This is a genomic window from Glutamicibacter sp. MCAF14 (assembly GCF_052114325.1).
Taxonomy (GTDB): domain Bacteria; phylum Actinomycetota; class Actinomycetes; order Actinomycetales; family Micrococcaceae; genus Glutamicibacter; species Glutamicibacter arilaitensis.
Genome location: NZ_JBFREO010000006.1, coordinates 1 through 55,426, shown reverse-complemented (window position 1 = coordinate 55,426; position 55,426 = coordinate 1). Strand labels below are relative to the sequence as shown.

At 59.7% G+C, this 55,426-nt stretch carries 54 protein-coding genes, 1 tRNA gene and 1 pseudogene; 29 read left to right on the top strand and 27 right to left on the bottom strand.

Annotated features, from left to right (window positions below; genetic code table 11):
- Positions 1 to 387: 387 nt before the first annotated feature.
- Positions 388 to 1,164 (top strand): hypothetical protein, encoded by a 777-nt coding sequence (locus AB4Y71_RS13800; protein WP_441721127.1) that lies wholly within the window; start codon positions 388 to 390, stop codon positions 1,162 to 1,164.
- Between the two features lie 68 nt (positions 1,165 to 1,232).
- Here AB4Y71_RS13800 and mhpA read toward each other — a convergent pair whose 3' ends face one another.
- The gene (gene mhpA / locus AB4Y71_RS13795) at positions 1,233 to 2,927 is read right to left on the bottom strand and encodes a bifunctional 3-(3-hydroxy-phenyl)propionate/3-hydroxycinnamic acid hydroxylase MhpA (protein ID WP_441721405.1); all 1,695 of its coding nucleotides are present in this window, start codon (positions 2,925 to 2,927) and stop codon (positions 1,233 to 1,235) included.
- Positions 2,928 to 3,099: 172 nt separating this feature from the next.
- Positions 3,100 to 3,798 (bottom strand): IclR family transcriptional regulator, encoded by a 699-nt coding sequence (locus AB4Y71_RS13790; protein ID WP_441721124.1) that lies wholly within the window; start codon positions 3,796 to 3,798, stop codon positions 3,100 to 3,102.
- Between the two features lie 246 nt (positions 3,799 to 4,044).
- Between AB4Y71_RS13790 and AB4Y71_RS13785 the strand changes: the two genes are divergently transcribed.
- Positions 4,045 to 4,392: a cupin domain-containing protein gene (locus tag AB4Y71_RS13785; protein ID WP_134779466.1), complete on the top strand. Its 348-nt coding sequence runs from the start codon at positions 4,045 to 4,047 to the stop codon at positions 4,390 to 4,392.
- A gap of 67 nt (positions 4,393 to 4,459) precedes the next feature.
- Here the strand turns inward: AB4Y71_RS13785 and AB4Y71_RS13780 are convergent, their stop codons facing one another.
- Both AB4Y71_RS13780 and AB4Y71_RS13775 read right to left on the bottom strand, forming a co-directional pair.
- On the bottom strand, positions 4,460 to 4,981 hold the full coding sequence (locus AB4Y71_RS13780; RefSeq protein ID WP_441721123.1) for a hypothetical protein: 522 nt from the start codon (positions 4,979 to 4,981) through the stop codon (positions 4,460 to 4,462).
- Positions 4,957 to 5,319, bottom strand: coding sequence for a hypothetical protein (locus AB4Y71_RS13775; RefSeq protein ID WP_441721121.1), 363 nt, complete (start codon positions 5,317 to 5,319; stop codon positions 4,957 to 4,959). The genes AB4Y71_RS13780 and AB4Y71_RS13775 overlap by 25 nt, the downstream gene beginning before the upstream one ends.
- A 299-nt stretch (positions 5,320 to 5,618) precedes the next feature.
- Here AB4Y71_RS13775 and AB4Y71_RS13770 point away from each other — a divergent pair, with 299 nt between their 5' ends.
- The 5 genes from AB4Y71_RS13770 to AB4Y71_RS13750 all read left to right on the top strand — a co-directional run bounded on the left by AB4Y71_RS13770 (position 5,619) and on the right by AB4Y71_RS13750 (position 10,014).
- Positions 5,619 to 6,272 (top strand): peptidyl-tRNA hydrolase, encoded by a 654-nt coding sequence (locus tag AB4Y71_RS13770; protein WP_134779467.1) that lies wholly within the window; start codon positions 5,619 to 5,621, stop codon positions 6,270 to 6,272.
- Between the two features lie 87 nt (positions 6,273 to 6,359).
- Entirely contained in the window at positions 6,360 to 7,316 is a 957-nt protein-coding gene (hutG, locus tag AB4Y71_RS13765; RefSeq protein WP_441721118.1) for a formimidoylglutamase, read from the top strand.
- 132 nt (positions 7,317 to 7,448) lie between these two features.
- Positions 7,449 to 8,390 carry a metal ABC transporter substrate-binding protein gene (locus AB4Y71_RS13760; RefSeq protein WP_441673792.1) on the top strand — a complete coding sequence of 314 codons (942 nt, stop codon included), beginning with the start codon at positions 7,449 to 7,451 and terminating at the stop codon, positions 8,388 to 8,390.
- Positions 8,387 to 9,142: a metal ABC transporter ATP-binding protein gene (locus AB4Y71_RS13755; RefSeq protein WP_441721115.1), complete on the top strand. Its 756-nt coding sequence runs from the start codon at positions 8,387 to 8,389 to the stop codon at positions 9,140 to 9,142. Before AB4Y71_RS13760 ends, AB4Y71_RS13755 begins: the two co-directional genes overlap by 4 nt.
- Positions 9,139 to 10,014: a metal ABC transporter permease gene (locus AB4Y71_RS13750; RefSeq protein WP_102599118.1), complete on the top strand. Its 876-nt coding sequence runs from the start codon at positions 9,139 to 9,141 to the stop codon at positions 10,012 to 10,014. The genes AB4Y71_RS13755 and AB4Y71_RS13750 overlap by 4 nt, the downstream gene beginning before the upstream one ends.
- Before the next feature lie 57 nt (positions 10,015 to 10,071).
- Here AB4Y71_RS13750 and AB4Y71_RS13745 read toward each other — a convergent pair whose 3' ends face one another.
- Both AB4Y71_RS13745 and AB4Y71_RS13740 read right to left on the bottom strand, forming a co-directional pair.
- Positions 10,072 to 11,034, bottom strand: coding sequence for an HNH endonuclease family protein (locus AB4Y71_RS13745; RefSeq protein WP_441721112.1), 963 nt, complete (start codon positions 11,032 to 11,034; stop codon positions 10,072 to 10,074).
- A gap of 199 nt (positions 11,035 to 11,233) precedes the next feature.
- Positions 11,234 to 11,911 (bottom strand): metal-dependent transcriptional regulator, encoded by a 678-nt coding sequence (locus tag AB4Y71_RS13740; protein ID WP_441721110.1) that lies wholly within the window; start codon positions 11,909 to 11,911, stop codon positions 11,234 to 11,236.
- 263 nt (positions 11,912 to 12,174) lie between these two features.
- Between AB4Y71_RS13740 and AB4Y71_RS13735 the strand changes: the two genes are divergently transcribed.
- The 7 genes from AB4Y71_RS13735 (at position 12,175) to AB4Y71_RS13705 (ending at position 19,042) form a co-directional block, all read left to right on the top strand.
- Positions 12,175 to 13,209: a LacI family DNA-binding transcriptional regulator gene (locus AB4Y71_RS13735; RefSeq protein ID WP_134779471.1), complete on the top strand. Its 1,035-nt coding sequence runs from the start codon at positions 12,175 to 12,177 to the stop codon at positions 13,207 to 13,209.
- Positions 13,210 to 13,230: 21 nt separating this feature from the next.
- On the top strand, positions 13,231 to 14,745 hold the full coding sequence (locus AB4Y71_RS13730; protein WP_134779472.1) for a sugar ABC transporter ATP-binding protein: 1,515 nt from the start codon (positions 13,231 to 13,233) through the stop codon (positions 14,743 to 14,745).
- Positions 14,745 to 15,713, top strand: coding sequence for an ABC transporter permease (locus tag AB4Y71_RS13725; RefSeq protein ID WP_134779473.1), 969 nt, complete (start codon positions 14,745 to 14,747; stop codon positions 15,711 to 15,713). The genes AB4Y71_RS13730 and AB4Y71_RS13725 overlap by 1 nt, the downstream gene beginning before the upstream one ends.
- 52 nt (positions 15,714 to 15,765) lie before the next feature.
- Complete coding sequence (locus AB4Y71_RS13720) at positions 15,766 to 16,701, top strand: substrate-binding domain-containing protein (RefSeq protein ID WP_441721105.1); 936 nt, start codon at positions 15,766 to 15,768, stop codon at positions 16,699 to 16,701.
- Positions 16,702 to 16,777: 76 nt separating this feature from the next.
- Entirely contained in the window at positions 16,778 to 17,680 is a 903-nt protein-coding gene (locus tag AB4Y71_RS13715) for a ribokinase (RefSeq protein ID WP_441721102.1), read from the top strand.
- A 35-nt stretch (positions 17,681 to 17,715) separates the two neighbouring features.
- Positions 17,716 to 18,099: a D-ribose pyranase gene (gene rbsD / locus AB4Y71_RS13710; RefSeq protein WP_013350080.1), complete on the top strand. Its 384-nt coding sequence runs from the start codon at positions 17,716 to 17,718 to the stop codon at positions 18,097 to 18,099.
- A 142-nt stretch (positions 18,100 to 18,241) separates the two neighbouring features.
- Positions 18,242 to 19,042, top strand: coding sequence for an oxygenase MpaB family protein (locus tag AB4Y71_RS13705; RefSeq protein ID WP_189638375.1), 801 nt, complete (start codon positions 18,242 to 18,244; stop codon positions 19,040 to 19,042).
- An 11-nt stretch (positions 19,043 to 19,053) separates the two neighbouring features.
- Here the strand turns inward: AB4Y71_RS13705 and AB4Y71_RS13700 are convergent, their stop codons facing one another.
- Complete coding sequence (locus tag AB4Y71_RS13700; RefSeq protein ID WP_134779478.1) at positions 19,054 to 19,536, bottom strand: DUF6328 family protein; 483 nt, start codon at positions 19,534 to 19,536, stop codon at positions 19,054 to 19,056.
- 170 nt (positions 19,537 to 19,706) lie between these two features.
- On the opposite strand from AB4Y71_RS13700, the gene AB4Y71_RS13695 reads away from it, so the two are divergent.
- Both AB4Y71_RS13695 and AB4Y71_RS13690 read left to right on the top strand, forming a co-directional pair.
- Positions 19,707 to 20,075, top strand: a complete 369-nt coding sequence (locus tag AB4Y71_RS13695; RefSeq protein WP_441721098.1) for a hypothetical protein — start codon at positions 19,707 to 19,709, stop codon at positions 20,073 to 20,075.
- 54 nt (positions 20,076 to 20,129) lie between these two features.
- Positions 20,130 to 22,586, top strand: a complete 2,457-nt coding sequence (locus tag AB4Y71_RS13690; RefSeq protein ID WP_441721096.1) for an ABC transporter — start codon at positions 20,130 to 20,132, stop codon at positions 22,584 to 22,586.
- A gap of 8 nt (positions 22,587 to 22,594) precedes the next feature.
- Here the strand turns inward: AB4Y71_RS13690 and panD are convergent, their stop codons facing one another.
- The 4 genes from panD to AB4Y71_RS13670 form a co-directional block, all read right to left on the bottom strand.
- Positions 22,595 to 23,017, bottom strand: coding sequence for an aspartate 1-decarboxylase (gene panD / locus AB4Y71_RS13685; protein ID WP_441721093.1), 423 nt, complete (start codon positions 23,015 to 23,017; stop codon positions 22,595 to 22,597).
- A 109-nt stretch (positions 23,018 to 23,126) separates the two neighbouring features.
- Positions 23,127 to 24,668 carry a histidine ammonia-lyase gene (gene hutH / locus AB4Y71_RS13680; protein WP_441721091.1) on the bottom strand — a complete coding sequence of 514 codons (1,542 nt, stop codon included), beginning with the start codon at positions 24,666 to 24,668 and terminating at the stop codon, positions 23,127 to 23,129.
- 181 nt (positions 24,669 to 24,849) lie between these two features.
- On the bottom strand, positions 24,850 to 25,479 hold the full coding sequence (locus AB4Y71_RS13675) for a hypothetical protein (RefSeq protein WP_441721089.1): 630 nt from the start codon (positions 25,477 to 25,479) through the stop codon (positions 24,850 to 24,852).
- A gap of 286 nt (positions 25,480 to 25,765) precedes the next feature.
- Positions 25,766 to 26,056 (bottom strand): hypothetical protein, encoded by a 291-nt coding sequence (locus AB4Y71_RS13670; protein WP_441721086.1) that lies wholly within the window; start codon positions 26,054 to 26,056, stop codon positions 25,766 to 25,768.
- 469 nt (positions 26,057 to 26,525) lie between these two features.
- On the opposite strand from AB4Y71_RS13670, the gene AB4Y71_RS13665 reads away from it, so the two are divergent.
- Positions 26,526 to 27,035, top strand: coding sequence for a Dps family protein (locus AB4Y71_RS13665; protein WP_013350071.1), 510 nt, complete (start codon positions 26,526 to 26,528; stop codon positions 27,033 to 27,035).
- A 79-nt stretch (positions 27,036 to 27,114) separates the two neighbouring features.
- On the opposite strand, the gene hutU is transcribed toward AB4Y71_RS13665, so the two are convergent.
- The gene (gene hutU / locus AB4Y71_RS13660) at positions 27,115 to 28,791 is read right to left on the bottom strand and encodes a urocanate hydratase (protein ID WP_441721084.1); all 1,677 of its coding nucleotides are present in this window, start codon (positions 28,789 to 28,791) and stop codon (positions 27,115 to 27,117) included.
- 130 nt (positions 28,792 to 28,921) lie between these two features.
- Entirely contained in the window at positions 28,922 to 30,136 is a 1,215-nt protein-coding gene (locus AB4Y71_RS13655; RefSeq protein ID WP_441721081.1) for an ROK family protein, read from the bottom strand.
- A gap of 158 nt (positions 30,137 to 30,294) precedes the next feature.
- Between AB4Y71_RS13655 and AB4Y71_RS13650 the strand changes: the two genes are divergently transcribed.
- The 7 genes from AB4Y71_RS13650 (at position 30,295) to AB4Y71_RS13620 (ending at position 37,623) form a co-directional block, all read left to right on the top strand.
- The gene (locus tag AB4Y71_RS13650) at positions 30,295 to 31,035 is read left to right on the top strand and encodes a sugar phosphate isomerase/epimerase family protein (RefSeq protein ID WP_441721079.1); all 741 of its coding nucleotides are present in this window, start codon (positions 30,295 to 30,297) and stop codon (positions 31,033 to 31,035) included.
- A 5-nt stretch (positions 31,036 to 31,040) separates the two neighbouring features.
- The gene (locus AB4Y71_RS13645; RefSeq protein WP_441721076.1) at positions 31,041 to 32,153 is read left to right on the top strand and encodes a Gfo/Idh/MocA family protein; all 1,113 of its coding nucleotides are present in this window, start codon (positions 31,041 to 31,043) and stop codon (positions 32,151 to 32,153) included.
- Between the two features lie 46 nt (positions 32,154 to 32,199).
- Positions 32,200 to 33,552: an ABC transporter substrate-binding protein gene (locus AB4Y71_RS13640; RefSeq protein WP_134779487.1), complete on the top strand. Its 1,353-nt coding sequence runs from the start codon at positions 32,200 to 32,202 to the stop codon at positions 33,550 to 33,552.
- Between the two features lie 97 nt (positions 33,553 to 33,649).
- Entirely contained in the window at positions 33,650 to 34,642 is a 993-nt protein-coding gene (locus tag AB4Y71_RS13635; protein WP_441721073.1) for a carbohydrate ABC transporter permease, read from the top strand.
- Positions 34,635 to 35,474 (top strand): carbohydrate ABC transporter permease, encoded by an 840-nt coding sequence (locus tag AB4Y71_RS13630; protein WP_441721071.1) that lies wholly within the window; start codon positions 34,635 to 34,637, stop codon positions 35,472 to 35,474. The genes AB4Y71_RS13635 and AB4Y71_RS13630 overlap by 8 nt, the downstream gene beginning before the upstream one ends.
- A gap of 18 nt (positions 35,475 to 35,492) precedes the next feature.
- Entirely contained in the window at positions 35,493 to 36,599 is a 1,107-nt protein-coding gene (locus AB4Y71_RS13625; protein WP_441721068.1) for a Gfo/Idh/MocA family protein, read from the top strand.
- Positions 36,600 to 36,612: 13 nt separating this feature from the next.
- Positions 36,613 to 37,623 (top strand): sugar phosphate isomerase/epimerase family protein, encoded by a 1,011-nt coding sequence (locus tag AB4Y71_RS13620; RefSeq protein WP_441721065.1) that lies wholly within the window; start codon positions 36,613 to 36,615, stop codon positions 37,621 to 37,623.
- Positions 37,624 to 37,634: 11 nt separating this feature from the next.
- On the opposite strand, the gene AB4Y71_RS13615 is transcribed toward AB4Y71_RS13620, so the two are convergent.
- The 4 genes from AB4Y71_RS13615 to cobA all read right to left on the bottom strand — a co-directional run bounded on the left by AB4Y71_RS13615 (position 37,635) and on the right by cobA (position 41,803).
- Complete coding sequence (locus AB4Y71_RS13615) at positions 37,635 to 38,408, bottom strand: IclR family transcriptional regulator (RefSeq protein ID WP_134779491.1); 774 nt, start codon at positions 38,406 to 38,408, stop codon at positions 37,635 to 37,637.
- 320 nt (positions 38,409 to 38,728) lie between these two features.
- On the bottom strand, positions 38,729 to 39,637 hold the full coding sequence (locus AB4Y71_RS13610; RefSeq protein ID WP_189638377.1) for a carbohydrate kinase family protein: 909 nt from the start codon (positions 39,635 to 39,637) through the stop codon (positions 38,729 to 38,731).
- A gap of 46 nt (positions 39,638 to 39,683) precedes the next feature.
- Positions 39,684 to 40,784: a uroporphyrinogen-III synthase gene (locus AB4Y71_RS13605; RefSeq protein WP_441676653.1), complete on the bottom strand. Its 1,101-nt coding sequence runs from the start codon at positions 40,782 to 40,784 to the stop codon at positions 39,684 to 39,686.
- A complete protein-coding gene (gene cobA / locus AB4Y71_RS13600) occupies positions 40,784 to 41,803 on the bottom strand; it encodes a uroporphyrinogen-III C-methyltransferase (protein WP_441721061.1) in 1,020 nt (339 codons plus the stop codon). Before cobA ends, AB4Y71_RS13605 begins: the two co-directional genes overlap by 1 nt.
- Before the next feature lie 290 nt (positions 41,804 to 42,093).
- Between cobA and AB4Y71_RS13595 the strand changes: the two genes are divergently transcribed.
- Complete coding sequence (locus AB4Y71_RS13595; protein ID WP_417367908.1) at positions 42,094 to 42,768, top strand: alpha-ketoglutarate-dependent dioxygenase AlkB family protein; 675 nt, start codon at positions 42,094 to 42,096, stop codon at positions 42,766 to 42,768.
- On the opposite strand, the gene AB4Y71_RS13590 is transcribed toward AB4Y71_RS13595, so the two are convergent.
- A complete protein-coding gene (locus AB4Y71_RS13590; protein WP_441721058.1) occupies positions 42,765 to 43,706 on the bottom strand; it encodes an endonuclease/exonuclease/phosphatase family protein in 942 nt (313 codons plus the stop codon). The two genes, AB4Y71_RS13595 and AB4Y71_RS13590, sit on opposite strands and share 4 nt — an antisense overlap.
- A 145-nt stretch (positions 43,707 to 43,851) precedes the next feature.
- Here AB4Y71_RS13590 and AB4Y71_RS13585 point away from each other — a divergent pair, with 145 nt between their 5' ends.
- Complete coding sequence (locus AB4Y71_RS13585) at positions 43,852 to 45,078, top strand: MFS transporter (RefSeq protein ID WP_134779497.1); 1,227 nt, start codon at positions 43,852 to 43,854, stop codon at positions 45,076 to 45,078.
- Positions 45,079 to 45,088: 10 nt separating this feature from the next.
- On the opposite strand, the gene AB4Y71_RS13580 is transcribed toward AB4Y71_RS13585, so the two are convergent.
- Positions 45,089 to 45,514, bottom strand: coding sequence for a VOC family protein (locus AB4Y71_RS13580; protein WP_441721055.1), 426 nt, complete (start codon positions 45,512 to 45,514; stop codon positions 45,089 to 45,091).
- Positions 45,515 to 45,701: 187 nt separating this feature from the next.
- On the opposite strand from AB4Y71_RS13580, the gene AB4Y71_RS13575 reads away from it, so the two are divergent.
- Together AB4Y71_RS13575 and AB4Y71_RS13570 are read left to right on the top strand one after the other, a co-directional pair.
- Positions 45,702 to 45,777, top strand: a tRNA-Ala gene (locus AB4Y71_RS13575).
- 140 nt (positions 45,778 to 45,917) lie between these two features.
- The gene (locus tag AB4Y71_RS13570) at positions 45,918 to 46,490 is read left to right on the top strand and encodes a dihydrofolate reductase family protein (protein WP_417367895.1); all 573 of its coding nucleotides are present in this window, start codon (positions 45,918 to 45,920) and stop codon (positions 46,488 to 46,490) included.
- Between the two features lie 5 nt (positions 46,491 to 46,495).
- On the opposite strand, the gene AB4Y71_RS13565 is transcribed toward AB4Y71_RS13570, so the two are convergent.
- From AB4Y71_RS13565 to AB4Y71_RS13530, 8 genes are all read right to left on the bottom strand, one after another.
- Positions 46,496 to 47,092 (bottom strand): NADPH-dependent FMN reductase, encoded by a 597-nt coding sequence (locus AB4Y71_RS13565; protein ID WP_396231099.1) that lies wholly within the window; start codon positions 47,090 to 47,092, stop codon positions 46,496 to 46,498.
- A gap of 56 nt (positions 47,093 to 47,148) precedes the next feature.
- Positions 47,149 to 47,565, bottom strand: coding sequence for a cupin domain-containing protein (locus AB4Y71_RS13560; protein ID WP_134779501.1), 417 nt, complete (start codon positions 47,563 to 47,565; stop codon positions 47,149 to 47,151).
- Positions 47,566 to 47,567: 2 nt separating this feature from the next.
- Positions 47,568 to 48,341 (bottom strand): IclR family transcriptional regulator, encoded by a 774-nt coding sequence (locus tag AB4Y71_RS13555; protein WP_441721049.1) that lies wholly within the window; start codon positions 48,339 to 48,341, stop codon positions 47,568 to 47,570.
- A gap of 31 nt (positions 48,342 to 48,372) precedes the next feature.
- Entirely contained in the window at positions 48,373 to 49,713 is a 1,341-nt protein-coding gene (locus tag AB4Y71_RS13550; protein ID WP_193058558.1) for an MFS transporter, read from the bottom strand.
- A gap of 193 nt (positions 49,714 to 49,906) precedes the next feature.
- Entirely contained in the window at positions 49,907 to 51,160 is a 1,254-nt protein-coding gene (locus AB4Y71_RS13545; RefSeq protein WP_013350050.1) for a M24 family metallopeptidase, read from the bottom strand.
- A 296-nt stretch (positions 51,161 to 51,456) separates the two neighbouring features.
- The gene (locus AB4Y71_RS13540; protein ID WP_441721047.1) at positions 51,457 to 53,202 is read right to left on the bottom strand and encodes a BCCT family transporter; all 1,746 of its coding nucleotides are present in this window, start codon (positions 53,200 to 53,202) and stop codon (positions 51,457 to 51,459) included.
- Between the two features lies 1 nt (position 53,203).
- Positions 53,204 to 53,998 carry a creatininase gene (locus AB4Y71_RS13535; RefSeq protein ID WP_441721045.1) on the bottom strand — a complete coding sequence of 265 codons (795 nt, stop codon included), beginning with the start codon at positions 53,996 to 53,998 and terminating at the stop codon, positions 53,204 to 53,206.
- 411 nt (positions 53,999 to 54,409) lie between these two features.
- Complete coding sequence (locus tag AB4Y71_RS13530; protein WP_441721044.1) at positions 54,410 to 55,069, bottom strand: GntR family transcriptional regulator; 660 nt, start codon at positions 55,067 to 55,069, stop codon at positions 54,410 to 54,412.
- A gap of 151 nt (positions 55,070 to 55,220) precedes the next feature.
- Between AB4Y71_RS13530 and AB4Y71_RS13525 the strand changes: the two are divergent.
- Positions 55,221 to 55,426, top strand: a pseudogene (locus AB4Y71_RS13525) (serine hydroxymethyltransferase); the annotation flags it as partial.

Here is a 55,426-nt window from a genome sequence, read left to right as displayed (position 1 = left end):
GCATGCCTGTTGCACAGTGTGATCTATGTGTAGTTCACTGTAAACAGATGAAGTTGAAAAGGTTACCGCCGGAATCAACGAGGACCGCCTGCTGACGTAGACCATCTGCATTTACGCCATCCAGGAGCGCTGGCCACCCACGCCAAGGCTAGGACATAGATTTAGACCAGATAGCTCGTGCCCATTCCAAATTCTGGAATGGCCACGAGCTATCTGGCTTTTAATCACCCATGGCCCGGTGGCTCTCGCCGTCGCTATCCCAATCCGGAGAAACGCCCCAATGCTTTCATGCTCTATCGCCACGCCTCTGGAACAATGAGCCGGTAGGAACACAAAGAAGCGGAAGTGGGTTCAATGAGGCGCGCCTGGCGAAACTGGTGGATGCAAGTGGTTGCTGGATTGCTGATCACTGCGATCGTCGTGTTGCCGTGGCTATGGATAGGCCAGGAGGACAAATCGATCCTGCCTCACAGCAGCGACGATGCACAAGGACTCTTGGTGGTCTTCGCCGTGGTGACGCTCTGGGGCAGCTGGTTTGCCAGGACCTTTGGATATGGCCGCACCAGTTTTACGGTTGTGACTTCCGTGGGCATGGTCTTAGGTCTTTTGGGCCTGGGGTTCCAAGGGCTCTATGCGCTTGAGCCGGAGCTCTTCAGCGGAGTGATTTCCGCGGGCTCTACCTACCATCTGTGGGTATTTTCCGGCCTGCTGATCATTAGCCTTGCTTGGTACTTCTTAAGCGTTAAATTACGGTTGCCGATCGCCGTGCTTTTCTATGCAACGCTCACCGTCGGTGTGAGCTATTGGCTGCAGATTGTCGCTTCACTTGTTGCCGGGGCGCAGTCCTTCTACGTGTACCTGTGGTACTCCGGACCGCTAATCCTCGGGTTGATTCTGGGATTCGTTGGGTTCTTGAGAATCATGAATCTGCTGATGTGGGTCTTTGCTCTGGCCATCCAATGGGTGATGCCGGCAATTGTAGAAAGCATAGCCCGTGTCATTGAATCCAAAGCAGTGGGTTGGAAATCCTTGGGTTCATTCTGGAACGAATTTACCGGCAACGTTCTTGAAGTGCCGTGGCAGACGCCCCTTCTGGTCAGCCTTGCTGCTGCGATGCTTACCAGCGTGGTGTTGCTAATCGTACGCAAGGTACGCCGCCGCTAAGCCGTAACGCGGCAAAAAGCGCGGGGCTTCACTGATCATTAGATCAGTGGAGCCCCGCGCTTTTGATGCTAGTTGGCTAGTGCAGGTGCTGGATCTTGCTCGGAGCGCGCTGAGCTCTGGAAGTTCATTGCCGCTATGACCGCATCGATGGTTTCAGGGCCATCTTGGTTCAGGCAGGCGCCAGCAACGAATCGATCCGGACGGATCAACAGCATCGGTGTCGGGCGGTCGTCGAACCATTTCTTCAGGCGCCCGGCAGTATCTGCAAGGACCAATGTTTCTTCGTGCATATCCCGCTTGGCCCACTCATACTGTGTTTCTGGAACGACGGCCACGAGGCGTGCGCCCAGATCCTTGAGCTTGGCGAGGGTTTCGGCAGGCAGGGCATCAACGGGATCATTGCCACAGACCAGCAATGTCCACCATTTTCCGACAGCCTCATCAAGCAGCACTGTTCCGAGTTCATCGGTGCGTACCTTGGGTTGGATGAACTGTACGCCCACTGGAGAAATGTTGGTGTTTGCTGTGGTGAAGGGGATCAGCTTGTTTGTCAGTTTGCCGTTGGCGGTTCCTGAAGCCTTAGTGCTCGGGTCAGCGAGCACGCCCTTGACGTAGCGGGGCATGGGCTTGAAGCGCGTGTCGGCGAAGTAGCTCTTCACCGAAGGGAAGAGGTTCAGCACGCTGGAGGCCGTATCGCGAGCGAATACTCCCAGCGGGTTGGTGATCTTGATGACCTTGCCCATGGTCAGCGACAGGTCAACCATCGCCTTTGCGTGGTCGCGGCATTCATCGGTAAAGGTATCTAGCAGCTTGTCGGTGGCTTGGCCGGAAAGAATGGTGGCGAGCTTCCAGCCGAGATTGGTGGCATCGCGCATGCCCGAGTTCCAGCCCTGCCCCATCCATACTGGCATCAGATGCGCAGCGTCGCCGGCAATTATCTGACGGCCCTTGCGGAAGGAGCCCGCCACGCGTGCGTGGTGGGTGAACACGCGGCGACGGATGTAGTTCAAGGTGCTCGGGTCAGGCACGTGCGAGGCCAGCATTCGATTCACGAATTCCGGATCGGTAGCCTGTTCTTCAGTCTCGTCGTCGTGGAGCATGAACTCCCAGCGGTGCACAGCGTGCGGCAGTCCGATGGACACGTAAGGACGCTCCGGGTCTGCGCCCAGGAAAACATTTGGGGTGCCCAGCGGGTCGTTGTTCACGTCCACCACGAGCCAGCGGGTGGAAGGCGATTCGCCTTCGAAGCTCACGCCCAGACGCTTGCGGGTAGGGGACTTGCCTCCTTCGCAGCCCACGAGATACTGCGCGTCGAAGCGGGTCTCGACCTGATTGCCCTCGGCATCAGTGCTCCGCGGGATGGCGGTTACGGCGCTCGCAGATTCTACAACGTCCAGGACTTCATGGCCGAAGAGGACATTGACGTTAGCGAAACGGCTCAGGCCGTTGGAAAGCTCGCGGTCCACTTCCGGCTGAATGAAGCCGTGCTTGCGTTCCCATCCGAATTCATCGGTCTGCGGATTATTGATGATGATGCTCTTGCCTCGGCCATTGACCAAACGCATGATGTGCTGCGGGGTGGTGTGCGGGCGGACCTGATCCACCAGGCCGATGCTCTGGATGGTGCGCAGGGACTCGTCATCTAGGCCCACACCTCGCGGATAGTCGATCAGCGTGTCGCGTGCTTCGAGCACTGTCACCGAATGGCCGTAGCCGCCAAGGATATTGGCGAGCATGAGACCTGTTGGGCCGGCGCCGACAATCAGGACTTCACTGGTGGAGGGTGTGGAATCAGCTATTGAAAACTCACTTTTGTGTCAATGACGCACATTTTTGAACAGTATGTGCACCGCTTTTGAGTTCCATAACACCATTGTCTGTGACGTGGGTCAACCGGCGTTCCGCATGGCAGAACGTTTGATGCCGAAAAGTGGATCAGATGCGGATAATCCGAGAAAGTTCGGCCCCGATGCGTTGCAGAGTCTTGGCCGAATCCGCAGCATGCTGCTCGCGAACGGTAATCGCATTCAGACATGCAAAAGGCTGCCCGGCGCCGAGCTTCAGGGGCACAGCCAAGCCATGCATGTTCTCTTCCACTTGCCCGAAGGTCTGTGCATAGCCAAGTTTGCGCACATCGCGGATCTGCTCGGAATCGGTGGCGCGCTCGGGTTCGGCAGCCTGCAGTGCCAGGCCCGCGGCTCCCTGCGTGATGGGGTGATGCGAGCCTTCGGAAAAAGCAACGTGATAGGTGCCGTGACGTGGCGAGACCACAGCGAGCGCCACCGCGATATCTGCTTCGCGCACCATGAGCGAAACGGTGATGCCCAATTCATCGGCCGTTTCGCCCAGCAAAGGCAAAGCCGTGGTGCGAAGATGCTGGTGACCAGCCGCGGCCAAGGGGAGCAAGCCGGCCGCGCCGCGGTAGCGGCCATCGGATCCCCGGTGCAGCATCTGGGCATCACACAAGGTATTTAGAATCCGGTACGCCACGGTGCGATGCACATCGGCTGCTGCGGCTACCTCAGCGGGAGACAAACCGTCGGCAGCTTCCGTGACCAAGCGGAGGACCGCTAGACCGCGCGCGAGAGTTTGCGACCCTGCGGTACGAGAGGGTGGGGTAGCGTCTTTATTCACGCTCTGATCATGGCACAGACCGGATATGCCGCGCTTCTTGAACGGGAAACCCCGTGTAAACAAGAACACGGCGCTGCAAGGTGCAGCTGCCAGCCGTGGGTTCCTGGATTCGGAAACTTACGCCTTGACGTGTGGCAGCGCAGAAGCCTGCAGGTTTGCGGCGGCAGTTGGACCCCGAAGGGGAAAAGGAGCATGCTAGTAGTTAAATCGACGCCGATTCATATACACCCGAAAGCGGGAATTCACTTGAGTAAAAATACAGCTGCTGAACAATACGAGCTGATTTCAGTTTCAGCGCTGGGCAATGCGGAACGCAACCCGATGAAACCGGGAAAATATGCGGCCAAGCGAATCTTCGCAGGGGAAAAAGCGCAGATTACGGAAATTGCCTTTGACGCGGATGTCGAGCTGAAAGAACATGTAGCCCGCACCCCGATCATCGTCTCGGTCATTGAAGGCAAAATCGAGTTCACCGTAGAAGGGCGCAACTATCCGCTGGCCGTTGGCGGCTGCATATTCGTTGAAGCCAACGTCCTGCATGCGGTGTACGCACGGATTCCGGCGCGCATCACCGTGACTTTCCTCAGCGCGTAGCTTCAAGAACGGAAACGGAAGCCGCCTAGTCTGAGACTTTGCGGCTCCCGTTGCACGCGTAGGCGTCCTACTTCTGCGCAGCCAACTGCACTGCCACGTCCACGATCATGTCTTCCTGACCACCGACGTATCCGGCCTTGCCTACCTCTTCGAGGATGGGGTAGGCAGGAACCCCGTAGCGATCTGCTGCTCGTTCGGCATGGATCAAGAACGAGGAGTACACGCCTGCATAGCCCTGCCTGATCGAGGTTCGATCCATCACCGGCATGCGGGTGATGAATGGCTTGACTACATCTTCAGCAGCAGCCACGACGCCCTGGATATCGACACCAGTCTTGATTTCCAGACGGTCGAATGCGGCCGCCAGAACCCCGGTAGGGGAGTTGCCCGCACCTGCGCCCAGAGCCATCAAGGTGCCATCGATCTGCTTGGCGCCGGCACGCACCGCATACACCGAGTTGGCTACGCCGAAGCTCATGTTCTGGTGGCCGTGGAAGCCAACCTGTGCGTCGCTGCCCAGCTCAGCGACCAGCGCCGAAACGCGGTCAGAGGCATCATCCAGGATCAACGCGCCGGCCGAGTCCACCACGTAAACTCACTGGCACCCTGCATCAGCCATAATGCGTGCCTGCTTGGCAAGTTCTTCGGGGTGATGCGGTGGCTGAGCATCAGGAAGCCTACGGTTTCCATGCCCAGCTTGCGAGCGTGCTGGAAGTGCTGGATCGAAACGTCTGCCTCGGTGCAGTGGGTGGCAATACGGGCTACCGATGCGCCAACTTCATGGGCCTGGTTCAGATCGTGGATGGTTCCAAGCTCTGGCAGCATCAGCACGGCGATCTTCGCCTGCTTGGCCTCGTCCACCGCTGCCTTGACCAAGTCCAATTCTGGGGTCAGCGAGAAGCCGTAGTTGAAGGAGGATCCGCTCAAGCCATCGCCTTGTCCACCGCAGTGCGTGAATCCCGAGAATCCGGAGCAGCAGAACTCATAGGGTTTCTCCTTGAAACACTGGCCGGCATGGGGAAAGTGCCCGATAGCAAATAACGGGCTTTCTTAATCGTCGCGCCATGGGCCAGCATTAGTTAAACATTGGACGATGGTGTGCAAATGCCGGACTCCGCCCGGGCAGGACGCAAGGCAGCAGGCGGGAAGGGTTCGCTGTGCCAATCGAGTCACTGCTGGCCACGTTCCGAGTGCATCGCGGTTCGGGTTCGCCATAGAATGAAACCATGACTGAAATGCGCGATCGCGACCCCGGAGAACTGGTCCAGCCCATCATTCTCCGAATCGACAAGGAAGATCTGTCGAGCGAAGATGAGGGCCTTTCGGCAGTTTCGCGTGCCGCAGTCATCGCGTACCTGCAAGATCCGCACAATCCGGAGTGGCAGCAATGGGCCTCCCAAGCCTTCGCTAAATCGGTGCGCCGTGCGAACCCTAGGATGTTTGCCAAGGTCTTGGAAATGTTCCCCGACCAGATGGTCAGCGAGGTCGGCAAGGCGCAAGCTGTAGGGCTTCCGCCGCTGCCCGCAGCAGACCTGCCCAAGCTCATCGCCAAGCTGCAGGTTTCCGGAACCCAGTTGCCCAAGAGCGAAGAGATTCTGACTTCGAAGGTCAACATTGCCGTCAATGCGTCCTTGGAGATGTCTACCGGCAAGGCAGCAGCCCAGTGCGCCCACGCACTGTTTGCCTGGCTGACTGAATCAGACGGCCAGGGAATCGAAAGCTGGCTCAAGGCCCATGCACCGGTAGGGATCCGCCATCTTCCACGCACGGACTTTGACGCATTGTCGCAACATGCCGTGGGGCCGGTAATCCAGGATGCCGGACGCACGGAAATCGAACCGGGGTCCACCACTGCGTTCGTCTTTATTGACGAGGACTAGGCAGGACGCCTGCTGAGTCTGAAATACTGGACAACACCTTGGGATGAACAGTAGTGCCCGAGTATGGAATCTGGTCTGCTTAATCCTATGGGTGAAAAAGCAGCACAACCGCGGTTCAGTACCGACCGAGAGGCAAACGCCTGGGGCGGGAGAACCGACGGTGAGGGAGCAGAGCATCTGCGTTGGCATCAGCACGTAGCAACGGCTTTGCCAAGTGAACTAGATGGTGCAGTGGCACTGATTGGCTTTTGCTCTGATGCCGGAGTGCTGCGCAACCAAGGGCGAGTCGGCGCGGTTGATGGCCCGGCGGCCCTGCGCACCGCGTTGAGCCCCATGGCTATTCATGAACGCCGTCCCTTGCTGGACCTCGGTGATGTCGTAGTTGAAGGCGATGATCTGGAAGGCGGCCAAAAGCGTTTGGCGCTCGCCGTCGCCCAGGCGCTGGACGCCGGGTCATTGCCGATAGTCCTCGGTGGCGGACACGAAACGGCCTACGGTACAGGAAACGGACTGTTGCGGCATGCAGCTGCCGATACGGCTAAGCGCATCGGTATTCTCAACCTCGACGCGCACTTCGATCTGCGCGAGGAGAAGCAACGCACCAGCGGAACACCCTTCCTTGATTTGGCCAAGGAAATGCAACGCCAGGGCCGCGAATTCCACTACGCCGTGTTGGGTATCAGCCGCCCAGGAAATACCAAAGCGCTCTTCGATACCGCTGATGAGCTCGGCGTGAGCTACCTGCTGGATACGCAGTGCAAGCTGGATGAATCCCAGCGGTTTGTCGCCGGCTTCCTTGAGCAAATTGATCTCTTGTATTTGACTATTGACCTTGATGTCCTGCCTGCCAGTGTTGCCCCGGGAGTTAGCGCACCGGCCGGTTTCGGGGTGCCCTATGAAGTCATTCGCGCGGTGTGCCAGCAAGTTGTGGCTAGCGGAAAACTTGCCGTCGCGGATGTCGTGGAATTGAATCCGCGCTTCGACGTTGACTCCCGGACCGCACGCAGCGCGGCTCTACTGATTTATGAGCTGAGCATGGAATGAGTGCGTCATCGAATTGAATGTTTGACCCCTCGAACATTATCCTGTGTATGAGCGAAGATTCTCGCTTGCGGGTTTCTGCAACGACGCAGGAACAACGCCGAGACGCTCAGGACACGAGGGCAACAAGTAATGATGACAACCGGCAGGCACCGGATAATCCGAACGCTGGCATTGCTGCTGATGCCGATGCTAGTGGCAGTTGGCTGTGCCCGGAACAGCCCGACCGCAGACCAGCCCAGTGCAGATGACCCACGGCCAGTCGTACTGACCACCTTCACCGTGTTGCAGGATATTGCGCAGAACGTCGCCGGTGAGCACCTGCGCGTCGAATCCATTACTCGCCTTGGCGCAGAGATCCACGGTTACGAACCAACCCCGGATGATCTGCGCCGCGCATCGCAAGCCGACCTCATCCTCGATAACGGACTGAATCTCGAAGCTTGGTTCCAACAATTCGTCGCGGATAATGACGCCCCACATGTCACCGTCAGCCAGGGAATCCCGCCCATCGACATCGCCCAAGAAGAAGGTGCCGGGAAACCCAATCCGCATGCGTGGATGAGCCCCCTGAACGTCAAGACATATGTCGATACCATGGCGCAGGCATTCAGCGAACTGGACCCGGAGCATGCGCAGAACTACCGGGAAAACGCCAAGACCTACCAAGCCAAGCTGCAAAAAGTCCACGAGCAACTCGAAACTGAGCTTGAAGAAATTCCAGAACACCAACGCGTATTGGTGACCTGCGAAGGAGCCTTCAGCTACTTGGCCCGGGATACGGGCATGGCCGAAAAGTATCTCTGGGCCGTCAACGCTGAATCACAAGCTACGCCGCGCAAGGTGGCAGCTGCTATCGACTACGTCAGGGCAAACGATGTCCCGGCGGTCTTCTGCGAATCCACGGTATCTGATGCGGCCATGCAACGAGTTGTTGAATCAACCGAGGCCGTCTACGGCGGAACGCTCTATGTGGACTCATTATCGGAACCCGGGGGACCGGTACCGAGCTACTTGGATCTGATTACACATGACACCCAGGCAATCGCCCGTGCATTGAAAGGCCGAACACCATGAACACGAAGTCCAGCGATGCCCTGGCCATTGACGTGTCGGCCGCGACCGTCCACTATGGACCGGTACTGGCCCTGGACAAAGCCAACCTGCAATTGGGCCGAGGACGGGTCTGCGGGCTGGTCGGGATGAACGGCTCCGGCAAATCCACGCTATTCAAAACCATCATGGGGCAGATCAAGCCCGACACCGGAAGCGTGCGCATCAACGGCACCGACCCGCTGCAAGCGCGGAAGAGCGGACAGCTCGCCTACGTTCCGCAAAGCGAAGCGGTGGACTGGAACTTTCCGATCTCGGTACGGGAAGTGGTGATGACCGGACGCTATGGGCAAATGGGCTGGACTAGGCGTGCCAAGAAGAAAGACCACGCCGCGGTGGATGAAGCCCTGGCCCGGGTGGAACTAACCAATTTTGCCGACCGGCAAATCGGCCAGCTTTCCGGCGGGCAGAAGAAGCGCGCGTTTGTTGCGCGATGCATAGCCCAAGGAGCCAGCATCATGCTGCTTGATGAGCCTTTTGCCGGCGTAGACAAGCGCAGCGAAGCGACCATCACCAAGTTGCTGCGCGAAGTCGCCGATGACGGAGGCAGCGTTTTGATCTCAACCCATGACTTGCACGCACTGCCTGAGCTGGCCGATGAAGCGGTGCTCTTGATGCGCAAAGTGCTGATGCACGGGCATCCGGATCAGGTGCTGCAAACCGAAAATCTGGCACTGGCCTTCGGCCTGGATCCTATGAAGCGAGGCGGGGAATGAACCTCATCGAATTACTGGCCGAACCGTTGAGCTACACCTTCATGGTGCGTGCACTGCTGGTAACCATTATCGCCGCCGTGCTGTGTGCAGTGCTTTCCTGCTGGCTGGTGCTCATCGGATGGTCGCTCATGGGCGATGCGGTATCCCATGCGGTGCTGCCGGGTGTGGTGCTGGCCTATATCGCCGGTGCCCCTTTTGCCCTCGGTGCCTTGGTCTTCGGATTCCTGGCGGTGGCCCTGATCGGGGGAGTACGCGACACCACCAAGCTCAAGGAAGACGCGGCCATCGGCATTGTCTTCACCACGCTCTTCTCCATCGGGCTGGTGCTGATCTCGGTCACGCCAAGCCATGTGGATCTGAACCACATCATTTTTGGCAACTTGCTTGGAGTCTCCGCCAGCGACCTATGGCAGGTATTGGTGCTTGGCGCGATCACCTTCGCCATCCTGATTCTCAAGCGCAAAGACTTCACCCTCTATGCCTTTGATCAAACGCACGCGCATGCCTTGGGCATGAGCCCGCGGCTGATCGGGGCGGTGCTTTTGGGGCTATTGGCAATGACCTCAGTAGTTGCACTGCAAGCCGTGGGAGTGATCCTGGTGGTAGCAATGCTGATCATCCCCGGCGCTACGGCGTACCTGCTCACTGATCGGTTCGGGAAGATGCTTCTGCTCGCTCCGGTCCTCGCAGCCAGTGCCGGTATCTTGGGCGTCTACCTCAGCTATTACCTCGATGCGTCGACCGGTGCAATGGTGGTTTTGGCGCAAGCGGCGATCTTTGGAATTGCCTACCTCTTCAGTCCAAAGCAGGGACTCATCGCCACCGCTATCGCCAGCAAGGGACGGCGCAAGGCGCTTGCCGCCAGAGGCTAGAAAACGAAGACAGCGCAAAGAAAGCGGGGATGACTCCCCGCTTTCGCTTGATCTGGCTCAGGCACGCCAGCGCAATTTGCCCTTGGCATCGGCCTTGCAGGTGTAGTACTTGCCGGCCTTGGATTTGCCGCGCTTTCCCTTATCCGCAGCCTTGCAATAAGCGCCGGGATGCACCGTGCCCTTGACGACGGACGGCGCCTTGTTCGTATTCTTCTTCGGCGATGCCTTGGGCGTTGAACCGGCAGGCTTGATCGTGGTGACCTTTGCGGCCTTCTGGTTGCGGCAGGTCTTCAGCACCTTGGACATGGCCGTCTTCTCAGCCTTGGTCACCGACAGCGCGTATTTCTTCTTGACGCTGATCTGGGTTGCGACGTACTGGCAGCGGAAGGACTTGTTCTTCGGTAGCCATTCAGCCGTGTTCTTGTCGCCCTTTTGACGATTGGCCGAAGCACTTGCGGCCATCAAGTTCAACGGGTCATTGGCCAGCGCTTGGCGCTGGGTCTGGGACAGCTTCTGGCCACCCGAGATCCACGCATTCTTCAGCGACACCACATGGTCGATATCGACGCTGCCGGACTTGACCTTCCAGTTGATCTTCTTGCCGGTGTAGCGGTCATGCAGGGTGCCCGAAGCTACGGTGCACTTCTTGCGGTCCTTGAACTTCACCTTGGACATGTCTCGGGACAAGGTGTCCTGGCGTTCATCGCATTTGTCCTTGTCGAAGTCCTTCCACCCATTGCCGAACTTCTTGTTCCGGTTGTACCCGGTGGCCGCCGCCTTGCCCTTGACCGGAAGGCTCTTGAGCATTGCGGTGGCTTTGGGGCCCTTGAGCTTTGCACCAGGGTTGACCTTCTTGCTGCTGGTGGCTGCCCGCTCTACGAGCAATGGCTGATCGGTTGCCAGCAGTTCTGGAGCCTGAGCGATCTGCGTATTCGATAGTGCAGAAGGTTCTGCTGGTGCGCTGCATCCAGCGAGCACCAAAACTGCCGCGCAGAGCGCAGCGAAAAGTTTGCGTGGCAAGGTGATGTCTTTCAGGAAAGCGAGAGTTTCAGCGAGAACCAGAGATGCTGCAAGGTACCCCCATGTAAAACTTGTACATTGCAGTATCCCTAGCTATTCATTACTGTAAGCCATGTCCCGGACATTTGGCTGGCTCCGTCCTGTAAGACTCGACGCTAATGGGTGCCGGCCGCTGCTGAAGACGAGCAGGAAAAGTTGTTCAGGGCGCTGCGGAGACCCAGATGGCGGCCGCGGCACAAGAGCCGAGACGCAGGGTTTCGCCAGTTGAAGCGACTTCCACATTCACCGTTTCGGAGAATTTCTCACCGGCGGTCACGTGCAGCTGTGCGCCGACAATGATGCGGTGATCGGAAAAGTACTGCAGCAGCTGCGAATCATCATCTGCAATGCGTTCGACTAGCACGTGGGCCTCATCGCGGGCGTCGCCCAAATTGAAAGCCTGCGGGATGGAAATCCGGCCCTCGGCGGTCGGTATCGGGTCGCCGTGCGGATCGCGGGTGGGGTGTTCGAGCAAATTGTCGATGCGCTCGATCATGAAGTCGGAGACTGCGTGCTCCAAGCTTTCGGCCTCGTCGTGCACCTGGTCCCAGCGGTAGCCGAGCATCTGCACGAGGAATGTTTCGATCAGGCGGTGGCGGCGCACCATGGTGACTGCATACTCGCGACCCAACTCGGTGAGCGTCACGGCCCCGTAGGGCGCGTGGTCAAGCAGGCCTTGCTGGCGTAGTTTGCTCAGCGCGCCGGAAACGGTAGAAAGCTTCATGCCCGACTTGTTGGCGATGATGCTGGCGGTTACCGGATCTGCGGACCATTCGTTGAGACCGAAAATGATCTTGAGATAGTTCTGCGCGCTATCTGAAAGCTGGTTGACCGACACATTTCCCATCTTAGCGATAAAGCCTGTGCCCGTATCCAGAGGTGGAAAAAGCACTTGCCAAGACCGGGTTTAAATCTTACTTATTCTGGGATTTGCGCGACCTGATTCCCAAACGAGCAAGTCACCGGGCAATGAATCGAAATACTTGATCAGGGACTATTCTGCTCCCGCTCAGCGCGTATTGACTTTGGAATCTTTGTGGGGAAAACTGTGTAATCGATTCCATGGAATCGATTACACAGTAAGCAAAGGGGCTTATCACCATGACCGCTGTCACCATCAAAGATGTGGCACTTGCAGCCGGAGTATCCTCCGCCACTGCTTCACGCGTTCTCTCTGGCCACCCCGCCACCTCGGCCGCTTCCCGCGAAAAGGTCCAGGCCGTCGCCAAGGAATTGGGCTTCGTTCCCAACGCCCAAGCCCGGTCCCTGCGCTCCACCAAAACCGACACCATCGCGCTGCTGATTTCCGATGTGCGCAACCCCTACTTCTCTGATCTAGCCCATGCTGTCGAGCAGCAAGCCCATGCCGCAGGAATGATGACTTTCATCGGCAACGCCAACGAGGACAGCGAACAGCAAGACCAATTCCTGGCCGCCATGCTTTCGCGCCGAGTGGACGGGTTGATTGTCGTTCCGCAGGGCCTGGATGAAGACGCCGACCGGCCAAGCCAGATGATGCAGCGCATCGTTTCCTCCGGAACTCCGCTGGTCTTCGTGGACCGCACCCTGCCGCAGCTGAACATTCCCTCCATTACCGCCTCCAGCACCAAGGCGCTGGAAGAGGCCATCGGGAAGCTGAAGAGCCTGGGCCACACCAGCATCGCTTTCCTCGGCGGCCCGGACCACGCATCCACCGCCCGCGAACGCCACAGCGCCTTCGACCAAGCAATGGTGGCCAACGGACTGGAAATCAATCCTGCGCTGCACTTTGCCGGCGACTTCCGCGCCGCCTCCGGTGCCCAAGGTGCCCGCTGGCTGCTGGAGCACGAATTGGCACCTACCGCTGTGGTCATCGCCGATGCGCCGATGGCCATTGGCGCCTTGACCGTGTGGCGGCAAGCCGGCATCCGGATCGGCCAGCAGCTCTCGGTGATCACTTTCGATGAGGTGGACGCGATGCTCATGCATGATCCGCCAATTGCCACGATCAGTCATGACCTGACCGCAATGGGCCGGGCGGCAGTGGCGGCACTTCAAGCCGCCATGGCCGGGAACACCCCGGAACCCCAAGAATTCACCAGCCGATTCACCGCACGTGAGTCGCTGGCCCCAACGCAAGCCACCACCGGCGCATAGGTGAGGATGGAAGGAACGAGAATGAGTAATGACGCTCTGCTGGTCCTGGACAAGGTCTGCAAGTCCTTCGGCCCGGTACAGGTAATCGATGAGGTCACCGTCGAGGTGCACGCCGGCAAGGTCTCGGTACTGCTCGGCGAGAACGGCGCAGGCAAGTCCACGCTGATCAAGATGATCGCCGGCGTGCACGAACCGGACGCCGGCCGGATCCTGATGGATGGCAACGCGGTGAAGATCCCGAACACCAAGGCCTCCGAGGCATTGGGCATCGCCACCATCCACCAGGAACTGAACCTGGTGCCTTCGATGACCATCGCCGAGAACATCACCCTGGGCCGGGTGCCGCGCAAATTCGGCATCATCAACCGCCGCGCCATGCGCCAGATCGCGCGCGAGGCCATGGACAAGCTCGGACTGAACCTGGATGTGAATACCCCAGTGGGCGAGCTCGGCCTTGCCCAGCAGCAGCTGGTTGAAATTGCCAAGGCACTGAGCCTGGACGCTCGCGTGCTGATCCTCGACGAGCCCACCGCGGCGCTGACTAAGGCCGAAATCGCCCATCTGTTCTCGGTAGTCAACACGCTGAAGGCGCAGGGCGTGGGCATGGTCTTCATCAGCCACCACCTCGATGAGATCGCGGAAATCGGCGACTTCGTCAACGTGTTGCGCGACGGCAAGTTCATCGCCACCGTTCCGGCGGACACCGACGAGAACGAACTGGTGCGCCTGATGGTCGGCCGCGACATCGACGCGCAGTTCCCTCGGGTAGCCACGCAGCCAGGCGACGCACCGTTGCTCAGCGTCGAGAAGCTGTCCGAAGGCATGCTCAAGGACATTTCCTTGCAGGTCCGTCCCGGCGAAGTTGTCGCGCTGGCCGGACTGATGGGCGCCGGACGCACCGAGCTGATCCGCGCGATCGCCGGAGCAGACAAGTACGCAAGCGGCACCGTGAAGGTAGCGGGCAAGAAGCTGGCCAGCTTCGATGTGGCCGCGGCGACCCGCGCCGGCATCGGGCATGTGCCTGAAGACCGCAAGACCCAGGGCCTGGTCCTGGACGCATCGGTGGCCGAGAACATCGGCTACGCCACCATGGCCGCCACCGCCAAGAACGGCCTGGTGGACCGCAAGGGACAGAAGGCCCGCGCCCAGCAGGTCGCCGAACGACTGCGCATCCGCATGGGCAATATCGACCAGCCCATCCGCTCGCTATCCGGAGGCAACCAGCAGAAGGCTGTCTTCGGCCGCTGGTTCACCGCAGGAGCCAAGGTACTGCTGCTTGATGAACCAACCCGCGGCGTGGATGTCGGCGCGAAGGTCGAAATCTACGAATTGATCAATGAGATCACCGCCTCCGGAGGCTGCGTGTTGATGGCCTCCAGCGAACTGCCCGAAGTGCTGGGCATGTCCGACCGCGTCCTGGTCATGAGCCAAGGACGCATCGCCGGGGAACTGGCCACCGAAGAAGCAACCCAGGACGCCATCATGTCCCTGGCCGTCAGCAATGTGCACCGCGAAGAAGAAATGGGAACCGAGTAATGAGCAGCGTAGCTACTGCCCCGAAGAAGGGCTTTGATTTCAAGGCATTCCTTGCCAATAATGGAGCGCTGGTTGGCCTGGTCATTCTATGCCTGGCCCTGTTCATCGCCACCCCGCGCTTCTTGACCGGACCGAACCTGCTGAACATCGGCATCCAGGTCTCCACCATCGCAGTGATGGCCTTCGGCATGACCTTCGTGATCGTCGCCGCCGGCATCGACCTCTCGGTCGGATCGGTTGCAGCGCTCTCGGCCATGGGCTCCTCCTACGCCATCACCACCGCAGGGCTGCCCGACGGGCTGTCCATCCCGATCGGACTGGCCGTCGGCGCGCTGTGTGGCTGGGTCACCGGTGCAATGAGCGCCTACGGCAAGCTGCCCACCTTCATCGCCTCGCTGGCGATGCTCACCGTGGTGCGCGGGCTGACCCTGGTCATCTCCGATGGCCGTCCGATCTCCACCAGCTCCTCGGTATCCTGGCTGGGCGGCGACCTGGGCCCGATCCCAGTGCCGATCCTGATCCTGCTAGTCTCCGGCCTGCTCGCCGCATTCGTCTTGAACCGCACCGTCATCGGCAAGAACGCCTTCGCCGTGGGCGGCAACACCGAAGCTGCACGCCTCTCGGGCATCCCGGTCAAGCGCGTGCTGGTCACCGTATTCGTGATCTCCGGCGTCTTCGCGGCGCTGTCGGGCATGATCCTGGCCGGCCGCCTGGACTCGGCGCAGCCAACCCTGGCCTCGGGCTATGAGCTTGATGCCATCGCAGCTGTGGTCATCGGCGGCGCATCGCTCTCCGGCGGCGTGGGACGCATTTCCGGCACCCTGATCGGTGCCCTGGTCCTGGCAGTCATCCGCAACGGCCTGAACCTGCTCTCGGTCTCTGCCTTCTGGCAGCAGGTCGTCATCGGCGCCGTTATCGCGATCGCCGTGGGCTTCGACGTACTGCGCCGCAAGAACGTCAAGCACTAGATTTTCCATTCCTAGTAATCAGCAAAACAACATCAGTTCAAAGGAGAACCCCATGAAGAACATCCTGCGCAAGACCGCTGCCGTTACCGTTGGCCTGTCCCTGATGGCCGGCCTGGCTGCCTGCAACCGCGGCACCGACGCCGAAGCCGGCTCGGCCACTTTGGCAGTATCCACCCTGAATAACCCATTCTTCGTCGACCTGCGCGACGGTGCCCAGGCTGAAGCCAAAGCACAGGGCATCGAGCTGTCCGTTGTCGACGCACAGAACGACTCCGCAACCCAGGCCAACCAGCTGGCCACCGCAGCCACCAACGGCTCGGCAGGCCTGATCATCAACGCCGTGGATACCGAAACCGCTGAAGCCGGCCTGGCACCAGTGGTCGAAGCAGGCCTGCCAATCGTGGCCGTTGACCGAACCGTAGGCGACACGAAGGTCGCTTCCTTCGTGGCTTCGGATAACGTGGCCGGCGGCGAGCAGGGCGCCAAGGCACTGGCTGAGGCACTGGGCGGCAAGGGCAAGATCATCGTGCTCGAAGGCGTACCAGGCGCTTCGGCAACCAATGAGCGCGGTGAAGGGTTTGAAAAGGGCCTGGCCGAGTACAAGGACATCGAAGTTGTCTCCTCGCAGACCGCTAACTTCGACCGTGCCGAAGCACTGGACGTAGTCACCAACCTGATGCAGGCCAACCCTGATGCAACCGGCGTGCTGGCCATGAACGATGAAATGGCATTGGGTGCCATCCAGGCACTGGGTGCAAAGGCCGGCAAGGACGTGAAGGTTGTCGGCTTCGACGGCACCGAAGACGGCTTCAAGGCTGTTGAAGACGGCACCCTGGTCGCCACCATCGCGCAGAACCCAGCCGAGCTGGGCAAGCAGTCGGTGCAGATCCTGGCCAAGGCCATCAAGGGCGAAGAAGTAGAAGCCAACGTCCAGGTTGCCGTGGACACCGTTGATGAAAAGAACATCGCCGAGTACGCAGGCGAGTAATCTGCCCTTAGCGGCAGCTACGCAGTACACCGGCACCCATCGGCCGCCGGGATTGGGACAAAGAAGGAAGAACATCATGCAGCAGGACATCCAGGTCACCATCGTGGGCTCAAGCAACGTGGACATCACCGCGTTGATGGCCCGCCTGCCCGGCCCGGGCGAAACCGTGCTGGCAGATTCCTACCAGCTCTCACCCGGCGGCAAGGGCGCCAACCAGGCCCTGGCCGCGCAGCTGGCCGGTGCCGCCACCGAATTCATCGGCGCCGTGGGCAACGACTCGCACTCCGCGATTGCCCTGGGCCAGCTCGAAGACGCAGGCGTGAAGCTGGATCGCGTAGCCCGCACCGAACAGCCAACCGGCGTGGCCATCATCCAGGTGGATTCCGCCGCGGAGAACTCCATCGCGGTGGTCTCCGGCGCCAACTCCACGGTCACCGCCCAAGCGGTGCAGGGCGCCGGAGCCATCGAGGGCATCCTGGTGCTGCAAGGTGAAATCCCTGCCTCGGGCATCAAGGCCGCCATGGACGGCGCTACGCAGCGCATCGTGCTGAACCTGGCACCGGTCATCGAGCTGGACCGCGAATACCTGCTCAAGGCCAACCCGCTGGTGGTCAATGAGCATGAGGCCGCACTGATTTTGCAGCAGCTTGATGGAAGCGAAACCATGTCCACCGAAGCTGAGCCAGTTATTGCGCAAAAACTCATGGCTCATGGCTTGGCATCCTTGGTCATCACCCTGGGGGCTAACGGCTGCTTGGTAGCTGAGCAGGGTTCGGGCATTCAGCAGCTTCCTGCAGTCAAGGTCAAGGCAGTGGACACCACCGGTGCCGGCGACGCGTTCACCGGCGCCGTAGCTGCACGTCTGGCAAATGGCGATGACTTGGTGCAGGCCGCAGAATTCGCCGGCAAGTTCGCCGCCCTGACCGTGCAGGCCCATGGCGCACAGGCTTCCTACCCGCGTTCCCTCCAGAACCTTTAAGACCCCCTTTTCGAGCAAGCCCAAAGGACGCCTTCGTGCTGAAATCCGAAATTCTCAACGCCCCGCTGCTTGGCGCCTTAGCCAAGTGCGGGCACACCGACACTGTGGTGATTGCCGACTGCGGCCTGCCCATTCCCCAGGGCCCGATGGTCGTTGACCTTGCCTTCATCCAAGGCCTGCTGAGCTTCGAACAGGTCTTGGAAGTGCTGGCCCGCAACATGGTCATCGAGCGCAGCAACTTGGCCGCCGAAGCCAAGGACGGTCCGGTCCAGGATCTGTGCAGCGCCAACGGCCTGGATCCGCAGTTCATCACCCATGAGGAACTGAAGGCCGAACTGCCCAAGGCCAAGATCATCATCCGCACCGGGGAAGCAACCCCGTACGCAAACGCGATCCTGCACTGCGGGGTAGCCTTCTAGGAAACCGCAGATCGCGAATCGGCGCTGGAATTCTCCAGCGCAGTTTCGCGTGCCTTTGGCCTCAGGCTGGCACCCAGCGGCAGATCTTGGCGCGGGCAAGGCAAGAGCCGCGAAGCGTTCTGCACCTTCTAGAATGGTTTGCATGAATCGCAAAGATGGGCAGGAACAGGAAGCCATCTCCCGCGTCGCGCCCGAAGCAGGGCTGCTGCTTGGGGCGGGTCGAGCAATCTTGCTGCAGCTGGCCCACCCGCAAATTGGCCGAGCCATCGCCGAGCACTCGGACTTCGCAGCCAATCCGCTCAGCCGGCTGATCCACACCCTGAGCTATATCTATGCCCTGAGCAACGGAACCGCAGCACAACAGCGCACCATCATCGCCTATGTGGATGCCGCGCACCGGCCAGTGCGCGGAACTCGGGATCCGCGCAGCGGCGAACCGGCCTATTCTGCCTTGGATCCGAAACTCCAGTTATGGGTGGCGGCCACGCTTTATGACTCGGCCCGCGTCATCGCCGGACAGATCTTGGATGAGAAAGTACAAGACCAAGAAGAGCTCTATTTGCAGTACGCGAGGCTGGGTAATGCCTTGCAGATGCCAGCTGATTGGTGGCCGGAGAGTCTCACCGCATTCAGCAGATATCTTGCCCAGATCGAACCATCGCTGCGAGTCACCGAACAAACCCGGGCACTGGCCGATGAGCTGTTCGCCGGACGCAGCGCTCCATGGTGGATCCGCATCGGCTTGCCGCTGATGCGTGACGTCACCATTGCCCAACTTCCCGCCTTAGTGCGTGAGGACTTCGGCTACGAGCTGACCGCGGGCATCCAGAAACGCAATGCCCGAGTAATCCGCGTAGTCCGGTTGGCAACGAAAATCTGTCCCAAGTTCATCAGGCATGCACCGATGCGCTTGATGCTCAGGCATATCCAGAAGATGGCTTGAGACGCAAGCAGTCAGCTCTGTACTTGCTCCGCTCGGCGCGGAAGCAACAGCCGAGGCAAAACCAGTAGCAAGAACAGCGTCACCACGGTCAGACCGCCACCGACCCAAGCAGCGATGTGCCAGCCGAAGAGCACCTGCAGCACAAACCAGACACAGCCGGAGACCAGCAATCCCACTCCGATGCCGACGATCTTCAAAATAATATGTCCCAGGCTCACGGTTTGTTCCTTGAGCCGTTGCCCGAAGAAGTACCGGTGCACGGCGACCGGCGTAATCATGAGCAAAATTAGCAGGGTCGCGGCCACGAGCAACACGATGTACACCACTTCATCGACGGTGCCCAGAATTTCGAATCTGGCTTGGAAGGGCAGAACGACTAAGAACGCGGCCAGGACTTGCACTCCGGTTTGCATGACACGTAATTCCTGGAGCAGTTCATTCCATTGGCGGTGGGCAGCACCATCGCTGGTGTCGGGGTGAGAGCGGGTGATCATGATCTTTCTCCTTGGCACAGGACCAGCAGGCAGCTGGTGCCTCCGGTGGACTCAGACTATGCCAAGCAACAGTGAAGCAGGCAAGAGGCTCCTAGTCGGCATCAAGCTAAATCGTCGGTGCCCGGCAGTACATTGGTAAATCCAGCTGCAGCCGAATGAGGGAGGAAGAGATGCAACAAGATCACTTCACAGGTGGAAACTTAGATGTCTGGTCCATGCCCAGCGCCGGAATGTCCTGGTGCGAATGCGGTCAGGACCATGAGCTCACAGCAGCCATCGTGTACAAATTCATTGTGGAAGCAGGCTATGAACCGCGCCAGCGATTGACGCATGGACAGCTGGCGGATGTCATTGCCTACGTATGGAAATACTCTGAGGTTTGCCGTTTTTTCCATCTTGCTGTGGAACAGGCAGCCAAGCTGGTCCACGGGAAGGTGGATAAGACCTATCCTTTGGGCCATAGCGTCGACATCATCGGCTACTTCTCGAAAACTTGGCAGGGTTGCCCCGACGCCGCCTGCCAAGGCGGGGAATCATGAAGGATCTCTGAGTCCAATTGAGCCGATGCGTCATGGACGTATAGTGTGAGGAAGATGAACAGCTTTGCACGGGAAGAGGGTAAGGGCCGGCACGATGGTTTCATCCATGTGCGTGGAGCCAACGAGAACAACCTGCAGAACGTTGAAGCGCGTATTCCGCGCGATTCCATTGTGGCCTTCACCGGTGTTTCAGGTTCGGGGAAATCATCTTTGGCTTTCGGCACCATTTTTGCTGAGTCCCAGCGGCGATTCCTCGAATCTGTAGCTCCCTACGCGCGTCGACTCATCGCCCAGGGCCACACTCCCAAAGTCGAATTCATTTCCGGCTTGCCACCCGCGGTGGCCTTGCAGCAACGCCGTGGTGCCGCCAGCTCCCGGTCAACGGTGGGTACACTGACCACCCTTTCCAATTCGGTGCGCATGCTGTTTTCCCGTGCTGGTTCATATCCGCAAGGCGCACCGCGGCTGGACTCCGATGCGTTTTCCACCAACACCGCTGTTGGTGCATGCCCAGTGTGCCATGGAGTGGGAACAGTGCATTCAGTCAGCGAGAAGTCGCTGGTTCCCGACCCGACCTTGAGCATCCGCGACGGGGCCATAGCCGCCTGGCCGGGTGCATGGCAGGGCAAGAACCTGCGCGATATCACCACGCACCTCGGCTACGACATCGATGTCCCGTTCCAAACCTTGCCTGAAGAAACCAGGCAGTGGCTGTTGTTCACCGAGGACCAGCCGGTAGTTGAGGTAACACCTGAGCGCGACCGCGTTGCCAAGCCATACAAGGGGCGGTTCTGGAGTGCCGAACGCTATGTGCGACATACGGTGGCCACCTCGAAGAGCGAAAATCTGCGGGCCAAGGCTTTGGCCTTCATGCATTCGCAGGACTGCCCGGAATGTGCTGGCACCGGGTTCCGCCCAGATGCACTGCAAGTCAGCTTTTCCGGGCTGAATATCTCCGAATTCAATGCCAAGCCATTGCAATTCTTAGCTGAGCTCTTGCGTCCCTTCGCCGTTCCAGCCGAAGAAGAAGCCCAGGCAGAAGTCATCAGCACCATCAGCACGGACTTGCTGGCCAGAATCGAAGTACTGGTGGAACTTGGATTGGGCTACCTCAGCCTGGATCGATCCACCCCGACCTTGTCGCCTGGTGAAATGCAGAGATTGCGCATTGCCACCCAGCTGCGGGCAGGACTGTTCGGCGTGATCTATGTGCTCGACGAGCCTTCGGCAGGGTTGCACCCAGCCGATGTGCAGCCGTTGATCGAAGTGCTTTCCGCGCTGAAGGCGGAAGGCAACTCGGTGTTCGTCGTGGAGCACAATATGGATGTTGTCAGCCGTGCCGAATGGATTGTGGATGTCGGGCCGGGTGCCGGCAGCGGTGGCGGACAGGTGCTCTATAGCGGTGAAGTTCAAGGACTTGCACAGGTCGAGAGGTCAGTGACGCGTAGATTCCTGGAACCCGGACCAGCTCCGCACCGAGAATTGCGCACAGCCAAGGAATGGCTGGAACTGGATGGCGTGAACCTGCACAACTTGGTAGATGTTCATGCTTCCTTCCCCTTGGGCACCTTCTGCTCGGTGACCGGTGTCTCCGGTTCGGGAAAATCCAGTCTGGTGTCCGTTGCCTTGGCGCAAGGTGCTGGGGGATTGGCGTTGGCTGAGTCCGAAGAACAGGAGGATGCCGCGCAGCGTGCGGTGATTGCCCAAGCGCGAGGCGCGGAACAGGTCAACCGCGTGGTCCTGATGGATCAGAAGCCCATTGGGCGAACCCCGCGGTCAAACGTGGCCACGTATACGGGCTTGTTCGACGCGGTGCGCAAGGCGTTTGCCGAGCTGCCGCTGTCCAAGGAACGCGGCTACAGCGCTGGACGGTTCTCGTTCAACGTCGCAGGCGGCCGGTGTGAAAATTGTCTGGGCGAGGGCTTCTTGGAGATCGAGCTGCTGTTCCTGCCAGGTACTTATGGGCCATGCCCGCAATGCCACGGCACCCGCTACAACCAGCAGACACTTGAAGTTGAATATGCCGGGAAGAACATTGCCCAAATCCTGGAGCTGAGCGTCAATGAAGCCGAAGAATTCCTAGCGGATATTCCCGCCGCTGCCCGGGCCTTGGCCACGCTGCGGGAAGTTGGCCTTGGATACCTGCAACTGGGGCAACCGGCCACTGAAATGTCTGGCGGCGAGGCCCAACGCATCAAGCTGGCTACCGAGCTGCAACGCCAGCGCCGTGGGCATACCCTCTACCTGCTCGATGAGCCAACCACCGGACTGCACCCAGCGGACGTGCAACTGCTGATTTCGCAGTTGCAACAACTCGTTGACCAGGACAATACCGTGATTGTCGTGGAGCACCATATGGATGTGGTGGCCGCTAGCGACTGGGTGATAGACCTGGGGCCTGCCGGCGGGGACGGCGGCGGACGGATTGTCGCTGCTGGAACACCTGCCCAGGTGGCGCAAAACGAGGCCAGCCGAACCGCGCAATATCTTGCGCGTCGACTGGCCTCGTAGCCGCAGTTCTAGTCGCTGTGCAGCAGTGCGTGCGGAGGAGTCTGCACGCCTTCTGCCACTGCTTCTGCAGGATCATCTCCGAGGTGGATGATCTTGTTATCGGCATCCACATGCACTACCGAAGGAACGTAGTTGCGGGCTTCTGCATCTTCCATCTGCGCGTAGCTGATCAAGATCACCAAGTCGCCGGGGTGCACCAAGTGCGCGGCGGCACCGTTGATGCCAATGACACCGCTGCCTGGCTCGCCGGCAATAGTGTAGGTCTCCAGGCGTGCGCCGTTGGTGATGTCCACGATGCTCACTAGTTCTCCAGGCAGGATATCCGAGGCTTCGAGCAGCTCGGAGTCCACGGTGACCGAACCTACGTAGTGCAGGTCCGCCTGGGTGACAGTTGCCCGGTGGATCTTGGACTTGAACATGGTGCGTTGCATTAGCCGATTCTTTCACACGAGGTATGGGGTTTCCCGGTATCCAAGTTTACGCCTCTTGTTCGAATCTTCTCGAGCTGCGCGAACCAATGCGCATGTATGGGTTGAATCCCTAGTTGGGCAGGTGGGCTTGGAGCACGCGATGAACCTGGCCGGTGGCCAGCAATTCGTCGGCGGCTTCCAGCTCAGCGGAAAGGAAACGGTCTTCGCCCGGGCCTTGGACCTTGGTGCGCAACAGCTCCAGAACATCCGAGGTTGCCGGGCCTGGCTGCAATGGCTTGCGCAGGTCCAAAGCGCGGCCGGCGATCAGCATTTCAACGGCCAGGATGCGGCGCAAGTTGGCAACCGAGGTGCGCAGCTTGCGTGCTGCATGCCAGCCTAGCGAAACGTGGTCTTCTTGCATGGCCGAGGATGGGATGGAGTCCACGCTGGCCGGAACAGCCAAGCGCTTGTTCTCTGCGACCAAACCCGCCTGGGTGTATTGGGCGATCATCATGCCCGAGTCCACGCCCGGATCATCAGCAAGGAAGGCTGGCAGGTCGCGGGAACGCGCAGGGTCCAGCATACGGTCGGTACGGCGCTCTGCGATGGATCCCAGATCAGCCACGGCGATGGCCAAGAAGTCCAAGACGTACGCCACCGGGGCACCGTGGAAGTTGCCGTTCGAGGTGACTTCGCCAGAGGGCAGCACGACCGGGTTATCGATGGTTGCTGCCAGTTCGCGGGTCGCAACCAAGCGGGCGTGTGCGATGGTGTCGCGTACCGCCCCGGTGACCTGCGGGGAGCAACGCAGCGAGTAGGCGTCCTGAACGCGGCCATCGCCTTCGCGGTGCGAAGCGACGATAGGGGAGTCGGCAAGGAAGGCAAACATATTTGCTGCGCTGCGGCCCTGTCCCGGGTGTGGGCGCAGCGGCTCATGCAGCTGCGAACGGAAGACCTGATCGGTGCCCAGCTGGGCTTCAACGCTCATCGCAGCGGTGGCATCAGCAATGTCGGTGAGCTCTTCTAAATCAGCAAGGGCCATCAGCAACTGGCCGAGCATGCCGTCGGTGCCGTTGACCAGTGCCAGCCCTTCCTTCTCAGCCAGCTCCACAGGGACCAGTCCCGCTTCAGCAAATAGCTCGGGAACCGGGCGCTGCACGCCATCACGGTCCGTGGCCTCGCCTTCACCCATCAGTACCAGGGCGCAGTGGGACAGTGGTGCCAGATCTCCGGAGCAGCCCAGCGAACCGTATTCGCGCACTACCGGAGTGATCCCCGCATTGAGCAGTCCAACCATTGTTTCCAGAACTACCGGGCGCACGCCGGTGCGGCCCGAAGCCAAGGTCTTGGCGCGCAGGAACATCAGGGCGCGGACTACTTCGCGTTCAACGGGGTTTCCCATGCCAGCCGCGTGCGAACGGATCAGCGACCGCTGCAGCTTGGCGCGGTCTTCAGGAGCGATATGGCGGGTGGCCAACGCGCCAAAGCCGGTGGAGATGCCGTAGACCGGGGTGTCGGCTGAAGCCAGCGCATCGATATGCGCGCGGACACTGGCCAGCTCTGCGAGCACCTGCGGCGCAATATTGATCTGTGCCTCGTGCCGGGCTACCGCGATGACGTCATCGGCGGTGGCGCCTGCTAGGTCCAGGGTCACCTGAGGGGAAGTAGCCATGATTCTCAATCCGTTCTCTGCACTGCAAGGAGGTCTTTAGTCTCCATTGTTCGGGAGAACAATTTGATTCGTTACTGTAATCCACACCAACTGTCTGAAATGACAGACAAAGATCTCCGGATAAAGAAGAACGGCCGTGATTGCGACTTTGCCGCAGCAGGACCATTCAAAGCTCGGGGACTTAGAAGGTGATGCCTTCGAAGGCACCTTGGCCGAATTTGTTGGACGAACCGTTATCGGTGACCTTGGTGTTCTCATTGAGGGAAGCCGCGGAATTGCCGACACCGCTGAAGGTCACCTGCTTGATGTTCTTCACCGCTGCAACGTTCCCAATACCGGTGATCTCAAGGTTCGTGATGTGCGGGGCAATGATCATGTTCGCCGTGCCGGAGATACTCACGTTCTTGCAGTTGCCGACAAGCTTAAGCGTCAGACCCATCTCGACGATGTCCATGCCATCGGTGCACTTGGTCTCGGTGGCCTCTGTTTCGAGGAAATCATAGACGGACTGGAATGAGCTGTCCGCAGGTGCCTTGGGAACATTGGGGCTCGCGGTCGAGACGCCTTCTGAAGCCTTGGGGCTTGGCGTGACACTGCCTTCGACAGGTCCGGAATTCTCCGGCTGTGAGGCATTGGAGCTAGAAGCTTCCGTCGGTTCCTCTGCGCTCTCGATGCTCATGCAGCCAGCCAATGAAACGGCCAGTAGTCCTGCTGCGAATGGAGCAGCGCCAAGTCTGGTGATTTTTGAGAACATTTTCTTCCTGTCTTCCCCGGTGTCCCGCAAAACCAGCGGCATGGGACTTGCTTCCATTCTCCGCTGTCTAGGGAGAAAATGCACAAAACAGGTGAGTGAAAAGACGCTCGTTAGCGCTGGCTGGAAGCTACCGCCATGCGAACGCAAAGCAGGTTTCAAGTTCTGGTGCTTGATTGAGAACAGGCCTATCCCGTGCGAATCAGTATGAAAGCGCGTTGACCGCGCCTTCACCCCCGACGTATCGGGGGTGAAGCGACGGCGTTGTGTTGAGCTAAAACTACGTTGACTCGTGTGAAGCCAACCAGCACGTAGCCTCGGTTGAAAATGGCGAATGGGCTAGGGGCTAGAAGCCTTCGTTCTGTTCCGATTCGCCGAAGTCTTCTTCGATTCCTCCGCCGAAGTTGCCCTGTTCGGACTGCTGGGAGTTGTTGTAGCTGTCCTGTTCCTGGTCTCCGCTGAAGTTGCCCTGTTCGGACTGCTGGGAGTTGTTGTAGCTGTCCTGTTCTCCACCGCCACCGAAGGACTGTTCGTTTGCGCCAGATGATCCCTGACCCTGGCTCTCAAAACCGCCATGGTCTTCAGCTTCGTTGTTGTTGAAGTTACCGAACTGCTCGTTTGCGTTCTGCTCAGACATGTTGTCCTCCGTTGGGTGATCGGTGGATCTTGACGTCACCCACGCTATGCACCGTGATAACTGTCGAACAAGGAATAGTGGGCCTTAATCGGGTTCTCTGAGCACCTGGCAATCCAGGATTTGCATAGTGTTCACGATTCTTGGAGGTTTGCGGAATGCGTTTGGAAGTGACCCTCAAATGCAAGAGACCTTTCGGAATTCTCGGCATGAAGCAGGGGAGTACGAAAACCTCCAGATGCCTGCCAACAATTGCCTGGAAAAGTAGGCGCGCGGAGGTTCAGCAGAGATCTCACACGTTCGTTCACAATGCTTGGGCTGCCACTGTCTTGCCGGGCCAACTCAGTACTACCTGTGTGTTGCCCGAAAGAAATGGCCGGCGGATCGGAATCATGGGTCCAAGTAGATAGTGTCGGAATCAGGACACAAAGATGTCGTGCCCCAAGCGTCCAGAACAACGTAAGGAGAAGCAATGGCCAGTTCGAAGAAAACTCCAGCAAAGAAAACCGATCGCGAAAACGCAGAAAACGGTTTCGTGGCTCCAGAAGTGTTGCGCGAGTCCTTGCAAACGGTGCTTATCCAGCTGCTGGATCTGCAACTGGTAGGCAAGCAAATCCACTGGAATGTCGTCGGTCCCAACTTCCGCGACCTGCACCAGAACCTTGACGAAATCGTGGACATCGCACGCCGCGGTTCGGACGAAATTGCGGAGCGAATGCGCGCCTTGCACGCTACCCCGGATGGGCTGGCAGCGACGGTAACGAAGTACACGAAGCTCGAGCAGCCGGTGAATACCGAAATCCTCACCACCAATGCAGTGGACATGGTGGTCAAGGCCCTGCAGACCACCGTGGCGGTTATGCGCGAAGTCCACGATCCAGTGGACGAGGCGGATCCAACCACCGCCGATATCCTGCACCAGTACATTGCAGATCTGGAGCAGCAGGCCTGGTTCATCAGCGCGGAAACGCGCAAGCCCTAAGGTATGCCAGCACGATCCCGGAAATAGTTAAATAGCTTGAGGCGCCATTGACATGGCGCCTCAAGCTATTTTAAGGGTGCTACTTCTTCGGTGCAGCCATCGGGATGCGCACGCCACGTTCAGCGGCAACCTCAGATGCCCGTTCGTAGCCGGCATCCACGTGGCGGATGACGCCCATGCCCGGGTCATTGGTCAGCAGCGCTTCCAGCTTCGCGGCAGCCAACTCGCTGCCGTCAGCCAGGGAAACCTGGCCTGCGTGGATGGAACGGCCCATGCCTACGCCGCCGCCGTGGTGGATCGAGACCCATGAGGCGCCGGAACTGGCTGCCGTCAAGGCGTTCAGCAGCGGCCAGTCTGCCACAGCGTCGGTGCCGTCCTTCATGGCTTCGGTCTCACGGTAAGGCGATGCCACCGAGCCGGAGTCCAAGTGGTCGCGGCCGATCACGATCGGGGCAGAGACCTTGCCGTCAGCGACCAGCTGGTTGAATAGCAGGCCTGCCTTGTGGCGCTCGCCGTAACCCAGCCAGCAGATGCGTGCTGGCAGGCCTTCGAACTCGACGTGCTGCTGGGCGGCATCCAGCCAGCGGTGCAGGTGCTCGTTTTCCGGGAACAATTCCTTCAGTGCCTGGTCGGTGACCTTGATGTCCTCTGGGTCTCCGGACAGGGCGACCCAGCGGAATGGGCCCAGGCCCTCGCAGAATAGCGGACGGATGTAGGCCGGAACGAAGCCGGGGAATTCGAACGCACGGTTGAACCCGCCCTTGCGTGCTTCGTCGCGGATCGAGTTTCCGTAGTCGAAGACCTCTGCGCCGGCATCCTGGAAGCCAACCATGGCTTCCACATGGGCGGCCATGGCGGCCTGGGCCTTCTTGGTGAAACCCGCCGGATCGGCTTCGGCCTCAGCATGCCACTGCTCCATGGTGTATTCCACCGGCAAGTAGCTCAGCGGATCGTGCGCGCTGGTCTGGTCGGTGACGATGTCGAAGGTGAATTCTCCGGCTTCGTGGCGCTTGAGCAGTGCCGGGAAGACCTCGGCGGCGTTGCCGGCGTAGCCTACAGACAGTGGGCGGCCTTCGGCCTTGGCTGCCAGGACCTTCTCCAGTGCCTTGTCCAGATCCAATTCCACCTCATCGAGGTAGCGCTTGGATGCGCGGCGGCGCAGGCGGGTTTCATCAACGTCAACGATCAGTACCGCACCGCCGTTGAGCGTTACGGCCAACGGCTGGGCGCCGCCCATGCCGCCGCATCCGCCGGTGAGGGTCAAGGTGCCGGCCAGAGAACCGTTGAAGCGCTTTTCGGCGATGGCTGCGAAGGTTTCATAGGTGCCCTGCAAGATGCCCTGGGTGCCGATGTAGATCCAGGATCCGGCGGTCATCTGGCCGTACATCATCAGGCCTTCAGCTTCGAGCTCGCGGAAGTGCTCCCAATTGGCCCAGTCGCCTACGAGGTTCGAGTTGGCGATCAGCACACGCGGTGCCCACTTGTTGGTCTTGAAGACACCGACGGGCTTGCCGGACTGGACCAGCAAGGTTTCATTTTCCTCGAGGTCCTTGAGGGTTTCGACAATCGCGTCGAAGGCTTCCCATGAGCGGGCGGCCTTGCCGGTGCCGCCATAGACCACCAGATCTTCAGGGCGCTCGGCAACTTCTGGGTCCAAGTTGTTCATCAGCATGCGCAGCGGGGCTTCGGTGGCCCAGGACTTGGCATTCAGTTCGGTGCCGCGCGGGGCGCGGACAACACGTGGTTCGTGGCTCATGGCAATTCCTTAGAATGTAACGTAGCTAACTAGTTCCATCATTGGTGATTGGCCATGGGTTGGATACCGCGAATTGCGCAGAGCTGTCCGGTATCTCAGAAACGGGTGAATTCCGGGATCCTTCCGGCTCCTAGCTGGCGGAGATCAGGGCAAGTGCGCTGCGCTCGATTGCCGCCGGGCTCAGGGCCTGGTTGATGGCGATCATGCTCGCCCCGCGCAGGGCTCCGACCTCCCAGCTGAGAGAGGTGCGGATCTGCAGATGCTGGGTGGAAAGCGGAGCCCCGCGCTGGTAAACCACTTCGCGGATGCCGGCCAGCAGATGTTCTCCGGCAGCCGAGATGCGCCCGCCAACTACTATCAGCGACGGATTGAGCAGGCTCACGCTGGCAGCCAGTACTTCGCCCAAGTCCCGGCCTGCCTGGCGCACTGCGTGGATGGCTTGGATGTTCCCCGAATTCACCAGGGCGACCACGTCGGTGTTGCTGTGGGCTTCGATGCCCTGTTCACGCAGGGCGGTGGCGATCTTAGGTCCGGCGGCCACCGCTTCAAGGCAGCCTTCATTTCCGCAGTGGCAGAAGATGCCATCGCCGCGGCGGATGCGCACGTGCCCGATATCGCCCGCGGTGCCCTGGGCTCCGCGTTGGAGCAGGCCTCCGGAGATGATCCCTGAGCCGATGCCGGTTGCAAGCTTGACGAAGATGAAGTCCTCGCTGCCGGTTTCCAACTGGTCCTTCTCGCCAATGGCCATCAGGTTCACGTCATTGTCCACGACAACCAGTGCATCCAGGTGCTGCTGGAACCATGCAGGGATATCGAAGCCGTCCCATCCAGGCATGATGGGCGGATTGGCCGGGCGGCCGGTCTCGAAGTTCACCGGTCCGGGCACTCCCATGCCGATGGCGATGATATCCTCGCGGGTGCGCTGCTGCGAAGCCAGCAGTTCATCGGCCAGCACCAATGCGGACTCCAAGATCGCCACCGGACCGTCGGCAAAGGAAATGGGTAACTGGGATTGCGCCACCAAGGTGGGAGACAGGTCAGTCAGTGCCACGCGCAGGTGGCTGGCTCCCAAGTCGATGGCCAGGATCAGGCGGGCATCGGGGAGCAGGGCAAGGCGTTGCGGAGGGCGGCCGCCGGTGGAAGCGCCATCGGTGATGGTGCCGATCAGGCCAAGGCTGATGAGCACGTCGAGGCGTTCTTGCAGGGTGGAACGGGCCATCCCGGTTAGTGCGGCAAGGTCGGTGCGGCTGTGCGCGGCACCGTCCATGAATAGCTGCAGTACGTCTCCTGCGCCACTGGCGCCGCGGGCGAACTGCAGGCTTCGGGGGCTCGAAGGATTGGCCATGAACCCAGTAAAACACAGTGGAGGAGGAGAATCCCAAACACTTTAGAAGAATGTCGACATACTTCTATTGACTATCGACAAAAGTAGAACTAGTCTCGATGTGTGATGCAAGTCATGAACATCTGGATCGTACCCACCACTTCTTTCAGGAGACACCTTTGCCTGCCCACGACCTTTCAATCCAGCTGTACACGCTGCGCGAGCACATCGCCGAAGACCTGCCCTCGACCCTCGAACGCGTAGCGGACATCGGCTACACCCAGGTTGAGCCGTACAGCTTCGTGGCCCGCGCTGACGAATACGCCCAGGCGCTGGCCAAGAACAACCTGAGCGCGCCCACCGCACACGCGCCGCTGCTCTCATCGGACTTCGACGAGGTCTTCGCCGCGGCCAGCAAGCTGGGCATCAGCACCGTGATCGATCCGTTCATCCCCGCCGAGCACTGGCAGGACGCCGAGTCCATCCGAGCCACCGCACAGAAGCTGAACGAAGCCTCCCGCCGAGGCGCCGAATACGGGATCAAGGTCGGCTACCACAACCACGACTGGGAAATCTCCAGCAAGATCAACTCCACGACAGCCCTGGAATACTTCGCCAGCCTGCTGGATCAGGAAGTGGTCCTGGAAATCGACACCTACTGGGTGGCCGTGGGCGGCGCGGATGTGCTCCAGCTGCTTGAAGCACTGGCACCAAGGGTCATCGCCTTGCATATCAAGGACGGACCGAAATCCAAGAACCACAAGGAACAAGTGCCGGTAGGCAGCGGCTCCATGCCCATTGACCAGATCATCCAGGCCACCCAAGGCATGCTGCATGTGGTGGAACTCGACGACTTTGCAGGCGATATCTTCCAGGCCGTCTCAGCGAGCCGCGCCTACCTCGTAGCAGAAAAGAACTAGGGCATATGGAATCTCAGAATCAGCCAACCGGCGTGGGCATTGTCGGAGCCGGAACCATCAGCGACCAGTACCTTGAGAACCTCACCGCGTTCCCGGATCTGGCCGTGCGCTTCATCGCCGACCTCGACACCGAACGCGCCGCCATCCAAGCCGATAAATGGTCCGTCGCCCACTCGGGGACCTATGAGGAATTGCTGGCTCGCGAGGATATCTCGATCGTGGTGAACCTGACCATCCCGGCAGTGCACGTGGAGGTAGCGCTGCAAGCAGTTGCCGCCGGCAAGCACGTCTGGGGAGAAAAGCCCTACGCGCTGGACCGCGAATCGGGACGTGCCCTGGCACAGGCGGCTGAAGCAGCAGGAGTCCGCATCGCCGTGGCGCCGGATACGATCCTGGGCGCAGGAATCCAAACCGGCTTGCGGCAGATTGAAAGCGGCGCCATCGGCACCCCGCTCACCGGACTGGCCATCTTCCAAGGACCGGGCCCCGAATCCTGGCACCACAGCCCCGAGTTCCTCTTCGCCAACGGCGCAGGACCACTCTTCGATTTGGGACCCTACTACCTGAGCACCCTGGTGCGCGTCTTCGGACCGGTGGCCAAGGTCGCCGCACTGGGATCACAGGCTCTCGCGCAGCGGGTCATCGGTTCCGGACCCAAGGCCGGAACCAGCTTCCCGGTTGAGGTTTCAACCCATGTCAGCGCGTTGCTGCACTTCGAATCAGGTGCCAGCGCCCAATGCATCTTCAGCTTCGACTCGAAGCTCAAGCGTGCCGGGTTCGTCGAGATCTCGGGAACAGAGGGTACCGCGCAGCTCTCGGACCCCAATGAGTTCAGCGGCGATACCATCTTGCACCTAGCCGACCAGGAACAGCGTGTTATCGCTGCCGAAGGCTCGGAGTATGGACGCGGCACCGGCGTTGCCGAACTGGCCCAAGCCATCCGCGAAGGACGCAAGGAACGCGTACCTGGCGAACTGGCATTCCACGTCCTGGACATCATGGTCTCCGCCGCAGAAGCCATCGAATTCGGAACCTTCATCGAGGTCACTTCGAGCGTAGAACCCGTCGCGCTGCTGGACCCGGCCTGGGATCCTTCAGCTCCGGGCATCCTGGCCTGACAGCACCACCCTTTACAGCACCACCCGCACCTGAAAAGGAATCATCATGTCTGCACGAATTTCCAAGGGCAAGCTCACCCGCTTCGCCGCCATCACCTCCATCGCGGCCCTCTCGCTCAGCGCGCTGGCCGCCTGCTCCAGCACCGACTCGGCCTCCGGATCGGAAGAAGCTAGTGGAACCATCACCTACTGGGCTTCGAACCAGGGCAGCTCGGTGACCCAGGATGAAGAGATCCTGGGCGAATCGATCAAGCGGTTCACCGAGGAAACCGGCATCGAGGTGGAACTCGAAGTGGTTCCATGGGCTGATCTGTACAACCGCATCCTCACCGCGGTCTCCAGCGGCGAAGGCCCGGACGTGCTGAATATCGGCAACACCTGGGCCACCACCTTGCAGGCCAGTGGCGCCTTCGTCCCATTTGAAGGCGAAGCGCTGGAAGCTGTCGGCGGAGGCGAGAAATTCGTGCCGGCAGCCCTTGCCACCGGCGGTGCCGCCGGCCAGGCACCAACCTCGCTGCCGTTGTACTCCATGGCCTACGGCATGTACTACAACACCAAGATGTTTGAAGAAGCAGGCATCAAGGAAGCACCTAAGACCTGGGATGAATTCCTGGCCACCGCCAAGAAGTTGACCAAGGACACCGACGATGACGGCAAGATCGACCAGTACGGCTTCGCCTTGGCTGGCCAGCGTACCGCCAATAACGCGCACGCCGCCTTCATCCTGGGCATGCAAAACGGCGGCGAGCTGTACACCGAAGACGGCAAGCCGGACTTCACCAATGATGGGGTTGTCGCCGGTGTGAACGACTGGATCCAGTTGATGGGCGAGGAAGGCGTGGTCTCCAAGTCCAACGCCGAAATCAACGACGGCTCGGTTCTGCCCGGCGAGGTCATGGACGGCAACGCCGCGATGTTCTTCGACCAGGCACCGGGCAAGAGCTTCAACGCAGCTGACTTCAAGGACTACGCGATGGCCCCGATTCCGCTGAAGAACGCCGATGCCACCGGCCCCGAAGCCACCCAGTCGCTGGTCGCGGGAATCAACGTGTCGGTCTTCGAGAATTCCGATAACAAGGATGCCGCCTTGGAATTCGTGAACCACCTGCTCAGCGTCGATGAGCAGAAGAAGCTGAATGCCAAGTACACCTCGCTGCCATCGGTCACCGAAGCTTTTGACGACCCGGCATTCGACACCCCGGAACAGCAGTCCAAGAAGGACATCCTGGCCAATAACGCAGCCCCGATGCCGTTGTTCCCTACCGAAGGCCAGATGGAATCCCTCGTAGGTGAAGCCATCGCCAAGCAATTCGCCAGGATTGCCCAGGGCGAAAAGGTCGCTGAGGAAGACGTTCGCAAGGCACTGGAAGACGCTCAGAAGCAGATGCCAGCTAGCTAGCGCCCCGAGAGACGTTGCACTGGCCGCGGGAGCGTACCTCCTTGTGCTCCCGCGGCCAGCTGCAGCACCCCCATTCGTCTTCACGAAAGGAGCGGAAATGTCGGCGCCAGCCCAGACACCGCCTCGAATCAGCGAACCGCCCAAGCCCCAAAAGGCCGCCAAAGCGATCAAGCGCAGCTTCATCAAGCGCGACCGCTTTTTCCCCTACGCACTCTCAGCTCCCGCAGCATTCCTTGAACTGCTCATCCACATCATCCCGATGCTGCTTGGCGTATGGATTGCCTTCCTCTCGCTGACCCAGTTCTCCATTGCCAACTGGGTCAAGGCCCCATTCATCGGACTGCAGAACTTCGCCACCGCCCTGGACCCCAACGGTCCGATCGGCTCCCAGTTCTTCGATGCCCTGGGCCGGACCTTCCTGTTCACCATCTTGGTTGTGGGGATCGCCTGGAGCCTGGGCATCTTCGCTGCGGTACTGCTGGCATCCAAATTCCGCAGCAACGGATTCTTCCGAACCCTCTTCCTCGTGCCTTATGCACTACCAAGCTATGTCACCACCATCGCCTGGGCATTCATGTTCAACCAGCGCGATGGCATGGTCAACCGCTTCCTGGTCGAAGACCTCGGAATTCTCGATGAGGGCCCCTTCTGGCTGCTGGGATCGAATTCCTTCTTCGTCATGGTGGTCGTCGCCGTCTGGCAGTTCTGGCCTTTCGCCTTCCTGATGCTGCTCGCGGCACTGCAGTCCATTCCCACTGAGGTCTATGAAGCGGCTTCCTTGGATGGGGCCAGCTTGTGGAAACAGTTCACCAGCATCACCCTGCCGATGATCAAGCACGCCAATGTGGTGTTGCTGCTGATGCTGGGCCTGTGGGTGTTCAACCAGTTCGATATCCCGTACCTGCTCTTCGGTCCGGTATCTCCGGAAGAAGCAACCCTGATCTCGCCTTTGATCTACCAGCAGTCCTTCAACAACTGGAACTTCGGCGTGGGCGGTGCCCTGAGCGTCATCTTGCTCATTGCCCTGCTGATCGTCTCAGCGTTCTACATCCGCCTTGTCATGCCGAAGGGAAAGAACATCGATGATTGAGACCCGCGGCTTGCGCATCCTTCGAGTTTTCGGACTGGCCTTCATCACCCTGATCATCGTGTTGCCGCTCTATGTTGTGCTCACAACGTCCATCAAACCGCTCAAGGACGTGCGCGGCGCCTTCGAATGGATCCCCTCGCAAATCACGCTGACCCCGTACCTGGATATCTGGACTACAGTGCCGCTGGGCAAGTACTTCGCCAACTCGCTGATCGTCACCATCAGTGCCACCATCCTGTCGGTATCCATCGCGATCCTGGCCGCGTATGCGCTTTCGCGCTTCGACTTCCGCGGTGCACGCACCTTCCGGCTGATCGTGCTTTCCACCCAGATGTTCCCCGGCATCCTGTTCCTGCTGCCACTGTTCTTGATCTTCACCCAACTGGAACGTGCGGTGGGACTGCAGCTGAATGGAACCTATCTGGGGCTGATCGTCACTTATATGACGTTCTCCCTGCCTTTCTCCATCTGGATGCTAACTGGATTCTTTGCCTCCATGCCCAAGGAATTGGAAGAAGCTGCCATGGTTGATGGCCTAGGCCGGCTCGGTGCACTGGTTAAGGTGGTCCTACCGGTGGCACGTCCCGGCATCATCGCGGTGTCGGTCTACTGCTTCATCACTTCTTGGAGCGAAGTGCTCTTTGCCAGTGTGCTCACCAATTCGGACACCAGAACGCTGTCCATCGGCTTGCAGGCCTATGCCTCGCAAACTGATGTGTACTGGAACCAGATGATGGCCGCTTCAGTGGTTGTCTCCATTCCGGTGCTGGTTGGTTTCCTCTTTGCCCAAAGACATCTGGTCGCAGGCTTGTCCTCCGGCGCGGTCAAGTAAGAACAGACAAGGAATTACATGTCTCAGTTGAACAGCCAGCAGGCCGCCCCGGCGATGCAAGAGCTGAAGGTCGGCATCATCGGCGGCGGGTTCATGGCCCGCACCCACGCCGATGCGATCCGCAGGGCAGGCGCCCAGCTCATCGGGGTGCGCTCCAATGGAGAGCAATCCACCCAGCGTGCGGCAGCAGCACTGGGAGTACCCGCATTTGAAAGTGTCCAAACGCTGATTGAACAGTGCGACGCCATCCACATCACCTCGCCCAACGCCCTGCATTTTGAGCAGGCAACCGCCGCGTTGGAAGCCGGAATCTCGGTAGTCTGCGAAAAGCCGTTGGCTACCAATGCCCACGACGCCAAGCAGCTAGCCGACCTGGCGGCCAGATCAACGGCAGTCGCGTCAGTGCCCTTTGTCTACCGTTTCCATCCCATGGTGCGGCAGGCCCGAGCCCACGTCCAAGAAGGAAAGCTTGGCCGCCTGCTCACCGTGCGCGGGCAGTACCTGCAGGACTGGATGCATACTGTCAGTGACAACGACTGGCGTGTTGAACCAGTCTTGGGCGGACCATCCCGGGCTTTCGCGGACATCGGTTCGCATCTGGTGGACTTGCTGGAATTCATTGCAGGAGAAAAGATTGTTCGCCTGAACGCGACGAGTTCCATAGCCCACACCCACCGCGGTGCGGTGGCAGTGGACACCGAAGATGCTGCTGCCCTGATTGTGCAGATGGCGTCCGGAGCCATCGGCACGCTGATGGTCTCGCAAGTCAATGCCGGGCGGAAGAATGCCTTGACCATTGAACTGTCTGGAGAAAAATCGGCGCTGGAATTCCAGCAGGAAAAGCCCGAAGAACTGTGGATTGGCAAGCCGGAGATCTCATCAGTCCTATCCCGCCAGGCTGCGGATTTGAGCGCCGATGCAGCACGCTTGTCGGTGGTCCCTGCCGGACACCCGATGGGTTACCTCGATGCGTTTGCCGCGTTTGTCGCCGATACCTACGCGGCGATCGCCGGGAAAGCACCCAACGGGCTGCCAACATTTGCTGACGGCGCTCGTGCCTGCCAGTTGACCGATGCCGTTTTGGAATCCACACGCACCGGAGAATGGGTTGCCACGAATGCCTGAAGGAGAAGACACCATGAACGCTACTCATCCTGTGACACTATTTACCGGGCAGTGGGCTGATATGYCTTTTGAAGAAGTTGCACGCTTGGCTTCCGAATGGGGTTATGACGGATTGGAAATTGCCGCCAGCGGTGACCATTTGGACCTCAAACGTGCTGATGAAGACCCGGCCTACCTACAATCCCGGCAGGATGTCCTGGATAAGTACGGGCTGAAGGTCTGGGCGATCTCCAACCATCTGGGCGGCCAAGCAGTGTGCGATGACCCCATCGACTTCCGCCACCGGGCGATCCTGCGCGATTACGTCTGGGGCGATGGCGAAGGGGAAGGCGTACGCCAACGAGCAGCCCAAGATATGAAGCGTTCGGCACGTGTGGCCCGCAAGCTCGGCGCCGATGTTGTAGTTGGCTTTACCGGCTCGAAGATCTGGCAGTACGTAGCAATGTTCCCGCCGGTGCCCGGCGAGGTCATTGATGCAGGTTATGAAGATTTCGCCGATCGCTGGAATCCGATCATGGACGAATTCGATGAGCAAGGCGTGAAGTTCGCACTGGAAGTGCACCCCTCGGAGATCGCTTATGACCACTGGACGACGGTGCGCACCATGGAAGCAATCGGCCACCGCGAGGCCTTCGGGCTGAACTGGGATCCAAGCCATATGTTCTGGCAAGGGATTGATCCGGTGGCATTCATTACGGACTTTGCCGACCGCATCTACCATGTGGATTGCAAGGACACCCGGATGCATCAACCCAACGGACGCAACGGCATCCTCGGCTCCCACCTGGCGTGGGGAGACCCGCGCCGGCGGTGGGACTTCGTCTCCACCGGCCACGGCGACATCAATTGGGAAGACGCCTTCCGGGCCTTGGACTTCCACGGGTACAAGGGACCGATCTCCATTGAGTGGGAAGATGCTGGAATGGATCGCCTGCACGGAGCAAAGGAAGCCGTAGGCTACATCCGCAGCCTCCTGTTCAAGCGCCCCGAAGCCTCATTCGACGCGGCGTTCTCAAACCAGTAGGAAATTTTCGGTCAGGCCGGACGCTTGCCCTGCACCCGCGAGGTAATGACCGATGCGGTGGCACGGATCTGCTGCACCAGGTTCTCCCGTTGTTCTTCGGGTACCCGGTCAGCCAAGAAAGTCACAGCAACGGCGGCGACAGGCCAATCGCTGGAATCCCGGATTTCCACCGCGAGCGAGTGGAAGTCCGGGGTGACATCCCCACGCTCTACGGCATATCCGCGCTGGGTGCTCTGCTCCAACTCGCGGCGCAATTGCGAATAGCTGGAGATTGACGATTCTGCCACCCGCTCGGAGAAGCTGGCCGCACTCGGGTAGAGCGCACGGACCTGGGATTTGGGCAGCGCGGCGAGAATGGCCCGGCCTGAAGCGGTCAGATGAGAGGGCAGACGAACGCCCACATCGGTAACCAGCGATGGCCGGCCCTTGGCACGTTCTTCGACGATATAAAGAACATCGGAACCGTGCAGCACTGCCAGGTGCGCACTTTCTCCAACCTTATCCACCAGCTGAGCGATCAGCGGGGCGCCTAAGCGCGCCAACGGTTCTTGGCGGGTGTAGGCGCTGGAAAGCTCGAAGGAGGAGACCCCCAAGCCGTAAGACTTGTCCTCCGGATAATGGGTGATAAATCCATGCTCAAGCATGACATTCAGCAGTTGGTAGACGCTCGAACGAGGAAGCTCCAATATCGTTGCGATCATTGCTGCCGGAGTAGGAGTTTTCCGACTGGCTAATAGCCGAAGAATCCGCAGGGTGTTATCGGCCGCTGGAACCTTGCTGCCCATGGGGCCTCCTCGAAGAATCGTGCTTCATGCTCTGCAAGGAACTCTAGCAATCTGATCTGCTGTTCACGGCCACCAACCAATTACTAAAAGAAAGTAAGTTGGGAAGGCGTCAATCGCTCCTAGCCGAACTGCCTTGGTCGATAGTGCTAAGGCATATTCGCGGGAACACGACGGGCCGATCCGACTCGCTGCCGGACTTGCACCCAGCCAGCAAGATCCACGAACTTCAAGAAAAACTAAGCATTCACGAAAGCCTCCCCAACCATTTGCGGTTGAGGAGGCTTTTGCGATCGTTGACCAGATGAAATTCTTGGTAATTCCTAGCGACTAGTTGCAGTGAGGAATTGATTGAGCTCTTCCAAAGTTGGAGGGTTAGCCCCGGCACGTGACACGGTGATTCCTGCGCACACCGAAGCGATCTTCATGACCTTTTCGATTTCCAGGCTGTCCAGCTCAGTGCCATCTCGCAGAGACTGGGCCAGTGAGCTTTCCAAGATGGAATGTAGCAACCCGGACATGAAGGCATCTCCTGCGCCGACGGTATCGACGGTGCGAACCGAGACCGAGGGAACCATGACTTCGCTGTGCGCGGTCCGCGCTTCAGCGCCGCGGGCACCGAAGGTGATGACCGCCAACGAGGCGCCGCGAGCCAAGAAGTGTTCCAGGATGCGGTTGGTATCCCAACCCGGGTAGAGCCACAGCGCATCTTCATCGCTGAGCTTGACGATATCGGCCAGGCCAGCCAACTTCTCAATTTGCTTGACCGCATCGGCCCGATTTTCCACCAGCTCTGGGCGCAGATTCGGATCAAAGCTCAGAATCTGTCCTGCCGGGGAAGTCTGGAATGCTTCATGGATTCTAGCGGCACTTGGACCTTGGAATGCGGCAATCGAACCGGAGTGGAACAGTTCAGCCTCGGTAGAAGCCATATTCTGCAGTTTGCAGTTCAACTGGAACTCGTAATTGGCATCACCGGATTCATCGAGCACCACGGTGGCGCTGGATGTCCGTGCATCGGTGTGTGATCCGGCGGCGAGTTGAACGCCGGAGGCAGTCACATGTTCGGTGATCAACCGTCCATGTTCGTCTTCTCCGATATCCGTCTGCAGCAAGACGTTATGGCCCAAGCGGCCAAGTCCGACAGCAACATTCATCGGGGAACCACCGGGATGCGCGACACCATCAACGATGTCCACTAGAGCCTCACCGGCAACCTGAATAGTAACCATGGCATTGATCCTACGTAACCCGGCGTAAAAAAGCCCATTCGTGTGATCAGGCATTCAACCTGTATCCACGTTTAATGACCGTGGCAATGATTTCCGGTTGCGGCAAAGCCTTGCGCAGGCGGCTGAGGGTCATGTCCAGGGCGTGCTTGGAACTGGCTTCGGGCATTGCCGCACCCAACTCATCACGGGACAAGACACTTCCTCCAGCCTCAATCAGCGCGCGCACCAGTTCGGCCTGTCCGGGGGTCAGTTCGCAGTCCTGGCCCTGCACCGAGAAGGTGCGTCCGCGCAGCTGGACAGGACCGAAAACTGTCTCGGCCTGCAGGGTGCCCAGCGAGCCCAGGTGTTCCACCAACTGGCCGATCATGGCACCCATGCGATGCCGTTCGGGAACCAATGGGGAAATCCCCGCTTCAATCAGCGGGGCAGCGGTCACTGGACCAACGGTGGCCACCACTACGCGTTCGGCCAAGGAGCGCAGCAAGGCTGGCAAGCGGTTGCGTGCCTTGGCGGCAGCGAACAGCGCATGCACGCTTGGAGCGCTGGTGAATGTCACCGCATCAAAGTGCGCGGCACATAGACCTTCGACCAGCGCAGAAATTCCACTATCGCTGCTGGTGTCCTGCCAGCGGTACGGCTCGACCTTCAGTACCCGGCTAGCACCCAGCTCGCGTAGGCTATGCGGCATTCCATGATCCGAATCGGCGTGCAGCTGCAGGGCAACGGTCAGTCCTTGCAATTTGCCTTCCAACAGCGTCAGCATCGAGGCGCTGCGTCCATCCTTGGCCACGGCGGCTGGTTCCAGGCCCAGCGCCTTGACGGTTCCGTGGGCTTTGGCGCCGCGCACGTACAGCTGCGCCTGTCCCAGGGTTCCGAGCAGTTGGTCGCCGAGACCGGCGGCTTCGGCGGTATCTACCCAGCGCCGCAATCCGTAGGCGGTAGTAATGACAACTATTTGCGGCCGGGCTTCGATCAGCTTCTGCGTTTGGGAGATCAGCTGCTGCTCATCATCCAACGGCGCCAGCTGAAGCAGCGGCGTATGGGTGACTTCGGCACCACGGCGTTCAAAGGCTTCGATAAGTTCTGCCGAGCGGCGGTCACTGGTTACGGCCAGGCGGAACCCGGCCAAGGGTTTGGGGGTATTCATTATGCAACTTCCAGTTGGGGTGCCAGCAAGCCTGGCTCATCTTGCACCGCAATGCTTGCCAGGGTGGCGGGCAATCCGGCAACTTCGCCGATGACGATGACCGCGGGGTTGGAGTGGCCGCGGGCCGTCTGTGCGAGCTTGTCCAGCTGGGTGTAGCTGGTGCGCTGTTTTTGGGTGGTGCCGGATTCGATGATGGCGCAGGGCATCTGCCCGTCCATGCCAACTCGGTGCAATCCGGCCACGGTCTGTTCGATGGTTCCCATGCCCATGAGGATCACGATGCTTCCACCAAGTTTGCTCAGGTGTTCAAGCTGGATGTCGGTGAGCGGATCGTGGGCCGAGACTACCGTGAACATGGTGTTGATGCCACGTGCGGTCACTGGGATGCCGGCAACTGCTGGCACGGTGAGGCAAGAGCTCAAGCCTGGGATGACGTTGACGGGGATTCCTGCGGCTGTGGCCGCGGTGATTTCTTCGTAGCCGCGGCCGAAGACAAAGGGATCTCCGCCCTTGAGCCTGACTACATTGGCTCCGCCTCGGGCTGTTTCGATCATTTGCGCTTCGATTTCCCGTTGAGTGAGTTTGTGATGCCCGGGAAGTTTGCCGACATCAATGATTTTGGCCTGCGGTGCGAGCAGCGGAAGGTGCTCCGCCGGTCCGAGCCGGTCAGCGAAAATGACTTCGGCGTCGGCGAGCGCGTGCACCCCTCGGAGTGTTAGCAGGTCAAGTGCGCCTGGCCCGCCGCCTAGCAAGGTGATGGATCCGGTCTGGGAGGTTGGCTCCAGATGCATGACTGGAATCCGGGAGGCCTGGGTGACCGAAGCGAAGCGGTCCGGTTCAGCATCGCAGATCACCAGCAGGCTGGCTTGCTCCAGAAGTTGGATTGCGGTGAATGGCTCTTGGGCGGTGAGTACCGTGGCGCCTTGGGATTTGAAGCGCTTTACCGCCTTATTGCTCCCGGATTTACTTCCAGCAATCAGCACCGTGCATCCGGTGAGCTCTAGGTCGATGCCAATCATGAGCGCTTTGATTCTGTTCGAGTTTCGCGGGATGACATGGGATTCTCCTTGAACTAGTGGATGCCCCCAGCTTAGACGTTCAGCTTTTCTTAGAAGTATCGCCTTTGTTTCAAGCGCAATAATTCGACTAAAGGTTAACCTTTTCGAAATGTTCCGTGAGGCCAAATGCAACACAAGGTCATTAAAGTAAATATCGTTGCAAGGCACGGGCTTGGCTGATCCTGCAAAATTCAGTGAGCGAATACGCAGGAGACTTGCCGGGCACTGCCTGCAACGGGCACGCTGGGAGCATGGAATCGCTCTTTGACGACAGCGCACTGCCGCGTACCGGGGGAGCTTTGCGCCCTGGCGCGTGGCATTTGCCGGGCTGGCTGGATACCGCTGCGCAACAGTGGATTGTCCGTCGCTTCTATGAGTGGGGCAGTGGACCAGTTCCGCCTCACCGGACGACTGTGAATGGGCATCCTATGAGCGTGCAAAGCCTGTGTTTAGGCTGGCATTGGAGTCCCCACCGCTATTCCAAGACGGCAGATGACTTGGATGGCCAACCGGTTGCGCCGATGGAGCAGTGGCTGATTCGCTTGGGCAAGCAAGCTGTTGCAGAAGCGACCGGGGATTTGCGGCGCGCCCAGGACTATCAGCCTGATGTTGCGCTGGTGAACTACTACGATGTGCAGGCCACCATGGGCATGCATCAAGACGCTGAGGAGCGCATCAACGCTCCGGTTGTCTCGCTATCTATCGGGGACTCGGCAACATTCCGCTTGGGCAATACCGAGAACCGCAACCGGCCATGGCAAGAGCTGCGGCTGGCATCAGGGGACCTGTTTGTCTTTGATGGTCCGGCACGCTTTGCCTATCACTCGGTGACGAAGATCCATGCGGGAACCGCACCGGCAGGCTTGGGCCTGGGCGGCGGACGCATCAACATCACGCTGCGCCAGACCGGGCTGGAAGAGAACTAATTGCCTAGATCGATGGTGGCGGCCAGCGCGTAATGATCCGAGTCTGCGACTTCCAACCGTTCCATGCCAGCAGACTGGACACCGCGTAGCATCACGTGGTCGATGCCGAGCATCGGGAACAAGGTTCGAGGCCAGGTCAGGGCCAGACCCCAGTCGCTGTAGTGGGCTTCTTCGAGTTGGTCGGCTACCGGTGCGAAGTGGCGGTCGGTGCTTGTCGCGTTGAAGTCTCCGGCTGCGATGATCCGTGGGGAGTCATCATTGGCGAAGTAGTCTCCGAGGGAAGCTAGCATCTTGTCCCTCTCATGGTGACCGGTAGGCCGTGCCGATGCGGCGTGCACCGCGTACACGCGGATGTCTCCCTGTTCGGTGGCCACGTCTACGCGCAAGGCGCGATCCCAGCCCAGCCCCAGATCCAAGGGTTCTGGATTCTTCAGCGGGTAGGCGCTCCAAACCCCTACGGTGCTGACCATGTAGCGGTACGGGTGGGACTTAGCCAGCTCGGCGGAGATTTCTGGTTCCTGGTCTTCGCCGATTTCCTGCAGGGCGATCACCTGTGCACCGTGGTCGGCCAGTTCGCGGGCGGCCTGCGCACCGGCGGACTCGTGGACGTTTTGCGTCGCCAGACGCAGTGAAGCTTCGGGGACGGGCTGTGCCGAGGGAATGAAAGCTGGTCCGAAGAGGACAGCCCAGACAACTATGGGCACAAGCAGGCTGATGAAGCTAATGCGTCCGCGCACTACCAGGGCCATCAAGAAGAGCACAGGAATTCCGACGCCCATCCATGGAGCCAGGTTATCGATGATCAGCCCGAGTCCCAGCACGTCGGGGATCTGCTGGTGGAACACCATCAACCCAGCCAGTGCGAAACAGAGCATGGCAAAGAAGAACCTCGCGATGATTCGCGAGGCCGACAGGCGGTGGTGCGATGAATGAGACATAGGACTTAATACAGTGGCACAAAATACTGTGGGATTCGTAATTATCGGCTTGGGGAATGCCAGTGTCGCGCCATGTATTCACTACGATGGATAAGAGCGACAAGGGAGACGCTTTCCAAGCTCCTGCCATGAATTGAGAAATTGAATGACTGCCTACTTATCTGGCGGAAAACTGCTGTTGGCAATTGTTGCCTTGGCCATGGGTGGCGTCGGTATCGGTGTCACCGAGTTCGCCATGATGGGCTTGCTCCAAGAAGGTGCAGCTGACCTTCAAGTCAGTTACGCGCAGATGGGCCTGATGATCAGTGCCTACGCGATAGGCGTCGTTGTCGGTGCTCCGGTGCTCACGGCGCTGGCTGCAAAGATTCCGCGCAAGCGTGCGGTGCAATTGTTGATTCTCTTCTTCACGCTGGCGAACCTGTCTTCATTTTTCGCTGCCGATTACAACGCCATGCTGGTGACCCGCTTCCTTGCAGGCCTGCCGCACGGCGCGTACTTCGGGCTGGCCGGCGTACTTGCCGGCAGCCTGGTTCCAGCCACGATGCGCGGTCGAGCCATTGCTTGGGTGATGCTCGGACTGTCGGTGGCTAACGTTGCCGGTGTCCCGCTGGTGACCCGCCTTGGCCAGGAATACGGCTGGCGTTCAATGTTCTTGGTGGTCACCGTGATCGGTGTGCTGACCGCGGTGCTGATTACCTTGTTCGTTCCGTGGAGGAAAAGCGAAGCAGGGGCGAGCATCCGCCGGGAACTCACAGCGCTCAAGAGTGCCCAGGTGTGGTTGGCGATGCTCACCGGAATTGTCGGCTTTGGCGGTTTCTTTGCGGTGTACTCATATATTTCACCAACCTTGACCGAAGAGGCCAAGCTGCCAATTGAGCTGGTACCGCTGGCCTTGGCGCTCTACGGCTTGGGCATGGTGGTTGGTTCGCTGGCCGGTGGCCGGCTTGCGGACTGGTCGATCTTTGGCGCGATCAAGCTTTCAAGCGTGTTCATGGTCGCCACCATGCTGATTTTCGCTGCAGTGACCAGTTGGGTGATTCCGACAATGATCATGGTCTTCGTGATGGGTGCCGTCGGCTCGCTGCTCATTCCTGCATTGCAGACTTTATTGATGGACTCCGCTCCGCATGCGCAGTCGCTGGCAGCGTCTTTGAACCACTCAGCCCTGAACGTGGCCAACGCCCTGGGCGCTGCACTGGGTGCGGCGGTAATCGCTGCCGGGTATGGTTTCCGAGCACCATCGGTGGTTGGTGCTGGCCTGGCCGCGTTGGGCCTGCTGATCGCTTGGATTACCCAGATTCGTGCAAAGAAGGTGGGCCTGCTCGTGGGTCGCGAAGCGATGGAAGCCCGCGAGCAGGCACGAACCCGCTAATGCTCTGCGGCTAGCTTGCCACCGCGGAGATATTGAACATCCAAACAACTCCGAACTTATCGCGCAGCTCCCCATAGGAGTCGCCCCAGGGGGCCTGGGCCAGTGGCTGGTTGACCTGGCCGCCTTCGCCCAGTCCTTCCCACCACTTGGTCAGGGTGGCTGAATCGAGGCTGTCATTGCCGTCGCTGCTCAGCGCGATCACGCCATTGCCTCGCACATCCATTTCCGATGGTGTGTCCGAAGCCATCAAATGCAGGCCACGCTCAACAAAAATCGAGGCGTGCATGATCAGGTCGGCCACGGCCGGGTTGTTGTCGTTCATCCCTTCTTGGAAGGTCAGCATGGAAAGTTCTCCGCCGAGTACCTGATGGTAGAACTCCATTGCTTCTTTGGCATCTCCCGCGAAACGCAGGTAGGGGGTTAGTCCGATGCTCATGGGTCGCGCCTTTCAGATCTGTGGACGGGGCCGGTAGGTCCCGCCCGTATTCTTCCACTTCGCCGGACACATGTGAATAGCGAAAGTGACCAGCGTCTCGATTTCCCGATTTGGTGTTTTCTGCTGTGCTCCGGTAGAGTTTTATCTCGGTTCAGAGGTAGTTCAAACCAATGAAACCACCTCATTTGGGGGTATGGCGCAGTTGGTAGCGCGTCTGCATGGCATGCAGAAGGTCAGGGGTTCGAATCCCCTTACCTCCACCAAATTTAGAAAACCGGGAAACGTCAGAAATGATGTTTCCCGGTTTTTTGCGTTCCCGGACATAGCGGGCAAAACCTGCCAAAGGCGCATGCTGTAGGCTGATGAAAATTTCGCACCGTCTGTGATCAAACCCGGGAGAATCATGCGTGAACTGACCTACTTCGTCGCTGTCAGTCTCGATGGCTTCATTGCCGGTCCGAACGGAGAGTTCGACGCCTTCGCGACGCAGGGAGCGCACGCCGCACCCATCTGGGACCGCTACCGCGGTACCGCGCCGACCCAATTGGCGCAGGCGGCAGGACTGCCAATCGACGGATGCCCCTTCGACACGGTGCTGATGGGATGGAACACTTACGCGGTTGGCTTGCCAGCACTGCCCAATCCATACGCTCACCTGCAGCAAGTTGTCTTCACCAGCGAGCACCACGGGCCCAGTGGAAGCCAAGACGTGCAGTTCACTAACGCTGACCCGCGCGGGGTAGTCGAGGAACTAAAATCCGAATCGGGCACAGGAATCTGGCTCTGCGGTGGGGGACAGCTCGCCGCCCAGCTCCGGCCGCAGATCGACAAGCTTGCGTTGAAGATCCACCCCGTAATCATGGGCAAGGGAATCCGGCTCTTTGGAGATCGCGAGTATGCCCCGGATTGTTGGCTGCAGCAGAGCATGCAAAGCTTTGCCTCCGGGGTCACCCTGGCCGAGTACTCGCGCGCCTAGTCCGGCTACTCGCTCTGCATTCCCTCATCCCCGATGTGGCCAGCGGCCGTCGAGTCGAGCACGCGTTCCACGAATGCCGTGTATTCCTCCATGTAGTGGCCTAGGAACTTCTTGGTGTCCGGATTCAGGATTTCTCCCTCCGGCCCGAAATCTTCTTCCCGGTACTGCAGGTAGACCTCGGGGGAGTTCAATTGCGGAGCATCCAGGAAGCTGAGCACGCTGCGCATATTCGATTGCATGACGGCGGTGCCGATGGCGCCCGGAGAAGCGCCGAGCAGTCCGGTGGGCTTGCGAGCGAAAGAATTGGTGCCCCAGGGCCGCGAGCCCCAATCGATGGCATTCTTCAACGCGCCGGGAATGGAGCGGTTGTACTCCGGAGTGATGAACAGCAAACCGTCCGAGGATTCGATGGCTTGTTTCAGTGCCGTGCCTTCGGCAGGGTAATCCTCATCAAAATCCGGGCTGTAGAGCGGAAGGTCCTTGATTGGGATTTCCTTGAATGACAGGTTATGCGGTGCCAAGCCGATCAGGGCCTTGGCCACGGTGCGGTTGATGGATTTGGAGGACAGCGAACCGACAAAATAACCGATGTTGTAAGTCATGATCCAACCACAACACCATTGCCGGTCTGGAGAAAGAGCTTTAGGCGTTTTCCCAGTTATTTCGGATGCGCCCCGCGCACCTGCTGCGCCAGCTGATGGGAGCCGAAAGCGGAGAAATCGGCTGCGCCCGGAGGACCCCAGATGGTGAGTACGCGCAGGTCGGTGCCTCCGGTATTGCGCAGGTCATGATCCACCCCGGCATCAGCGATCACGCTGTCGCCGGGGCCAAGGTCGTAGGTACGCGCGCCCAGGCGCATCCGCGCTTGCCCTTCGAGCACCTGGTAGAACTCTTGCAGTGCGCCTTCGCCATCGTGACGGTGGAAGCCTTCGAAGCCTCCCGGGGCTATCACCCAAGTCTGGATCGCTACCGGCATTCCGGTGTGCCCGGCGAAGTGGTGGCTGACCCGCATAGCCGAGCCTTCATGCATCTGGTAATCGAAAGCGAATTGGTCGCGTGCTTCAAAGGGTTCCATGCCTAGGCTTCCTGCTGGTAGCCCAACCGGGTGCTGATGCGCCGGGCTGCGGTGCGGGTGCTGGAGCATATCTGCTCCAGCTCATCGGCGCCGATGCGGTAGAACGGGGCTGCGGTCATCGCGCAGGCAACAAGTTCTCCGCGGTGATCGAGAATTCCGGCAGCCACGCCGACTTCTTCTTTTGAAGTCTCGCCGTAGTTCACTGCGTATCCGCGTTCGCGGACGAGTTCCAGCCTCGCTAGGTACTCTTCGGTTGCCATGCCCTGCAGGTCGATCTCGCTGTTGGCCAGCAGCTGCGCGCAGCGTTGCGGGTCTTCATTGGCAAGGAACACCTGGACGGTGGCGCTGAGCCCCGAACGGTAGCGGGAGCCCATGACCGAGGTGTGCTTGACCAGGTGAGTTGAAGGCAGCTGCTCCACGGATACCGATTCGCTGCCATCCCAGATGTTCAGCACAGCGGTCTCGCCGGTAGCTTCACGCAGGTCTCCTAGAATCGGGTAGGCCACCTGGCGTACGTCCAAGTTGGCCAAGAGCGGGCCGGCGATGGCAATCAGGCCCACACCCAAGCGGTACTTGCGGGTTTCTTCATCCCGTTCCACCACGTGTTCCTGCTCCAAGGTGGCCAGAATGCGCGAGACGCTGGACTTGTGCAGGCCAACTTGCTCGGCGATGTCGGTAACCCCGACGACCGGATTCTGTACGGTGAAGCATCGAAGCACATCGAGTACGTTGACGATGACCGAGGTGCCTCTGCTTTCACTGCGTGTTTCCGTCATTTCCCCTCCTGAGTTGCTACTATCCTACGGGTCAGCCCAAGGGTTTGCGGCTGGTTTCCACCGAGCAGGCCACAGCAACCAGCGAAATCACCGCTGCGCCCATCAAATACCAGCCCGGTGCGAGTACGTTGCCGCTGGACGCGATGAGCAGTGTGGCGACGAACGGTGCAGTGCCACCGAATAGTGCATTTGACACGTTGAACGACACCGCGAAACCGGAGTAGCGGACCTTGGTGGGGAACATTTCAGCCAGGTAGCTGGGCAGCGTGCCGTCATTGAGCGTCAGCATGGCCCCGAGCAGGATCTGCACCAGCACGATGACCAGGAAGCTGCCGGAGTCCAAGGCCATGAAGGCCGGGACCGTGAGCAGTACGAACAGCACCGAGGCAGTGATCAGCACGCGCTTGCGTCCGAAGCGATCCGAGAGCATGCCGGTGATGAAGATGAATCCGACGTAAGTCAGCAGCGCAACGGTCGTTGCCAGGAAGGACCGCGTCGCGTCCAGGCCGAGTTCCTCTGACAGGTAGGTCGGCATGTAGGACAGGATGACGTAGAAGCCAACTGCGTTCAGAAGCACCGCGCCGGCTGCCTGGATGAGCTGGCGCCAATGGTTCTTGAACAATGAACCGACCGGAGATCCTTCTGGCGCGGCTGCCGCGGATGCTTCCAGGAAGGCAGGCGAGTCTTCGAGCTTGGTACGGATGTAGCGTCCAATCAATCCCAATGGGGCGGCCAGCAAGAACGGAATGCGCCAGCCCCAGCTTTCCAAAGCTTCTGTGGAGAGCAAGCCGGTCAGTCCAGCAGCCATCAATGAGCCGACCAGCAGACCTGTGGCGGTGCTGGCGGGGACCACCGCAGCGTACAGACCGCGGCGGTGAGGTGGGGCGTACTCGACGAGGAAAGCCGAAGCTCCAGCGTATTCGCCGGCGGCGGAGAAGCCCTGGACCAGACGCAGCGCCAGCAGCAATATGGGTGCGCCGAAACCAATGGACGCGTAGCCGGGCAACAGCGCGATGCAGAAGGTGGCACCGGTCATCAGCAAAATCGACCAGGACAGTGCTTCGCGTCGGCCGATCTTGTCGCCCAGATGCCCCCAGATGAATCCGCCGACCGGGCGGACGAGGAAAGAAAGGGCAAAGACGCCGAAGGTCATCAGCAAGGCGGCCTGCGGATCTTCGCGGGGGAAGAACACCGCTGCGATGGTCACGGCCAGGTAGCCGTAGGCCGCGTAGTCGAACCACTCCACGAAGTTGCCGACGAAGCTGGCCGCAATGACCTTGCGCCTGGTCTTCGCATCTACGACGCGCGGCGCGGTTGAGCCTGCGGCGCGTGGCGCAGCGAGGTTCGCGGGGGACTGGTTGGAATTGCTCATGGGGTTATACCGCCTCTTGAAGGCAACGGCGCTGGCCATCTATGGCTTCTATGCCGCTGGGATGATCATTGGTTCCGAGCGCCCGACCTGCGGTACTCGGTTATTGACGCAGCCCCCGTACTTGCTGCGTGCCACGTGGTTAACCACTCGTGGGGCAGGGTATTGGGCCCTGCCCCACGGTGATCTGTTGCGCTTACGCGTCGATGATGTTGTTCTCCGGGCCGAAGCCGAACTTGGTGATGTTCTCGACTCCGCCATCCTCGCCGATCACGAGGATGTCGTGCTCGCGGTAGCCGCCGGCACCTGGCTCGCCATCGGCGACGGTGATCATTGGCTCCATCGAAACGACCATGCCCGGCTCCAAGACGGTGTCGATGTCTTCGCGCAGTTCCAGGCCTGCTTCGCGGCCGTAGTAGTGCGAGAGGACGCCGAAGGAGTGGCCGTAGCCGAAGGTGCGGTTCGGCAGCAAGTTGTGCGAGATGAAGATCTCGTTCAGCTCTGCGGCGATGTCCTTGCAGACTGCGCCCGGCTTGATCAGTTCCAGGCCCCGCTTGTGGACCTCGACGTTGACGTTCCACAGTTCCAAGCTGCGTGCATCTGGCTCACCGAGGAACAAGGTGCGCTCCAGCGCGGTGTAGTAGCCCGAGGTCATCGGGAAGCAGTTCAGCGAGAGGATGTCCCCGCGCTGAAGCTTGCGGGTGGTGGCCCAGTTGTGGGCGCCGTCGGTGTTGATCCCGGACTGGAACCAGACCCAGGTGTCGCGCACTTCGCGGTGCGGGAAGGTCTTGGCGATTTCGTGCACCATGGCTTCGGTGCCGATCAACGCTACTTCGTATTCGCTGATGCCTTCGCGGATCGCTGCCTTGATGGCTTCGCCGCCCAGGTCGCCGATGCGTGCACCGTGCTTGATGACCTCGATTTCCTCGGCGGACTTGATCATGCGCTGGCGCATGGCATCCTGGGAGACGTCTACCAGTGCGGCACCGTCGAAGGCGGCGGCGATCTTCTCGCGGGTCAGGCCCGGCAAGAAGTCGTCTTCCACGCCGATGCGCGAGGCCTTCACTCCATCGCGCTTGAGTGCTTCCTGCAGGCCGTAGAAGAAGTTGTCGCGCTTCCAGTCGGTGTACACGATGTTCTCGCCGTAGCTGGTGCGCCATGGCATGCCGGCGTCGATGTTCGCGGTGACGGTGGTGGAGTTGGTCTGGGTGACCACCAGCGCGTAGTTGCGGCCGAAGGTGGTGTACAGGAAGTCCGAGTAGTACTTGATGCCGTGGTAGCTGGTCAGGATGACTGCGTCCAGGGACTTGGCTGCCATGATCTGGCGCAGGCCGGCCAGGCGGCGTTCGAACTCCGCATCCGAGAAGGTCAGCTGCTGCTTGGATCCGTTGTGCAGGGTCTTCAGGCGGGCCAGTTCGGAAACGTTCGTGGCGATGTTGGCGGTAGTCATGGTTGTGGCTCCTTGTAAGAAATCAAGTGTCAAGGCAGGCCGGCCCAATCAGATGGATTGCGAGGATTCATGGGAATCGCCGGAGAAGAAAGTTACGTGTTGCGCTCACTGCAACGCCGTTGCAATTAGACTATGTGTGCTCTGCATCACTGTCAAGGGAGAATCCAAAAACTTTTCACTTTTACCGAAAAACTCCAATTGACTTGTTGATATGCAATACAGGTGCGGAGATGATGAAGACCGCGCAACTGAATATGACCAGTTGCGCGGCCTTCATGCTCGGTGCTTCCCAGAGCCTAGTTGTGGCTTCCCTGGTCCGGCTCCGTCTTGCGGATGGCGCCTTCTCCACTGGGATCCGGAACGAAGACGAGGTTCGGGTCCGGATTATTGATGTCCTTCTCCAGCTGCTTGATGGCCTTATCGCGCTTGAGCAGCCGGCGGATGAGGTTGATGATCATCAAGATGATCACGAACGAGAACGGGAAAGCCCCGATGATGGTACCGGTTTGCACGGTATCCACCACCGCGGTTCCGCCCATGGTCAGCAGCACAGTGGTCACGGTGGCCACCGAGAGTACCAGGACCACGCGGAAGACCGGGCCGGACTTGCCTGGCGCCGAGACGAACTCGCTCAGTGCATAGATGCCCGAATCCAGCGAGGTGACGTAGTAGGTGGCCACCAGGATGGTGGAGACCACCAACAGGATCGTGCCAACCACCGGCAGCGAATCAAGCATCACGAACAAGCCCGAAGAGGTGTCTTCGGCCACCGCGGCGCTGACGCCGCGATCGGTCTGGTCATCGTAGTAGATGGCGGCGGAGCCGATGACGGCAACCCAGACCATCACGATCAGCGAAGGGATGATGGTCACGCCCAGCACGAATTCGCGAATGGTGCGGCCTCGGGAGATGCGTGCGATGAAGCCGGCCACGAATGGCGAGAAGGCGATAACCCAGCACCAGATGAAGACCGTCCACCAGCCATTCCAAGAATCCTGCCAGCTGTCCAAAGTCGTGGCCGCCAGGCCGGAATCGGTCCACAGGCTCATGTTCGCGAAGTTCGTGAAGAAGCTGCCGAAAGTCTGGGACATGTTTGAGATGATGTACAGCGACGGTCCGAAGATCAGCACCGCGGCAACCAGCGCGATACTCAAGATCGAGTTCAGCCCGCTGATGCGGGCCATGCCCTTGTTGATGCCGACAATCGCGGAGATCGAGGTGATGCCGGCGAAGATCAAGATAACCATCAGCCACATCATCGGGCTGGCAGTCAGGCCAGTAAAGGAAGTCAGACCCGAAGAGAACTGCATGGCGGCGAAGCCGAAGGAGGTGGCCAGGCCGAGCACGGTAGCGATGATGGCCAGCAGTTCAACAATCACGCCGGCGCCGCGGCGGGACCAGCGGGGCAGGATGTCCACGGTGGCTTCGCGGAAGGTCAAGGTCTTGCCCAGATTGTGGTGCGAGTAGGCCAGACAGACGGCTACGGCGCAGTACATGGCCCAGGCGGTCAGGCCCCAGTGGAAGTAGGTCCAGACGATGGCGCCTTCTTCTCCGCCGCCGCCCGGCATTGCCGGAATGACCGGGTTTTCATCGCGCAGCATGATCGGTTCGGCCACGGACCAGAAGATCAACCCGATGCCCTGGCCGCAAGCGAAGAGCATGGAGTACCAGGCGAACTTGCTGTGCTGAGGTTTGGCATTCGGACCGCCCAAGCGGATCTTGCCCACCCGGCTCATCGAGAGCCAGATGCACACCACGACGGTGAAGACCGAGTACAAGATGAAGAGCCAGGTGAATTTCCCGGTGACGAAGGTGCGCATTTCGGAAATGGCAGCCGAGGCGGCTTCAGGATTCGAGAGCACCCAAATCATCACGGCGACAATCAGTACTGGCGGGATCGCCCGGATCAGCAGGCGATCAATCGGAGGGATATGCCGTCCCATGAAGCGTGGAACTTCAACTTGCTGCGGGGCGGAGTCTGAAGGCTTGGATGCTTTCAAGGACTTTTTCCTGTCTTGGGATGTTGAATTATCCACCGACATGTTAATTCACCTCTATATTTACATCGCCAAGAAGCAGCTCGCCTTTGAGCGCTTGGGCAACTTGGTCTGTGACGGTTTCGAAAAGTAGTTGGCCGCGTTCGGCGGTTGCTCCCTTGGCGGATGACAAGCAGCCGCTGTCCGGGGTGCGCGCGGGGTCTTCGGGGAAGATGTCGTAGGCGGTGAGCTTGGCTGGCGGGTGGTCGATGACCCGGTCCATGTCCACCAGCTGCGGGTGCAGCAGGAGCATGAGCGAGGTTTCCAGGATGCCGCCGTGCTCGATATCCCAGCCGAGGAATCCGTCGGGGAAGACCTTGGCCAGGGTGTTCTCGTCGACGAAGTCCCAGTACGAAAGCAGGATGGCGCGGGCGGTGGAACCGGCGGCGCGTGTTTTGGCCACGGCGTTATCCACGCCCTCGTAGAGGAACTGGTAATTCTCGAAGTGCCCGTTGAGCAGCACCACGTTGTCGAATCCCTGGGAGATGAATGAAGCGACGACATCTTCGACCATCAGGCTCAGCGATGTGCCTCCCAGGCTCGTCGTGCCTACGCGGTGGTTGCCGCCGCCCGAGCGCGGCTGCGACTTGTAGCCGTAGCAAAGAGCTGGAGCAACCAGCGCGCCGGTGAGCTGGGCGACAGCTTCTGCGATGGAGCGGGAAAGCATGGCGTCGACGCCCAATGGCATGTGCGGACCATGCTGTTCGGTTGCGCCCGCAGGAATGATGATGGTGGATCCGGTACGCGCTACGTGCTCGGCGTAGGTCTGGGCATCGAGTTCGTCAATGAATACTGAGTGCATGGATTTCTCCTGGACCCGTGGGGCCCTTGAGGCCGCAGGCGGGGATGATTCTGTATCGGAATACAGTTGCAAGATCTGCAACACTGTTGCAGTGAATCATTTCAGTGGCTCACATCACAGTCAATACCCGTGGTGAAAAACTTTCGAATGGCCGAACTGCGGGCACTCGTAACGGTGCTTCAGACTGAGGAATCCAGCCGGAGAAATCAGTGGTTTAGCGTGACGGCGACCCGAAAAAACTTCTGTTCAAGCGCGTAGCGCCCTCGTGGCTGGCTGGATTCCGCGGCGGCGTCCCTGTTTTATGCAGGCGGAGGTGGGCACCGCCAGGGTGTAGCGAGACAAAATGAAACAGTGGGCAATGCGCGGGCTGCTCCATATTGTTGGTGGCCAGCTCGGCGGGCAGTGGGGCGCCTAGAGGACGGCGCGAACCGACTTCTCGAAATGCACGATATGTTCTAGGGCCAGCTGGCGCGCTACTGGCGCATCCCCGTCCAGAATGGCCTGCAAGAGCGAGACATGCTCGGCGATATGCTCGTCCACGCTGGGCAGTCGATCCAGTGCCATGCACCAGATGCGCGTGGCCAGGTTATCCAAGCGGATTAGTGTCTCTTCTAGGTGGTGGTTGGCGGCGGCCTGGTAGATCAGCCGGTGCACTTCGAGGTCATTTTCCATCAGGGTGCGGCGCAGATTCTCTCCGGAGAGCTGGCTGACTGCTTCCAAGGTGGCTTCGATGCCGGCGCGGGCGGTTCCTCCGCGCAGGGTTGCGGCCTTAGCCGCTGCCAGTGGTTCAAGGACCTGGCGGACCTCGGTGATATCAGCTAATTCGGTGATATCCACGCGGGTGGCGAAGGTGCCGCGGCGCGGGTAGGACTGCACTAGATGGTCTACTTCAAGGCGCTTGAGTGCTTCGCGCAGGGGAGTGCGTCCCACTCCTAAGTCATCGACCAGTCCGGCTTCGTTGATCGGATCGCCGGGGGCGATGTCCATCATGATCAGCCGGTCTCGCAGCACCTGGTAGGCGCGTTCGGCCATGGACTCGGTGCCTGCTGCAAGCTGCGTCGTGGTTGTCATCCCGCCTCCAATTTCCTTGCTCCATTCTGCACGATTGTTACGCGCTGAAGTAATTTCAGGTAACCCATTGACCGGGCTGTGATTTCCATCATACAGTGAATTGCAGATTGATATATCAGTTGTCGACAATTCATACATTTAGGGATGGGTAATGGCACACGCTACGACTCTTGCTGCAGATTCACTGACTGCAGACCTCGCACACCTCGACCCGGAGGTGGCGCAGCGTATCGACGCTGAGCTGGCTCGCCAGCAGCGCGGTCTGGAAATGATCGCGTCGGAGAACCACACCGCGCAGGCAGTGATGCAGGCGCAGGGTTCGGTACTGACCAACAAGTACGCCGAAGGCTACCCGGG

What these genes read in the sequence shown, in the direction of transcription:
- AB4Y71_RS13635 (WP_441721073.1), top strand. Translation starts at nt 33,650, where the DNA reads ATGTCGGCGCCAGCCCAGACACCGCCTCGAATCAGCGAACCGCCCAAG.
- AB4Y71_RS13625 (WP_441721068.1), top strand. Translation starts at nt 35,493, where the DNA reads ATGTCTCAGTTGAACAGCCAGCAGGCCGCCCCGGCGATGCAAGAGCTG.
- AB4Y71_RS13735 (WP_134779471.1), top strand. Translation starts at nt 12,175, where the DNA reads ATGACCGCTGTCACCATCAAAGATGTGGCACTTGCAGCCGGAGTATCC.
- AB4Y71_RS13670 (WP_441721086.1), bottom strand. Translation starts at nt 26,056, where the DNA reads ATGTCTGAGCAGAACGCAAACGAGCAGTTCGGTAACTTCAACAACAAC.
- AB4Y71_RS13750 (WP_102599118.1), top strand. Translation starts at nt 9,139, where the DNA reads ATGAACCTCATCGAATTACTGGCCGAACCGTTGAGCTACACCTTCATG.
- AB4Y71_RS13550 (WP_193058558.1), bottom strand. Translation starts at nt 49,713, where the DNA reads ATGAGCAATTCCAACCAGTCCCCCGCGAACCTCGCTGCGCCACGCGCC.
- cobA (WP_441721061.1), bottom strand. Translation starts at nt 41,803, where the DNA reads ATGATTGGCATCGACCTAGAGCTCACCGGATGCACGGTGCTGATTGCT.
- AB4Y71_RS13535 (WP_441721045.1), bottom strand. Translation starts at nt 53,998, where the DNA reads ATGCACTCAGTATTCATTGACGAACTCGATGCCCAGACCTACGCCGAG.
- AB4Y71_RS13605 (WP_441676653.1), bottom strand. Translation starts at nt 40,784, where the DNA reads ATGAATACCCCCAAACCCTTGGCCGGGTTCCGCCTGGCCGTAACCAGT.
- AB4Y71_RS13640 (WP_134779487.1), top strand. Translation starts at nt 32,200, where the DNA reads ATGTCTGCACGAATTTCCAAGGGCAAGCTCACCCGCTTCGCCGCCATC.
- AB4Y71_RS13645 (WP_441721076.1), top strand. Translation starts at nt 31,041, where the DNA reads ATGGAATCTCAGAATCAGCCAACCGGCGTGGGCATTGTCGGAGCCGGA.
- hutG (WP_441721118.1), top strand. Translation starts at nt 6,360, where the DNA reads ATGGGTGAAAAAGCAGCACAACCGCGGTTCAGTACCGACCGAGAGGCA.
- hutH (WP_441721091.1), bottom strand. Translation starts at nt 24,668, where the DNA reads ATGGCTACTTCCCCTCAGGTGACCCTGGACCTAGCAGGCGCCACCGCC.
- panD (WP_441721093.1), bottom strand. Translation starts at nt 23,017, where the DNA reads ATGCAACGCACCATGTTCAAGTCCAAGATCCACCGGGCAACTGTCACC.
- AB4Y71_RS13700 (WP_134779478.1), bottom strand. Translation starts at nt 19,536, where the DNA reads ATGATCACCCGCTCTCACCCCGACACCAGCGATGGTGCTGCCCACCGC.
- AB4Y71_RS13565 (WP_396231099.1), bottom strand. Translation starts at nt 47,092, where the DNA reads ATGACTTACAACATCGGTTATTTTGTCGGTTCGCTGTCCTCCAAATCC.
- AB4Y71_RS13545 (WP_013350050.1), bottom strand. Translation starts at nt 51,160, where the DNA reads ATGACTACCGCCAACATCGCCACGAACGTTTCCGAACTGGCCCGCCTG.
- AB4Y71_RS13540 (WP_441721047.1), bottom strand. Translation starts at nt 53,202, where the DNA reads ATGTCGGTGGATAATTCAACATCCCAAGACAGGAAAAAGTCCTTGAAA.
- AB4Y71_RS13730 (WP_134779472.1), top strand. Translation starts at nt 13,231, where the DNA reads ATGAGTAATGACGCTCTGCTGGTCCTGGACAAGGTCTGCAAGTCCTTC.
- AB4Y71_RS13530 (WP_441721044.1), bottom strand. Translation starts at nt 55,069, where the DNA reads ATGACAACCACGACGCAGCTTGCAGCAGGCACCGAGTCCATGGCCGAA.
- AB4Y71_RS13760 (WP_441673792.1), top strand. Translation starts at nt 7,449, where the DNA reads ATGACAACCGGCAGGCACCGGATAATCCGAACGCTGGCATTGCTGCTG.
- AB4Y71_RS13555 (WP_441721049.1), bottom strand. Translation starts at nt 48,341, where the DNA reads ATGACGGAAACACGCAGTGAAAGCAGAGGCACCTCGGTCATCGTCAAC.
- AB4Y71_RS13630 (WP_441721071.1), top strand. Translation starts at nt 34,635, where the DNA reads ATGATTGAGACCCGCGGCTTGCGCATCCTTCGAGTTTTCGGACTGGCC.
- AB4Y71_RS13580 (WP_441721055.1), bottom strand. Translation starts at nt 45,514, where the DNA reads ATGAGCATCGGACTAACCCCCTACCTGCGTTTCGCGGGAGATGCCAAA.
- AB4Y71_RS13725 (WP_134779473.1), top strand. Translation starts at nt 14,745, where the DNA reads ATGAGCAGCGTAGCTACTGCCCCGAAGAAGGGCTTTGATTTCAAGGCA.
- AB4Y71_RS13595 (WP_417367908.1), top strand. Translation starts at nt 42,094, where the DNA reads ATGGAATCGCTCTTTGACGACAGCGCACTGCCGCGTACCGGGGGAGCT.
- hutU (WP_441721084.1), bottom strand. Translation starts at nt 28,791, where the DNA reads ATGAGCCACGAACCACGTGTTGTCCGCGCCCCGCGCGGCACCGAACTG.
- AB4Y71_RS13720 (WP_441721105.1), top strand. Translation starts at nt 15,766, where the DNA reads ATGAAGAACATCCTGCGCAAGACCGCTGCCGTTACCGTTGGCCTGTCC.
- AB4Y71_RS13705 (WP_189638375.1), top strand. Translation starts at nt 18,242, where the DNA reads ATGAATCGCAAAGATGGGCAGGAACAGGAAGCCATCTCCCGCGTCGCG.
- AB4Y71_RS13695 (WP_441721098.1), top strand. Translation starts at nt 19,707, where the DNA reads ATGCAACAAGATCACTTCACAGGTGGAAACTTAGATGTCTGGTCCATG.
- AB4Y71_RS13690 (WP_441721096.1), top strand. Translation starts at nt 20,130, where the DNA reads ATGAACAGCTTTGCACGGGAAGAGGGTAAGGGCCGGCACGATGGTTTC.
- AB4Y71_RS13770 (WP_134779467.1), top strand. Translation starts at nt 5,619, where the DNA reads ATGACTGAAATGCGCGATCGCGACCCCGGAGAACTGGTCCAGCCCATC.
- AB4Y71_RS13610 (WP_189638377.1), bottom strand. Translation starts at nt 39,637, where the DNA reads ATGGTTACTATTCAGGTTGCCGGTGAGGCTCTAGTGGACATCGTTGAT.
- AB4Y71_RS13585 (WP_134779497.1), top strand. Translation starts at nt 43,852, where the DNA reads ATGACTGCCTACTTATCTGGCGGAAAACTGCTGTTGGCAATTGTTGCC.
- AB4Y71_RS13570 (WP_417367895.1), top strand. Translation starts at nt 45,918, where the DNA reads ATGCGTGAACTGACCTACTTCGTCGCTGTCAGTCTCGATGGCTTCATT.
- AB4Y71_RS13590 (WP_441721058.1), bottom strand. Translation starts at nt 43,706, where the DNA reads ATGTCTCATTCATCGCACCACCGCCTGTCGGCCTCGCGAATCATCGCG.
- AB4Y71_RS13755 (WP_441721115.1), top strand. Translation starts at nt 8,387, where the DNA reads ATGAACACGAAGTCCAGCGATGCCCTGGCCATTGACGTGTCGGCCGCG.
- AB4Y71_RS13665 (WP_013350071.1), top strand. Translation starts at nt 26,526, where the DNA reads ATGGCCAGTTCGAAGAAAACTCCAGCAAAGAAAACCGATCGCGAAAAC.
- AB4Y71_RS13675 (WP_441721089.1), bottom strand. Translation starts at nt 25,479, where the DNA reads ATGGAAGCAAGTCCCATGCCGCTGGTTTTGCGGGACACCGGGGAAGAC.
- AB4Y71_RS13655 (WP_441721081.1), bottom strand. Translation starts at nt 30,136, where the DNA reads ATGGCCAATCCTTCGAGCCCCCGAAGCCTGCAGTTCGCCCGCGGCGCC.
- AB4Y71_RS13560 (WP_134779501.1), bottom strand. Translation starts at nt 47,565, where the DNA reads ATGGAACCCTTTGAAGCACGCGACCAATTCGCTTTCGATTACCAGATG.
- AB4Y71_RS13615 (WP_134779491.1), bottom strand. Translation starts at nt 38,408, where the DNA reads ATGGGCAGCAAGGTTCCAGCGGCCGATAACACCCTGCGGATTCTTCGG.
- AB4Y71_RS13715 (WP_441721102.1), top strand. Translation starts at nt 16,778, where the DNA reads ATGCAGCAGGACATCCAGGTCACCATCGTGGGCTCAAGCAACGTGGAC.